A 57,671-nucleotide genomic window follows, 5' to 3' on the forward strand; every position below is an offset into this window, starting at 1 on the left:
ACGGCCGACTGGCGATCGACGTCAGCGCGTTCGATCGGGCGATGTTCGGGCGACGCCGCGACGTCCCCGTGACGCTCGTCAGCGACGACGGACCGCTCGGAGCGATGCGCACGCGCCTGCTCGACGCGCTCCGTGAGGGCGACGTGGATGTCGCTCATGCACGACTCGACTTCCGGCCGCACGTGACGGACACGGCGCACGGCACGATGCCGACCGGCCGGACGGTTCGGCTCCGCCAGGTCGCCCTGGTCGACCTCCGTCCGCCCGAGGGGCGCGCGATGCGCACCGTGGCCGCGGTCTGGCCGCTCGACGAGGCCTGACGCGTTCCCCACGACGACCCGAACTCCGGCGAGCGCGGGCGGATCCGTCGCGAGCGCGTTCGCGGAGGCGATCGCTCCCGTCGGGACTACGCGCGCTCGGGGCTCGGCGTCACGCCCGAGGGCGCGGGATCCTCGCCCGCGCCCGTGCGGGACTTCTGCCAGGGCCAGCGGCCCGAGATCTCGACCTCGAGCGACCAGCTGAGAAAGGTCCTGATGACGACGATGAGCGCGAGGACGCCCACCGACTCGAGCGTCGGCTCGACGGCGACCGTTCGGATGATGTCGGCCGCCACGAGCAACTCGAGGCCGATGAGGATGCCGCGGCCGAGCACGCGCCGGAAGCGCGCGTAGACGGGACCCGCGTGCGTCAGACGCCGGATCGCGGCATCCGCCATCGCCACGATCACCCCGACGACGATCGCGATGACGCCGACGATGTCGATGATCTCGCCGACCCGCGTGATGACCGCCCCGAATTCCATTGCCCCTCCGCGGTCACGGTATCCCCGCGGTGCGTCGGGATGTCGGAGGCGTGGCGCGTGGCGCGCACCCGCCGTCCTTCCCCGCCCGTCCGATCACCGCAATGGGGGGTTTCGGCCTCCAGCCGCGAGGACGAGAATGCGGGCATCGCCGACGCCGATGTCGGTCGATTCCTGCTGGAGGGGACCGATGATGAACGCAACCCGAATCCTGGCAGCCGCGGCGCTGACCGTCGCCGCGACGATGATGCCCGTCGCCGCCCAGGCGGACGACTCGACCTACACCGCACAGCTCAGCGCCGCGCAGGAGGTGCCGACGAATGCCTCGCTCGCTCGCGGCGCCGCGGTCTTCAAGCTGTCCGCCGACGGCACCGAGCTCGACTACCGCCTCATCGTCGCGAACCTCGACAACCCGGTCGCCGCGCACATCCACATCGCCCCTGCCGGTACGAACGGGCCGGTCGTCGCGTTCCTGTACGGACCGGTCGCGGCGGCAGGCGGACAGACGAGCGGCGTGATCGCCACCGGAACCATCACCGCGGCGAACCTGACCGGCCCGCTGACCGGCCAACCGCTCAGCGCGCTCGTGGAACTGCTCGACTCCGGAGACGCCTACGTGAACGTCCACACCAACGACGGCGTATCTCCGACGGGCACGGGCCCGGGCGATCTCGCAGGCGGCGAGATCCGCGGCCAGATCCACTGACTCGCGCGCGGAACGGTCCACCGACGAACGCGGCGACGGATGCCGCGGGCGTGACGCGCCTTCCCATGCACGTCGCGCCCGCGGCATCCGTCGCCGTTCGCGCGCCCCCACGCGCGTGTACGCCGGTCGTCGCCCACCCCTGAGCGACGACCGGCGGTCTGCCCGCTACGACGCCTGCTGCTGCAGGTGGTAGCGGAGACTGGAGAGCTCGGCCTTGAGCGCCGCGGGCACCCGGTCGCCGAACTGGTCGAAGTACTCCTCGGTGAGGTCGCACTCCGCGAGCCAGGTCTTCGGGTCGACCTCGAAGAGCTGCTCGAGCGCATCGTCGGAGATCTCGATGCCGTCGAGGTCGAGCGAACCCGCCGCCGGCAGGTTGCCGATCGGCGTCTCGTCGGCCTCCGCGGTGCCCTCGATGCGGCCGACGACCCACTCGATGACACGCGAGTTCTCGCCGAACCCGGGCCAGAGGAACTTCCCGTCGTGGCCCTTGCGGAACCAGTTGACCTGGAAGATCTTCGGCGCGTTCGCGCCGAGCACGCGGCCCATCTTGACCCAGTGGCCCCAGTAGTCGGCCATGTTGTAGCCGCAGAACGGGAGCATCGCGAACGGGTCGCGGCGCAGCTCGCCGACGGTGCCCTCTGCCGCAGCGGTCTGCTCGGACGAGATCGTGGCGCCCATGAACACGCCGTGCTTCCACGAGCGGGCCTCGGCGACGAGCGGGACGTTCGTGGCACGACGTCCGCCGAACAGGATCGCGTCGATCGGCACGCCGTCGTGGGCGTCCCAGTCGTCGGAGATCTGCGGGCACTGCGCCGCCGCGACGGTGAAGCGCGAGTTCGGGTGCGCGGCGGGGCGACCAGAGCCCGGGGTCCAGGGGTTGCCCTGCCAGTCGGTGAGCTCGGCCGGCACGGTGTCGGTCAGGCCCTCCCACCAGACGTCGCCGTCGGGCCGGAGCGCGACGTTCGTGAAGATCGTGTTGCCCCAGAGCGTCTGCACCGCGGTCGGGTTGGTGGTCTCGCCCGTGCCGGGCGCGACACCGAAGAAGCCGGCCTCGGGATTGATCGCATAGAGGCGGCCGTCCTCGCCGGGGCGCATCCAGGCGATGTCGTCGCCGATCGTCTCGACCTTCCAGCCGGGAATCGTCGGCCGGAGCATGGCGAGGTTCGTCTTGCCGCACGCCGACGGGAACGCAGCCGCGATGTGGTACGACTTGCCCTCGGGCGAGGTGACCTTGATCAGCAGCATGTGCTCGGCCAGCCACCCCTCGTCGCGAGCCATGACGCTCGCGATGCGGAGCGCGAACGCCTTCTTCGCGAGCAGCGCGTTGCCGCCGTACCCCGAGCCGTACGACCAGATCTCGCGCGAGTCGGGGAACTGCACGATGTACTTCGTGTCGTTGCAGGGCCACTCGACGTCGTCGCGACGGTGGCCCACGCCGTCGATGAGCGGGTAGCCGAGGGAGTGGATGGTGCGCACCCATGGCTCCCCTGCCTCGATCAGGCGGTACACCTGCTCGCCCATGCGGGTCATGATGCCCATCGAGAGCACGACGTAGGGCGAGTCGGTGATCTCGACGCCGAGCTGGCTGATCTCACCGCCGAGCGGACCCATCGAGAACGGCACGACGTACATCGTCCGGCCCTTCATCGAGCCGGTGAAGACGCCGACGAGCTCCTCGCGCATCGCGTGCGGGTCGCGCCAGTTGTTCGTGGGGCCCGCGTCCTCCTCGTAGGTGGAGCAGATGAAGGTGCGGTCCTCGACGCGCGCGACGTCCGACGGGTCGGTGCGTGCGAGGTAGCTGTTGGGACGCCACTCGGGGTTCAGCTTGATGAGCTTGCCCTCGGAGATGAGCTGTCGCGTGAGCTGGTCGGCCTCCTGCTTGGAGCCGTCGCACCACACGATGTCGTCGGGCTGGGTGATCGCGGCGATCTCGGCGACCCAGGCGCGCAGGGCCGGGTCGGTCGTGCCGCGCGGGCGGTCCTCCGCGTCCGAGGCGGGTCCGGAGGCGCTGACCGAGAAGTCGGAGATGGTCATCGTCGTCCTTTCGAGGAGTCTGGAGAGCCGCCGTGATCGGTGGCGTGTTTCCAGTCTGAGCGAGGATGAGGCATCCATTCGGCCATTTCGAGTGTTAAGAATCGGCGATCTTTCGATAATCTGAAGGGCATGAAGCTCGGCAGCCCCGACCTGGCCACGCTCGGCCACCGCATCCGGCACTACCGCACCGATCTCGGCCTCACCCTCGACCAGCTCGGTGATCGGGTGGGGCTGGCGGGCAGCCAGCTCTCCCTCATCGAGAACGGCAGACGCGAGCCGAAGCTGTCGACCCTCGACGCCCTCGCATCCGCCCTCGAGGTCGACCTCGCCGACCTGCTCTCCCGCGAGGCGCCGAGCCGTCGGGCCGAACTCGAACTCGAGCTCGGGCGGGCGCAGGCGAGCCCCCTCTACGCGGCCCTCGGCCTGCCGCACGTGAAGCCCACCCGCGGCATGACCGACGAGTCGCTCGAGGCGATCGTGGGCCTGCATCACGAGCTGCAGCGGCGCGCGAGCGAGGCGATCGCGACGCCGGAGGAAGCGCGGCGCGCGAACACGGAGCTCCGTGAGCGCATGCGGGCGCGCAGCAACTACCTCCCCGAGATCGAGCAGCTCGCCGAGGAGCAGGTGCGCGCCTCCGGTCACCGGCAGGGTGCGCTCACGCACCGCGAGGTGAGCGTCATGGCCGAGCGCCTCGGCTTCCAACTCATCTACGTCAACGACCTGCCGGACTCGACCCGATCGATCACCGATCTCGCGAACGGTCGCATCTACCTGCCGCCGGCCTCGATCCCTGGCGGTCACGGCCTGCGCTCGATGGCGCTCCAGGCCATGGCGCACCGGCTCCTCGGCCACGAGCCGCCCGCGAGCTACGTCGAGTTCCTCTGGCAGCGGCTCGAGATCAACTACTTCGCGGCCGCGTGCCTGATGCCGCAGGAGGCATCCGTCGCCTTCCTGCAAGAGGCGAAGAAGGACAAGCGCCTCGCGATCGAGGACTTCCGCGACGCGTTCGGCGTCACGCACGAGGCCGCAGCGCTGCGCTTCACGAACCTCGCGACGAGCCAGCTCGACATGACCGTGCACTTCCTGCGCGTGAACGGCGACGGCGCACTGCTGAAGGGCTACGAGAACGACGGCCTGCCGTTGCCGACCGACGTCACGGGCTCGATCGAGGGACAGTGGGTGTGCAAGAAGTGGAGTGCGCGCACCGCCTTCGAGCACACCAACCGCACGACGGAGAACTACCAGTACACCGATACGCCGGTCGGCACGTTCTGGTGCGCGACGCAGACGGGCCGGACGGATGCCTCGGAGTTCTCGATCACGGTCGGCGTGCCGTTCAACCAGGCGAAGTGGTTCCGCGGGCGAGAGACGACGTTGCGCTCCGAGTCGCGCTGCCCGGACGAGTCGTGCTGCCGGCGAGCGCCCGACGGCCTCGCCGAGCGATGGGCCGGGCAGGCGTGGCCGAGCGCCCGCCTGCACGCCCACGTGCTCTCGCCCCTGCCCTCGGGCACGTTCCCGGGCGTCGACGATGCCGAGGTGTACGCGTTCCTCGAGGCCCACGCCGGCGAGTAGCCCGCGCCTGCGTTCGGTGCTTTTCTCAGGAGTTTTTCGGTGTGTCGCCGCAGCGACCGGCGTGTCTTCCTGAGAACGGCCCCGGATCGGGCAAGAGCTCCTGAGAAAAGCGCCGGAGGCGGGCTGTTGCAATAGTGTGCGTCGCACTGTACAGTGCTCCACATGAGCATGGATGACACGACCGCCGGCCACCTGCAGGAACTGCGGCGCGGCACCGTCGTGCTCGGCTGCCTCGTCCGGCTGCGCGAGCCCGACTACGGCTACGCCCTGCTCGAGTCGCTGAACCGCATCGGCATCACCGTCGACGCGAACACCCTCTACCCGTTGCTCCGGAGACTCGAGAAGCAGGGCCTCCTCACGAGCGAATGGAACACCGAGGAGGCCCGACCTCGGAAGTTCTACCGCACCAGCCCGGCGGGCGAGCAGCTCGCGGGCATCCTCACTGCCGACTGGAAGAACATCGACCGGGCACTCGCCCGGCTCACCTCGGGAGACGCATCATGACCAGCCCCGCAACGACACTCACCGACCGCTACGTCTGGGCCGCTGCCCGCACGCTGCCCGAGAACCAACGCGAGGAGTTCGGTCGCGAGCTGCGCGAGCGCATCGGCGACGAGGTCGACGCGCGCCGCGGGTCCGGCGCCGCGAGCGACGACGCCGAGTTCGCGGTGCTCACCGAGCTCGGCGACCCCGCGGCGCTCGCCGCGACGTACCTCGATCGCCCGCTGCACCTGATCGGGCCGCGCTACTACCTCACATGGAAGCGCCTCGTCACGATGCTTCTCGCGATCGTCCTGCCGATCGCCGTCGGCGGGGTCCTGCTCGCCCAGGCGCTCGCGGGCGCGCCGGTCGGCGAGGTCTTCGGGAGCGCGTTCAGCATCGCGTTCTCGCTCGCCGTCCAGCTCGCGTTCTGGCCGACGCTGGTGTTCGCGATCATCGAGCGCAACCCCGGCTCAGGCCCGGTCGACCGCTGGACGCCCGAACACCTCCCGACGATCCCCGACGACGGCAGGGCCGGTCGCCTCGGCGACCTCATCGCCTCGCTCGTCTTCCTCGGGCTGTTCGCCGCGGTGATCATCTGGCAGGGCTACGGCGCACCCGTCATGAATCCGCTGGGCGAGTCGATCCCGTTCCTCGACCCCGACCTGTGGTCCTTCTGGATCCCGTGGTTCCTCGTGCTCATCGGCCTCGAGATGGTCTTCGCGTCGGCGATCTACGCCTGGGGCTGGAACTGGTGGCTCGCCGCGCTGAACCTCCTGCTCAACGTCGCCTTCGCCGTGCCTGCGCTGTGGCTGTTCACGACCGGGCAGCTGGTCAACCCGGAGTTCCTCGACGCCGTGGGCTGGCCGTGGGGTGAGGCGGGCGGCATCGTGACCACGATCATCGTGTTCGCCGTGATCGCCGTCTCGGTCTGGGACGTCGTCGACGGCGTGATCAAGACCGTCCGCCGCCGCGGCGGATCGGCGCTCACGATCGGCCGCATCTAGCAGCGCCCGTGCGCCGGTCGGCCCCACCGCTGGCCGGCGCACACCGCCGGGCCGCGGCGCGGCCGCGGCCCCGCCGCCGTCGCTCCCCGGATCGAGAGGATGCCATCCGCACCGCTGGAACGCATGAACGGTGCAGATGGCATCTTCTCGGCGGCAGTGCCCGACGAGGCGCGCCGAGAGTGGCCGTGAGGGCGACGACGGGGGCGTGAGGGCGACGCGGGGGCGTGAGGGCGACGACGGGGGGGGCGGATGTCGCAGGCTCGCGCCGCGGCATCCGCCCCTCGCTCGACGAACGTAGGCCCGCGCCTACTTCGGCTGCATCCGGATCGCGCCGTCGAGGCGGATCGTCTCGCCGTTCAGCATCGGGTTCGCGACGATCGATCGAACGAGCGCCGCGTACTCGGTCGGGTGCCCGAGGCGCGACGGGTGCGGCACCTGCTGCTCGAGCGAGGTGCGCACGTCGTCGGGCATGCCGGCCATCATGGGCGTCTCGAAGATGCCGGGCGCGATCGTCACGACGCGGATGAGCAGCTTCGACAGGTCGCGCGCGATCGGGAGCGTCATCCCGGCGACGCCGGCCTTCGAGGCCGAGTAGGCGGCCTGCCCGATCTGCCCGTCGAAGGCGGCGACCGAGGCGGTGTTCACGATGACGCCGCGCTCGAGCGTGGCGGGTCCGCCCGCGACGCCCGCCGACACGGGCTCGGTCTCGGCCATCGCGGCGGCGGCGAGGCGGATCACGTTGAACGTACCGATGAGGTTCACCCGGATGGTGCGCTCGAACGCGTCGAGCGGCGCCGGACCATCGCGGCCGACCGTGCGGTTCGCAGTCACGATGCCCGCGCAGTTCACGGCCACGCGCAGGGGCGCGAGAGCGGATGCCGCGGCGACCGCCTCGGCCACCTGCACCTCGTCGGCGACATCGGCGGGCACGAACCGCGCGCGGTCGCCGAGTTCGGCCGCGGCCTCCTCGCCGCGCGGTCCGGGCAGGTCGACGAGGACGACGTGCGCGCCGCCGTCGACGAGGGCCTGCGCGGTCGCGCGGCCGAGGCCGGATGCGCCGCCGGTGACGATCGCGGATGCTCCGCTGAGTTCCATGGTGCTCCTTCGTTCGAGGTGGATGGATGCCGCCGAGTGATGCAGTCCGCGCCGAGTGATGCCGGTGAGTCTGTCTCACTCGGCGCGAGGTGCATCACTCGGCGTCGAGGGTCGCGGCGCGGCGCCTCAGACGCGCTCGACGACGTAGGCGTTGGCCATGCCGCCGCCCTCGCACATCGTCTGCAGTCCGTAGCGGCCGCCCGTCGCCTCGAGGTGGTTCACGAGCGTCGTGAGCAGCCGCGTGCCGCTCGACCCGAGCGCGTGGCCGAGCGCGATTGCCCCTCCGCGCGGGTTGAGCTTGCCCGGCTCCGCCCCGGTCTCGGCGAGCCAGGCCAGCGGCACCGACGCGAACGCCTCGTTCACCTCGTACGCGTCGATGTCGTCGTGCGTGAGGCCGGCGCGTTCGAGGACCTTCGCGGTCGCCGGGATCACGCCGGTGAGCATGTACAGCGGGTCGCTGCCGACGACCGAGAATGCGCGGAAGCGGGCGCGCGGCGTCAGGCCGAGCTTCTCGGCCGCGTCGGCGCTCATGATGAGCGCCGCGGAGGCGCCATCGGTGAGCGGCGACGAGTTGCCCGGGGTGATCCGCCAGTCGAGTTCGGGGAAGCGTTCGGCGAGCGCATCGGTGCGGAACGCCGGGTTCAGTCCTGCGAGCGACTCGGCCGAGGTGCCGGGGCGCACGGTCTCGTCGACGAGGCGGTCGACGCCGGCGACGGGCACGACCTCGGTCGCGAAGGCACCCGACTCCCTCGCCGTGGCCGCGAGCTCGTGCGATCGAGCGGCGAACGCGTCGAGGTCGTCGCGCGAGAACCCCCACTTCGCCGCGATGAGCTCGGCCGAGACGCCCTGCCCGACGAGTCCGTCCGGATACCTGGCCTTCAGGCGCGAGCCGTACGGGTCGGCGCCAGCGGCGCTCGACCCGAGCGGCACGCGGCTCATCGACTCGACGCCGCACGCGATGACGATGTCGGCCTGCCCGGCGAGGATCGCCTGCGCGGCGAACGTCGCCGCCTGCTGGCTCGACCCGCACTGCCGGTCGATCGTCGTGCCCGGCACGTGCTCCGGGAAGCCGGCCGCGAGCACCGCGTTGCGCGTGATGTTGTACGACTGCTCGCCGATCTGGCTGACGCACCCGCCGATCACGTCGTCGACGGTGCCCGGGTCGAGGTCGTTGCGGTCGACGATCGCGGTGAGCACGCCCGCGAGGAGGTCGACGGGATGGACCCCGCTCAACATGCCTCCGGGCTTGCCGCGCCCGACGGGCGTACGGACGACGTCGACGATGACGGCTTCGCTGCTCATGCTCACAGCCTACGGCCGGGCGCGAGCGGCTCGGCCCGGCCGGACGCGAGGCGGGGCGCCGCCGTGCGGCGCCCGCCCCGCGGCATCCGCTCAGCCGACCTCGGCCACCTCGGGCACCGCCGCCGCGGCGACCTGCTCGATGCGGACGGGCTCGCGCTCGGGGAGCACGACGGGGTGCGTGCCCGCCATCGCCTCGATGACGCGGACGACCTGGCAGGAGTAGCCGTACTCGTTGTCGTACCAGACGTAGAGCACGACGTCGGTGCCGTCGGCGATGGTCGCGAGGCCGTCGACGATGCCGGCACGGTGGCTGCCGACGAAGTCGGTCGAGACGACCTCGGCCGACTCGATGTAGTCGACCTGCTGGCGCAGCGGCGAGGTGAGCGAGACCTTGCGGAGGTACGCGTTCAGCGTCGCCTTGTCGGTCGGGCGCTCGAGCTGCAGGTTCAGGATGGCGAGGCTCACGTCGGGCGTGGGCACGCGGATCGCGGAGCCGGTGAGCTTGCCCTCGAGCGCAGGCAGCGCCTTCGAGACCGCCTTCGCGGCGCCGGTCTCGGCGATGACCATGTTGAGCACCGCAGAGCGGCCGCGGCGGTCGCCCTTGTGGAAGTTGTCGATGAGGTTCTGGTCGTTCGTGAACGAGTGCACGGTCTCGACGTGGCCGCGCACGATGCCGTAGGCGTCCTCGATCGCGGCGAGCACCGGGGTGATCGCGTTCGTGGTGCACGAGGCGGCCGAGAGGATGCGGTCGCCCGGCTCGATGTCGCCGTGGTTGATGCCGTGCACGATGTTCTTGATCGCGCCCTTGCCGGGCGCGGTGAGGAGCACGCGCGCGACGCCGGTCGACTCGAGGTGACGACTGAGGCCCGCCTCGTCACGCCAGCGGCCCGTGTTGTCGACGACGATCGCGTCGGAGATGCCGTACGCGGTGTAGTCGATGGTGCCGGGGTCGTCGGAGTAGATGACCTGGATGAGCGTGCCGTTCGCGAGGATCGTGTTCGCCTCCTCGTCGACCGTGATCGTGCCCTGGAACGGACCGTGCACGGAGTCGCGGCGGAGCAGGCTCGCGCGCTTCTGCAGGTCGTTCTCGGCGCCCTTGCGCACGACGATCGCGCGGAGGCGCAGGCCCTGGCCGCCGCCCGCGTGCGCGATGAGGATGCGGGCGAGCAGGCGCCCGATGCGGCCGAAGCCGTAGAGCACGACGTCGGTGCCGGATGCCGCGGGGTCGGCGTCGGTGGCCGCGCCGGCCGACGCGTCGACGAGCACGGGTGCGAGCTCGGACCGGAGGAAGTCGACGAGGTCGGTTCCGGCCGGGGCCGCGTGGAACCGCGAGACGAGGCGCGCGACGTCGATCGACGCGGGGCCGGGGGCGATCTCGGTGAGCGCCTCGAGCACGCGCATGGTGTCGGCGAGGTCGAGCTCGACGTCGCCGGCCTGGCGGGCGAAGCGGTGCGCCTTCAGCAGCTCGACCGCGGAACGGTTGATGAGCCGCCGGCCGTGGATCGAGGTGACGACCCCGTGCCGACGGTACAACCCGCCGATGAGCGGGATCATGCGCTCGGCGAGCTCCTCTCGGGCGATCCAATCCTCACGGCGGGCGTCGAACTCGTGGCTCACGACTCTTCCTTCCAGCCGCGGGGTGGACCTCGTCGGCCTGTTCGGGTCGCGCCGGGGGTGGGCAGCGTCGACCACGGGTTTGTCCAAGGGGATGCTCAGATGATAGCGGCCGCCGGGCTGCGTGACGGCTGTACACGACGTCGTGTGACCGGGGCGACGGATGCCGTGGCGGCGAGCCGCAGCATCCGTTGGGGCCTTGCTTTTCTCAGGAACGCACGCGTCGATCCTCACCTTTCTCAGGAAGACATGCCGCGAAACTCCGCGACACGCCGAAAAACTCCTGAGAAAGGCAACCAGCCGGGTCAGGCGACGGTGTCGTCGACGAGGGCGATGTCGTAGTGGGCGACGCGCTGCGGGACGCCGTCGAAGGCGGCGGCGCGCGCGTCGGAGGCGAGGTACTCGGCCTCGCGCGCGAGGAAGGCGTCGGCGTCGCCGGGCGCGCTCACGGCCCAGACGAACTGGTTCGCCTCGCGGATGCCGTAGGCGAACTCGATCGTGAAGCCGGCCTCGGAGCGTACGCGCGGCATCCACTCGTTCCACCACGCCACGAAGGCGTCGTACTCCCCGTCGACGAGCGTGTACCGGCGCAGCTGGATGGTCTTCACCCGAGCCATCCTGCCGCACCGCTACCGACCATGACGTCGCACGGCGCCGCCCCGCGCGGCCGCTGGCTATACTCGCTCTCGTCCAGGCGCCCGCCGCAGCCCAGTGCGAACGGCCGGCGCCGGCGCTCGAAAAAAGGGCGCGAAGCGTCAGGCCGCACCGGCCGGCCCCGCGAGACACATACGGAACCGCCATCCGTCACCGTCTCGAGAGGCTTCGCCATGCCCACCGTCTCCGCGCACGTCGCCCGCACCCTCGCCGCCCACGTCGACCACGTGTTCGGCGTCATGGGCAACGGCAACGCCTGGTTCCTCGACGCCCTCGAACGCGAGACCGGCGCGACCTTCACGGCGGTCCGCCACGAGGTCGGCGGGGTCGTCGCCGCCGACGCCCACTTCCGCGCGTCGAACCGCATCGCCGCGGCGACCGCGACGTACGGCGCGGGCTTCACGAACACGCTGACGGCGCTCGCTGAGGCCGTGCAGGCACAGGTGCCGCTCGTGCTTGTGGTCGGCGACGAGCCGACCTCCGGCCGCCGGCCGTGGGGCGTCGACCAGATCGCGCTCGCGTCGGGCGTCGGCGCGCGCACGTACACCGTGGGGCGAACGGATGCCGCAGCCACGACGGTCATCGCCATCGAGCACGCCCTGGCCTACCGCGTGCCGACCGTGCTCGCGATCCCCTACGACGTCGCCGCGCTCGAGGCCGGGCCCGTGCCCGAGACGCCCGCACCGAGCCTGCCCGCTCCCCTCGCCCCGCGCGGCGAGTTCGCCGCGGGCACGATCGCCGCACTCGCGCGCACGCTCGCCGAGGCGAGCCGTCCGGTGCTCATCGCCGGGCGCGGCGCGTGGCTCGCGCGTGCGGGCGAGGTGCTCGGCGAGCTCGCCGACGCGACCGGGGCGGTGACCGCGACGACGGCGCTCGGGCGGGGGCTCTTCCCCGACGACCGGTACGACCTCGGCGTGACCGGCGGCTTCGGCGCCGAGGGCGCGATGGAGCTCATCCGCGAGGCCGACGTCGCCGTCGTGTTCGGCGCGTCGCTCAACCAGTTCACGATGCGCTTCGGCGACCTGTTCGCGCCGGGCACCCGGGTCGCCCAGGTCGACGTCGCGCCCGCCGCGACGCACCCGCACGTCGGCACGTACGTCCGCGGCGACGCCGCACTCGTCGCCCGGCAGCTCGTCGACGAACTCGGCGCGCTCGGCGCCGAGCCGTCGGGCTGGCGCGAGTCGGTCGACGTCGCCGCGTTGGGCGCGCGCGACCCCGGTGTCGGCGTCGTCGCCGAGGACGGCCGGCTCGACCCGCGCTCGGTGGCCGCCCGAATCGCCGACCTGCTGCCCGAGGACCGCGTCGTCGTCTCGGACGGCGGCCACTTCATCGGCTGGGCGAACATGTACTGGCCCGTGGCATCCCCCGACCGCATGATGATGGTCGGCACCGCGTTCCAGTCGATCGGACTCGGGTTCCCGAGCGTGCCCGGTGCCGCCGCGGCGAAGCCCGACGCGACGATCGTCCTGACGACGGGCGACGGCGGCGGCCTCATGGCGATCGCCGACCTCGAGTCCGCCGTGCGCACGGCCGGCGGCCGCGGTATCGCCGTCGTCTGGAACGACACCGCCTACGGCGCCGAGGTGCACCTGTACGGCCGCAAGGGCCTCGCCGAGCCGCCGATGCGCATCCCCGAGGTCGACTTCGCGGGCCTCGCGACGGCGGTCGGCGCCGAGGGCGTCGTCGTCCGCGAGCTCGCGGACCTCGACCGGCTCGCCGGGTGGGCGGACGAGCCCGTCGGCGAACGCCGGTTCCTGCTCCTCGACTGCCGCGTCTCCGACCGCGTCGTCGCGCCCTACCAGGAGGAGATCGTGCGGGTGAACTCCGCACCGCAGGCTTGAGCGGCTGCCGTTTCGGCGCTCGCTTCCCCGTGGTGACGCAGGAGGCGGCGTCCGTGCAGCCGCGCGTCGACGCCCGTTGGCCTCTTGTCATCCGAGGATGCGGCCGGGGACGGCCGGGATACCGCCCTTCGCTTCGCTGAGGGATCGGGGATTGGCAGTGGGGAGAAAGGTGGCCCGATTCTCCTTTTCTCCCTGACGGCGCTGATGGAGGCCGGGCCGCGGAGATCAGCATCGTATATGATCTGAGATATCCCGCTGCCACGCCGACGGATACGATCGGCGTGACGCTCACGACGAAGTGGAGATCACGTGCCAGACCCGTCACGCATCCGCGAGATCGCCGACGAACTCTTCGCAGCAGACCGCGACCGCACGACCGTCCCCCTCCTCACCGCGCGCAACCCCGGCATGACCGTGGAGGACGCGTACGCGGTGCAGCGCGAGTGGGCCGAGCGCCGCCGGTCGGCGGGCGCCAGGCTCGTCGGCCGCAAGATCGGGCTCACCTCGAAGGTGATGCAGGTCGCGACGGGCATCACCGAACCCGACTACGGAGTGATCTTCGACGACATGGTCTTCGAGTCCGGCTCGGTGATCGAGTTCGACCGGTTCTCGAACGTACGCATCGAGGTCGAGCTCGCGTTCGTGCTGGGCACGGAGCTCGAGGGGCCGGACTGCACGATCTTCGACGTGCTCCGGGCGACCGAGTACGTCGTCCCCGCGCTCGAGGTGCTGAACTCGCACATCGAGCTCGAGGGTCGCACCATCGTCGACACCATCAGCGACAACGCCGCGATGGGCGCGATGGTGATCGGTGGTCGCCCGGTCAAGGTCGACGACGTCGACCTCCGCTGGGTCGGCGCGCTGCTCTCGCGGAACGAGACCATCGAGGAGTCGGGCGTCGCGGGCGCGGTGCTCGGCCACCCCGCCATGGGCGTCGCGTGGCTCGCGAACAAGCTGGCCCAGCACGGGCAGTCGCTCGGCGCGGGCGAGATCATCCTCGCCGGCAGCTTCACCCGGCCCATGTGGGTCGAACGCGGCGACACCGTGCACGCCGACTACCACGACCTCGGGAGCATCACGTGCCGATTCGCCTGACCCTGCCGCCCACCTTCGCCGCCCGCGTGGACGAGTCCGACCGGCCGCAGGTCGGCATGTGGGTGTGCTCCGGGAGTCCGCTCGTCGCCGAGATCGCGGCGGGCAGCGGACTCGACTGGGTGCTCATCGACGGCGAGCACTCCCCCAACGGGCTCGAGTCGATCCTCGCGCAGCTCCAGGCGGTCGCCGCCTACCCGGTTGCACCGGTCGTGCGCGTGCCGTTCGGCGACACGGTCGTCATCAAGCAGTTCCTCGACCTCGGCGTCCAGAACCTGCTCGTGCCGATGGTCGACTCCGCCGAGCAGGCCGCCGAGATCGTGCGGGCCGTGCGCTACCCGACCGGTGGCGTCCGCGGCGTCGGCTCGTCGCTCGCCCGCGCGTCGCGCTGGAATCGCGTCGAGGACTACCTGGCGGATGCCGCGTCGACCATCAGCCTCCTCGTGCAGATCGAGTCGGCGGCCGCGGTCGCCTCGGTCGACGCCATCGCCGCGACGCCCGGCGTCGACGGCCTCTTCGTCGGCCCCGCCGATCTCGCCGCATCGATGGGGCACCTCGGGCAGCAGTCGCACCCCGAGGTCGTCGACGCGGTCCTCGCCTCGATCCGCGCTGGCATCGCCGCGGGCGTGCCCGTCGGCGTGAACGCCTTCGTGCCCGCCGACGCCGAGCGCTACCTCGATGCGGGCGCGTCGTTCGTCGCGGTGGGGGCGGATGTCGCGCTGCTCGCGCGGGCGTCGGAGGCCCTCGCCGATCGCTTCATCGGCGACGCAGGGGCAGCGGATGTCTCGGGGCCGGCCGCGGCCGAGACCGCGCGCGCACAGGACGGCTCGACCGGCACGGGCTTCGGAACCGGCGAGCGTCCGAGCTACTGAGCGCCCGCGACATCCGGGTCTTGGCAGCTCGACACAGAACGTATATGATTTCGGATATTCAGAAGACGAGGGAGTCCATGACCGCCATCGCGAAGCCCGGCAAGATCATCGCCGTGCACCTCAACTACCCGTCGCGCGCCGCGCAGCGGGGCCGCACGCCCGCGCAGCCGAGTTACTTCCTGAAGCCGCAGAGCTCGATCGGCGCGACCGGCGGCACGGTCGAGCGCCCCGCCGGCGCCGAACTCCTCGCCTTCGAGGGCGAGATCGCCCTGATCATCGGCGAGGCCGCCCGCCACGTCTCCCCCGCCGACGGCTGGTCGCACGTCGCCGCCGTCACCGCCGCGAACGACTTCGGCCTCTACGACCTCCGCGCGGCCGACAAGGGCTCGAACGTCCGCTCGAAGGGCGGAGACGGGTTCACGCCGCTCGGGCCCGACGCGATCCCCGTCGACGGCATCGGCCAGGGCGACTGGCGCGTGCGCACGTGGGTCAACGGCGCGCTCGTGCAGGAGGACACCTCCGACACGCTGCTCTTCGACTTCGGCCGGCTCATCGCCGACCTGTCGCAGCACTTCACGCTCGAGACCGGCGACGTGATCCTCACCGGCACGCCGGCCGGGTCCTCGGTCGTCGTCCCGGGCGACGTCGTCGAGGTCGAGGTCGACGCGCCGGGTGCGCCGGGCGCGCCCTCCACCGGTCGACTGGTCACCACCGTGACGCAGGGCGAGGTCGCATTCGGCGACTTCGGCTCGGAGCCCGCTGTCGACGACCTCCAGCGCGTCGAGGCGTGGGGATCCGAGGCGGAGCATGCGGCGGCGGTCGCCGCCGGCCGCGCGACCCCGCTCACCTCCGGTGGTCGAGGAGCGAGCGAAGCGAGCGTATCGAGACCAGGCGACGGCGAGTCTCGATACGGCGAGGGCGCGCCGACTCGACCGACGGACGGTGAGTTCGAGCTCACCGACGAGCTGCGCGGGCAGCTCTCCTCCGTCGCCGTGGCGACGCTCTCGGTCGCGCTCCGCAAGCGCGGGTACCACGACATCTTCATCGAGGGCGTGTCCGCGAACCACCCGGGCGACCGCATCGTCGGCCGGGCGCGCACGCTGCGCTTCATCCCCGCGCGACCCGACCTGTTCGCCTCGCACGGCGGCGGCTACAACGCCCAGAAGCGCGCGTTCGACTCGGTCGGCGCGGGCGAGGTGCTCGTGGTCGACGCCCGCGGCGAGCGCGGCACCGGAACGGTCGGCGACGTGCTCGCGCTCCGGGCGAAGGTGCGCGGCGCGGCCGGCATCGTCACCGACGGCGGCGTGCGCGACTTCGACGCGGTCGCCGAGATCGGCATCCCCGTCTTCTCGCAGGGGCCGCACCCGAGCGTACTCGGCCGCCGTCACGTGCCGTGGGAGACCGACGTGACCATCGCGTGCGGCGGCGCCGCCGTGCAGCCGGGCGACGTCATCGTGGGCGACGGCGACGGTGTGATCGTCATCCCGCCGCACCTCGTCGCCGAGGTCGCGGCCGAGGCCGTCGAGCAGGACGCGGCCGACGCCTGGGTCGCCGAGCGCGTCGCCGAGGGCGAGGCCGTCGACGGGCTCTTCCCGATGAACCGCGAGTGGCGCGAGCGGTACGAGCGCGAGCGGGATGCCGCGGCATCCGTCGCCCCGACCGTCGCCGACTCGGCGGCGACGACCACCGACCCCGAGGCGACGGCCGAGGCGCCGCGATGAACGTCGAGAGCAAGTCGCAGCAGGCGTACCGGTACATCCGGGAGCGCATCGACGACGGCCGCTACGTGCCGGGCTACCGGCTCGTGCTCGCGCAGATCGCCGGGGAGCTCGACGTCTCCGTGGTGCCCGTGCGCGAGGCCATCCGCCGCCTCGAGGCCGAGGGGTTCGTGACCTTCCAGAAGAACGTGGGCGCCCAGGTCGCGCTCATCAAGGAGACCGAGTACCTGCACACCATGCAGACGCTCGCGCTCGTCGAGGGCTTCGCGACCTCGCTCACGGCGCCCTACCTCAGCTCCGAGCAGCTCGCGCGGGCGCGGGCGATCAACGCGGAGATGCGGCGCACACTCGAGGACTTCGAGCCGCACCGCTTCACCGAGCTCAACCTCGAGTTCCACGCCGTGCTCTTCGAGGGCTGCCCGAACCCGCACGTGCTCGACCTCGTGCACCGCGGCTGGAACCGGATGCGCGTGCTCCGCGACTCGTCGTTCAGCTTCGTGCCCGGGCGCGCACGCGCCTCCGTCGAGGAGCACGAGCGCATCGTCGAGCTCATCGAGCGGGGCGCCGACGCGCTCGAGATCGAGCTCGCCGCGCGTGAGCACCGAACCGCGACGCTCGACGCCGTGCTCGCCTACCAGGCGGCGCACAAGCCGGCCGGTGCGTCCGAGGCGGCCCCGGTCGCCACGACCACCTGACCGCCGACCCGCACACATCCCGACCACCCCGGACCACCGGAAGGAAACCCGCATGACGCACTTCATCCCCGAGGGCCTGCCCGACCGCATCCGCCACTACATCGACGGCGAATTCGTCGACTCGATCGGCGGCGAGACGTTCGACGTCCTCGACCCGGTGTCGAACGAGACCTACGTGCAGGCCGCCGCCGGCCAGCAGGCCGACATCGACCGTGCGGTCGTCGCCGCGCGCCGCGCGTTCACCGATGGCCCCTGGCCGAGGATGCTGCCCCGCGAGCGCTCGCGCGTGCTGCACCGGATCGCCGACCTCGTCGAGTCGCGCGACGCCCGCCTCGCCGAGCTCGAGACCTTCGACACCGGCCTGCCGATCACCCAGGCCCTCGGCCAGGCCCGTCGCGCGGCCGAGAACTTCCGCTTCTTCGCCGACCTGATCGTCGCCCAGGCGGATGACACGTACAAGGTGCCCGGGCGCCAGATCAACTACGTCAACCGCAAGCCGATCGGCGTCGCCGGGCTCATCACTCCGTGGAACACGCCGTTCATGCTCGAGTCGTGGAAGCTCGCGCCGGCCATCGCCACGGGCAACACGGTCGTGCTGAAGCCCGCCGAGTTCACGCCGCTCTCGGCGAGCCTCTGGGCCGAGATCTTCGAGGAGGCAGGTCTGCCGCAGGGCGTCTTCAACCTCGTCAACGGGCTCGGCGAGGAGGCGGGCGACGCCCTGGTGAAGCATCCGGACGTCCCGCTCATCTCGTTCACGGGCGAGAGCCGCACCGGGCAGATCATCTTCGGCAACGCCGCGCCGTTCCTCAAGGGCCTCTCGATGGAGCTCGGCGGCAAGAGCCCCGCCGTGGTGTTCGCCGACGCCGACCTCGACGCCGCCGTCGATGCGACGATCTTCGGCGTGTTCTCCCTGAACGGCGAGCGCTGCACCGCCGGCTCGCGCATCCTCGTCGAGCGCGCGATCTACGACGAGTTCGTCGAGAAGTACGCCGCGCAGGCGAAGCGCGTCGTCGTCGGCGACCCGCACGACCCGAAGACCGAGGTCGGCGCGCTCGTGCACCCCGAGCACTACGACAAGGTCATGAGCTACGTCGAGATCGGCAAGGGCGAAGGTCGCCTCGTCGCCGGCGGCGGCCGCCCCGAGGGCCTCGAGACCGGCAACTACGTCGCCCCGACCGTGTTCGCGGATGTCGCCAAGGACGCCCGGATCTTCCAGGAGGAGATCTTCGGCCCGGTCGTCGCGATCACCCCGTTCGACTCCGACGAGGAGGCGCTCGAGCTCGCGAACGGCGTGAAGTACGGCCTCGCCGCGTACATCTGGACCAACGACCTCAAGCGCGCCCACAACTTCTCGCAGGCCGTCGAGGCCGGAATGGTCTGGCTCAATTCGAACAACGTGCGCGACCTGCGGACCCCCTTCGGCGGCGTCAAGGCCTCGGGCCTCGGCCACGAGGGCGGCTACCGCTCGATCGACTTCTACACCGACCAGCAGGCGGTGCACATCACCCTCGGGGCGGTCCACAACCCCACCTTCGGCAAGGCCCCCGTGATCGAGTAGCGCGAAGCGCGTATCGAGATCCATCCGACATCAAGCAAGGACGCTGACATGACCCACCGTGACGACATGACCCTCACCTCCTCCGGCTTCTTCGTGAGCCAGGAGGCACCGATCCACTCCGCGAACCCGATCCCGACGCCGACGGCACCGGCTCCCGACATCCTGCGCTGCGCCTACATGGAACTCGTCGTCACCGACCTCGAGGCGAGCCGCAACTTCTACGTCGACGTGCTCGGGCTCACGGTGACCGAGGAGGACGACAGCACGGTCTACCTGCGCTCGCTCGAGGAGTTCATCCACCACAACCTCGTGCTGCGGAAGGGCCCGGTCGCGGCGGTCGCCGCGTTCAGCTACCGCGTGCGCACGCCGGAGGACCTCGACAAGGCGGTCGCCTTCTACACCGAACTCGGATGTCGCGTCGAGCGTCGCGCGGAGGGCTGGACGACGGGCATCGGCGAGTCCGTGCGCGTCGAGGACCCGCTCGGCTTCCCGTACGAGTTCTTCCACGACGTCGAGCACGTCGAGCGCCTCGCCTGGCGCTACGACCTGTACACGCCCGGTGCACTCGTGCGCCTCGACCACTTCAACCAGGTCACGCCCGACGTGCCGCGCGCGGTCGGTTTCATGCAGGACCTCGGGTTCCGCGTGACGGAGGACATCCAGGATGAGGAGGGCACGGTCTACGCCGCGTGGATGCGTCGGAAGCCGACCGTGCACGACACCGCCATGACCGGCGGCGACGGCCCGCGCATGCACCACGTCGCGTTCTCGACGCACGAGAAGCACAACATCCTCGCCATCTGCGACAAGCTCGGCGCGCTGCGGATGTCGGACGCGATCGAGCGCGGACCGGGCCGCCACGGCGTCTCGAACGCGTTCTACCTCTACCTCCGCGACCCCGACGGCCACCGCGTCGAGATCTACACGCAGGACTACTACACGGGCGACCCCGACAACCCCGTCGTGACGTGGGACGTGCACGACAACCAGCGCCGCGACTGGTGGGGCAACCCGGTCGTGCCGAGTTGGTACACCGAGGCCTCGCTCGTGCTCGACCTCGACGGCAACCCGCAGCCCGTGGTCGCGCGAACCGACGACTCCGAGATGGCGGTCACGATCGGCGCCGACGGGTTCTCGTACACCCGCAAGGGCGACGAGGAGAAGGGCTTCAAGCTCGGCAACACCCTCTGAACGGCGAGGGCAGTCCGCTCGGGCGCGCGAACAATAGCGGAATCCGGCCGCGGTCGGAATGGCTGGACGTCCCGTCGCTCGCCACGGAATGCTGGTCACGTGGTCGCGGACCAGGGAACGACCGCTATGCGGGCGATCACGACCGGGGGGACGTCCCCGGGGGACGCCCGTCCCCCGGGGCCCGAAGGTTCCCGACCCGCCGTGCGCCGCACGGCGTCATCGCCGATCAGAAAGGCACTTCCGTGAACACCCTGCTCATCATCGTCGGTATCATCGCCATCATCCTGCTGTTCACCGGCGGCTTCGTGCAGTCGCTGAACTTCCTGCTCTGGGTGGGCATCGTCCTGCTCGTGCTCGCCGTGATCGTCTGGCTCGTCCGGACCCTCACCGGCAACCGGAGCGTCTGATCGACTCCGCCGGGTCGCGCATGCGCGACCCGGCGATCAGGCCTCCGTCGAGGTCGCGTCGCCGCCCGCACCGTCTCGGTGCCGGGCGGCGTCCTCGTCTGCGGCGGTCGCACCGCGAGGCTCGGTGATCGACACGTCGGGGATGTCCCCGATCGGCGCGTCCTCCGCGCCGTGGTGCGGTTCGACGAGCTCCATCGCCTCGATCATCCCGGCGAGGAACCTCGCCACGACGCCGAGATCCCGCTGGTCGAGCCCGTCCGCGACCCCGATCATCGCCTGGTGCATCCGACCGAGGGTGGCCCGCACCTCGGCGTCGCTGTCGGTCGTGCTCGACACGACGAGCGAGCGACGGTCGGACGGATGCGGGCGCCGCACGAGGTGACCGCTGCGCTCGAGTCGGTCGATCAGCACCGTGGTCGACGCCGTCGAGATGTCGAGGAGCTTCGCCAGCATCCCCGGCGTGAGCATCTCGCCCTCGCGCTCGGCGCGCAGCACGTAGCGGAGCGCCAGGAGATCCGTCTCGCCCATGCCCATCGAGTCCCGGGTCCGGCGGCGCATCTCCTGATCGGCGGCCCGGTATCGCCGGAGCAGGTTGAGCACGTCGACGCTGCCCAGGCGGGAGTCGTCGGCCTCGTACCAGTAGCCGCTCGACTCGAACCCGCTGGGACGACTGGACACCCTGACACCCTAGTCCGGCCCCCGGCACTTCGTGCGCGCAGGTCCAAGTGCGTCGCGCGCACCGGCAACGGAGCCGACCGGCCCGCTGCCTACCGTGGAACCCCGACTCAACGTGGAGGTGCCATGAACAGCCCGATCCCTGTCCTCGAGGACACGCCGACCGACCTGCTCGCCGAGATCACGCCGCAGACCGCGGAACGTCGTGAGATCCTCGATCCCGCGACGGGCGCACTCGTCGGTCACGCCCCGGTGCACGGCGTCGAGGACCTGGAGCAGGCCATCGCCCGCGCGGCGGCGGCGCAGCCCGCCTGGGCGGCGCTCGGGCACGAGCGCCGGAGCGAACTGCTGATGCTCGCCGCCGATGCGATCGACGCAGAGGCGGAGGCGCTCGCGCACGTGCTGTCGCGCGAGCAGGGCAAGCCGCTGAACGGTCCCAACGCACGGTTCGAGGTCGGCGCGGCATCCGGGTGGATGCGGGCCGCCGCGGCGACGCCCCTCGAGGCGGAGGTCGTCGTCGACGACGGCGAGACGCGCGCCGAGCTGCACTACCGCCCGATCGGCGTCGTCGGCGCGATCGGGCCGTGGAACTGGCCGCAGATGATCACCGTCTGGCAGGTCGCACCCGCGCTGCGGATGGGCAACACGGTCGTGGTGAAGCCGTCGGAGTACACCCCGCTCAGCGTGCTCGCGCTCATCGAGGTCATCAACCGCGTGCTGCCCGAGGGCGTCGTCGAGGTCGTCTCGGGCGGCCGCGACGTCGGCGCGGCGCTGGCGGCGCACCGTTCGATCGGGAAGGTGATGTTCACGGGCTCGACGGAGACCGGGAAGGCGATCATCCGCAGTTCGGCCGATACGGTCAAGCGCCTCACGCTCGAACTCGGCGGCAATGACGCCGGCATCGTCCTCCCCGACGTCGACCCGACGGCGATCGCCGAGGGCGTGTTCTGGGGCGCGTTCATCAACACGGGCCAGACCTGCGCCGCGCTGAAGCGCCTGTACGTGCACGACGACGTCTACGATGCCGTCTGCGAGGCGCTCGTCGATGTCGCCCGCGCGATGCCGATGGGGGTCGGCCTCGACGAGGCGAATGTGCTCGGACCGCTGCAGAACCGGCAGCAGTTCGACATCGTCGACCGACTGGTCGAGTCGGCGAAGTCCGGCGGCGCACGGGTGCTGCTCGGCGGCGACCCGGATCGCACGCAGGCCGGCAACTTCTACCCGACGACGCTCGTGGCCGACATCGACGACGACTCCCCGCTCGTGCAGGAGGAGCAGTTCGGTCCGGCGCTGCCGATCATCCGGTACCACGACCTCGACGAGGCGATCGCGATGGCGAACGGCGTGGAGGTCGGGCTCGGTGCCTCGGTGTGGTCGGCCGACCGCGAGGAGGCGCGCCGCATCGCGGCCCGCCTCGAGGCCGGCACGGTGTGGATCAACGCGCACGGCGCGGTCCACCCGATGGCGCCGTTCGGCGGCGCGAAGCAGTCCGGTTACGGACTCGAGTTCGGCGTCGAGGGCCTCAAGGCGCTCGGCGTGCCGCAGGTCGTCAACGGCTGACCCGCGGCGGGGTCCGCGGGGGCGGGCAGGGACGGGCCGGGAGCGCGATCGCGCTCCCGGCCCTCGTCGTGTCACGGTCGCGCCGCGCCCGTCTCCGGATCGGACGGGTCCGAGCGTCGCGCCGCGTATCGTTGACACGACGCCGCGGCGTCGCGAGAGGGGAACATGCCGAAGATCGTCGACCACGACGCGCGCCGCCTCGAGATCGTGCATGCGACCTGGCGCCTGATCGCCGAGAAGGGCTTCCGCGCCACCACGATGCGGGAGATCGCCAGGGCGTCGGGCGTCGCCAACGGCGGCCTCTTCCCGTACTTCCGCAACAAGGAGGAGCTGATCGGGGCGACGTTCGAGCATGTGTTCGCCGCCACGAACGAGCGCTTCGCCGCCGTGCGCGCCGACCTGGAGGGCATGGCGGCCCTCCGCGAACTGATGCTGCAGATCTTCCCCCTCGACGAGGAGCGCATCCTCGAGGCGCGAATCGTCATCCCCTTCTGGGAGTACGCGGCCAACGAGCCCGACCTGCTCGCCCTGCACGAGCGCACCATGGACCAGTGGCGCGTCGAGATCGGCGGGCACCTCGCCGACGCGAAGCGCCGCGGCGAGATCCGCGACGACGTCGACATCCCGGTCGTCGTCGATCACCTCATGGCCATGCTCGACGGCGTGCAGGTCATCGCGGTCGTCGCGCCGGCCAGCGCCGACGCCGACCGGCTGACCCGATCGCTCGACGGATACCTCGACCTGCTGAGCTGACCGCCGGCACGACGGATGTCACCGGGCCGGCTTCCGCGGCTCAGTTGATGATCTCGCCCCGCTCGTCGGCCGCGAGTTCGGCCAGCCGCTCCCGCCACGCCTGCAACGCGGCGGGGGTGAGCCGAGTCCAGTCGGCGACCTCGCCGAGGATCCGCAGCGGTTCGGCGCTCCGATACGACCGGGTCGGGTTGCCGGGGAACTTCTTGTCGGTGACGTTCGGGTCGTCCTCGAAGGCACCGGTCGGCTCCACGGCGTAGACGCGCGGTTCGCCGTCACCGGCTGCCAGTTCGGCCGCCAGGCCGGCGCCGTCCGGAAGGGCCGTGAAGTAGATGTGGTTCATGACCACCTCGGGGCGGTAGTTCGAGCGGAACCCCGCCGTGAGGAGGTCTCCGACCGCCAGGTCGGCCTTCGTGCCGTGGTAGAACGGCCCCTCGTCCAGCACTTCGCCCACCGGGACAGCGTAGCCCTCGGCCGCGACGGCACTGCCACCGCCGAGCCCGCGTACTACGCTGACCCCGAACCGCCAGCGCGGGCCCCGTGCGGAAGGGGACATGCATCGTGAGCACCTCGCACCCGTCTTCACGAGAGATCTCCCGCAGGATCGCGACGCTCATCTCCGGGGCGACGGTCCTCAGCGCCCTGATCGTGTTCCTCTACTTCGCGCTGATCGATCCGATTCCGGTCGACGACGCGGCGGTCTCGCCGATCGAGACCGGCGGCATCATGGTGTTCGCGATCGTCGGTGTCGTGATCCTCGCCGGTGCGGTCGCGATGGTCGTCTGGCTCGGGCGCCCGATCCGGAAGTGGCTGCGCCTGATCGAGGACGGCACGCTCGCCTCGGAACTGCCTCCGAACGTCGCGCGACTGGTGCTGATCTGGCCGCTCGTCGGTGCCGCGCTGGTCGCCGCAGGCAGCCTGGTGGTCGGCGTCTTCCTCTCGATCCTGTACGCCGACCCGGGCAACTTCGTCGGCATCGCCATCGGAGGCGCCGTCGGGACGACGATCGTCTACTTCGGCACCGACCTCGTCTGGCGCCGGCAGGTCCCGGTCTTCTTCCCGGAAGGGGACCTGAGCAGCGTCCACGCCTTCCGGCTCTCGGTGCGGAGGCGCCTGCTCGTGGCCTTCGCACTCATCGGCGCGCTCACGCCGACCCTGCTCGTGGTCCTCACGCAGTCGCGCAGCCTCGCCCTGCTCGACGCAGCGAATCCGCAGGCGATCCTCGACAACCTCGCCATCGTCCAGCTGTACGTCCTCGGCGTGGGCCTGCTCGCCGGCGTGATCACCGCCGTTCTCGTGGCGCGAGCCATCGTCGGACCGCTCGAGGCGCTGCAGGCGGCGATGGGGCGAATCGAACACAACGAGCTCGACACGAAGGTCGCCGTGACCACCAACGACGAGCTCGGGTACCTCGGCGAGCGATTCAACGCCATGACCGACGGGTTGCGTCAGGGTGAGCGTCTGCGGGAGCTGTTCGGCCTCTACGTCAGCACCGAGGTGGCCCGGGCCGCCGTGGAGCGCGGGGCCGGTCTCGGCGGAACACTCGTCGACAGCACGGTGATCTTCTCGGACATCCGCGACTTCACCACGCTCAGTGAGCAGATGCCTCCCGCCCGACTGGTCGACGTGATCAACCGGTACATGACGGCGATGGTTGCGGTCATCGTCGACCACGGGGGCGTCGTCACCCGCTTCGGCGGGGATTCCGTCCTCGCGGTCTTCGGCACTCCGCTCAATCCGATGACGGACCATGCGGTCCGAGCCGTGAGGACGGCGATCGGGATGCGACGAGCGCTCGCCGCCTTCAATGACGCGGAGACCCTCGACGGCCTTCCGAACCTCCGGTCCGGAATCGGAGTCGCAACCGGGCCGGTGATCGCCGGGAACATCGGCGGTCGGGAGCGGATCGAGTACACCGTCATGGGGGATGCCGTGAACCTCGCCGCCCGGCTGGAGGAGAAGACCAAGGATGTCGGCGCTCCCATCCTCCTCAGCGCCGAGACGTATCAGGCACTCGCCGGCGGCGACAACCTGAACGCTCGTGCACTGACGGACGTGCAGATCAAGGGGAAGCGCGACCGGGTGACCGCCTACGCCCTCTCCGAACCCTGACCGACACGTCGGAGCGCTCGACGGAATCCGGCGTGGGCTTGTACGGCGTTGCCGGGCGCGGACGATTCGTAGAAGCGCCCCCGAGTGGCCGGCCGTGCCCGTGTTGCGTATTCTCACCTGGTGATTTCTTCGGTGGAGCCTGATGCGTGGCCGTTCGACGTGATCTGGCGCCCCGCCCAGTACCAGGGCGAGTCGACCGCCCACGTCGAAGCGACGCAGCTCGATGCGAAGGAGAAGAGCGCGGCGGGCCGACGTCGGATCTTGGCGGAGTGGATCGCGTTCTTCGCCACTACCACGACTGCTCTGACGAGCTTGAACCTCGTTTCACGCGTCCCGCAGGAACTGGTTGATTCCCTCGCCGGGCAACCGCAACTACGAGAACTGGGGCTGAAGTGGGGCCCGTACCGCGATGTGGCGGCGCTGAGCCGACTCCATGAACTCCGATCGATCCGCCTGGGCGGGGCGACCAGTCTGCACAGCATCGCGCCGCTGACCGGTCTGCGGCACCTCACTGAACTGATTGTGGACCAAGCACATCGCCTCGACGATCCGACGTCGCTCGGCTCGTTCACGCGATTGACGTCGCTCGAGTTCGGCAACGGTTCATTCGGGTCGGACAGGAGTCTCGTTCTACCCGACCTCGAATGGGTTCGGCCCCTCAAGGAGCTTCGAACGCTGGGTCTGCCCGGCACTCGCGTGCTCGAGCCGGACCTCTCGCCCCTCCTCGACCTCCCCAAGCTCGAGCACCTCCGCATCCCGCTGCGACGCCAGTTCCGAGAGCAGGTGTTCGACCTCGCTGACAGGAGCACGGCGTTCGCCGCAGTCGCCACCCAGTACGAGGCGCTCGACAGATGGAGGACCGCCACACGCACGTGATCGACGGACTACCCTCGCCCCACTTGGAAACGAGGTGGAAAGGTATCCCCTGGGCACTTTTCCACCTCGTTTTCGCGAAGGGTCACCCCCGGCCCGAACGACGTGGAACCTTCACGGATGGCAACCGGCCCGACTCGCGCACGGGCGGCCGCGGGAACGGCGACGGGCGGATGCCGCGCCCCCGCGACATCCGTCCGCCGTCGTTCGATCGCCCGGGCGTCAGGCCCCGTGCCCGTGCCCCGAGCACGTGCACTCGCCGGCAGCGCAGTGGCATCCGCCCGCCGCGGCATTCGTGTGGCAGGCCATGCCCATCGCCTCGGACGCCGGGACGTTCAGGGTTGGGTTCCGTCCGAAGAAGCCGTACGGCTTGAGCGTGAACTTCGCGTAGTCGACGGGCATGACGGGCCAGTCCTCGACGCGCGGGAAGTGCGTGGGGCCGAACGTGTGCCAGAGCACGATGTCCTCGCCGTCGATCGAGCGGTCGGCTTCGGTGTACCGCGGGAGGCCGTCGCCGCCGGGGTTCTGGTTCACGAGGTCGCCCGCGGGGTAGCGCTCGTCGCGGTCGTAGCGCGTGACCCAGAGGTGCTTGCGCGTGAAGCCGGCGCGCTTGGCGATCACCGACTCGGGGTCGGCGAGCAGCGTCGGCGAGCCCTGCGCGAGCAGCTCGTAGGCGACGGGCCGGCCGAGCCGGTTCTGCTTCTCGGTGTTGACGATGTGCCAGGCGCGGCCCGCGAGGGGGTCCGCGTCGCGCGCGCCCTCGGCCTCGGTGCGCAGTCGCGTGGTGCGCTTCGTGAAGGCGTTGCCGTACGGGTTGCCCTCCCCCATCGGCACGCGGACCGCGTCGACCTCCTCGACCGCGTTCGCGAGGCCGTCGACCATCATGTCGAGGCGGGCGCTGAACAGGTGCTGGTGGTAGGGCGCCCCGAGGCCGGGTGCGACCTCGCTCGCGTGGTCGCCTCCCTCCGGGTCGTACGCCGATGAGAAGAGCACGCCGGTGAGCTTCGCCTCGCACTCGATCGTGCCGTCGAGGTAGAGGTACCAGTAGAAGCCGTAGTCGTAGTTGCCGACCGTCGTGAAGAAGCTGATCACGAGCCGACGCTGGCGGCGCACCTCGTTCGAACCGGTGTAGATGTCGGTGTGCTTCCAGAGCGTGCCGTAGTCCTCCTCGTGCATGCAGATCGCGTTCGGGATGACGCGGGGGTGCCCGAACTCGTCGGCGATCGTCGCGTCGAAGTAGTGGATCTCGCCGAGGCAGTCGCAGCCGAGCTGGAGCGAGTTCGCATAGCGGCCGAAGACGTACTCGCCGGTGTCGAAGTAGTTCTGCCAGAACCGAGCGGGCGACGGGTCGCCGTAGGGAACGACCATCTCGGCGATCGAGGCGCGGTAGACGATGTCGCGCTCGGCGCCGCCCTGGTCGGCGTCGACGTAGCGGATGCGGCGGAGCACGAGCCCCTCGCGCGCGTCGAAGGCGAGCGAGAAGCGCCAGTTCGCCCAGCTGACCCGGTCCTCCTCGACGGTGAAGCTCGGCCCCTCGGGCTGCGTGATGCTGATCGGCCTGAGGGTGTCGAGCGGTGCGCCCTGCACCTCGGGGTCGTCGAAGTTGCCCGACTCGGCGGGGATCTCGTAGACCTTGTGGTCGACGAGCTGGAACATGCAGCCCTCGATCATGTCGACGTACGCGCAGAGGCCGTCGACGGGGTGCGCCCAGCAGTGGTCCTGCTCGTCGTGGCGCATGAAGGCGAGCACGCGGATGACGCGGCGCCCGCGCTCGGCCTCGAAGCCGTACTCGCCGGCCGAGAGCGGGGCGAGCGCGACCTGCGCGTGCGTGATGCCGCGCTTGGCGAGGGCCTCGTGCCACTCGGGCTCGGCGCCCAGCATGTCGTAGATCGCCTCGAACTCGACGTCGAGGATCGGGACCTGGCCGTTCGCGCCGTCGATGGCCCGTTGCTCCACGACGGCACGATCGGTGATCGAGACGCGGACGTCGGCGGACGCTCCGGTCGCGCGGTCGAGGATGAGTGCCCTGGCGATGCGCGGGAGTGCGGTGCCGGCGAGCACGTCGGCCTTGGCGGGTTCGTCGAGGCCCACGTAGACGAAGCGGGTCTGCTCGCCGAGCAGTCCGGCGTCGTCGATGACCTCCCGCACGGCGTCGATCTCGTCGGCGGTGAGGCCGCGCATCGGATCGGGAGTGGGGGCCGTCGGATCGGTCGGGAGATCGCCTTCGGCGGCGTGCTCGCGAGCGTGGGTGGTCGACATCGTCGTCATGGTGCACCTCGTTTTTCTCTACGTTTGTCGAGTAATATAACCGGACTCACCGGAACAGGGAAGATTCGGGGACGAATGGCCGAGATCGCACACGGAATCATGCTCGCGGGCGCGCTCGCGGGCACCGGCGCGACGCTCGCCAGGGGTCGGCGACTCCGTGCCCTGGACGCGATCGCGGCACTCGCGATGCTCGCCGCCATGCTCGACGTGTCGTTCGCCGGAATCCTCCCGGGCGTGGCATGGGCTGGCATCCTCGTCATCGCCGGCCTCGCGATCGGCATCCGATCACGCGTGGACCGGACGTGCCGGCCCGCACCCGCCGCGTCGGTGGACGCCCGGCCGGTCGGCGTCCGGGGCCGTCCCCTCGACGACCTCCACCACGCACTGGCGCTCATCGCGGCCGGATGGCTCATCGCCTCCGTCGATCGCGACGACGCCGCCGCGTCCGCGGCGACGCACGCGCACGCCGCCCCGCTCCTCCTGGGCGAGACCCTCGTCGTGATCACGGTGGTCTCGCTCGGCGCGTGGGTCGCGGTTCGCGCGGTGCGCGAGGGTCGCGGCGGGATCGGACACGGGGTGATGGCGGCGAGCATGACCGTCATGCTCGCCGCCATGGCCGCTCCCGGCCTGGCGACCGCGCTGGGCGCCTAGACCCCTCGGTGCGCGGGAACCTCGACGACGGCCGCCTCGGCCTCCTCGATGCCGTGACCGACCCGGGCGTAGAGCTCCGGGTTCCGCCGCCTGATGACGAGCCCCCACACGACGCCGGCGATCCCGGGCACGACCAGCAGCGCCGGCAGCACGAACGTGACCGCCGTGGTCTCCGTCTGGCCGAGGAGCACGTTGAAGTTCGCGAGGATGAGCACGAACACCGCGAACAGCACGACCGCCGAGATCGCCGGCGCGATGAGCGTCTGCCAGGCACCGAGTCCGCGCCGGTCACGGCGGAAGAACCCGATCACCGCGATCGCGATGACGCCCATGAGCAGCACGAGCCCCATGGCGCCCGTGTTCGTGAGCCACGTGAACATGGTGAGGACCGGGTAGAGGAACTCGACGGGCGCGAAGTCGGCCTTCAGCCCCACGACCTCGCCCGCGACGACGAAGCCCAGCGTCACGATGATCGCGATCACGCTCTGGGCGACCGAGCCGGCCCACGGCGCACGCGAGGCGGCACGCACCGAACCGAGGCTGCGATGCAGCACCCCCTCGCGCCCGAGCGAGAAGAGGTACCGGGCGACCGCGTTGTGGAAGGACTGCAGGGCCGCGAAGAGGCTCGTCAGGAACAGCACCTGCATGAGGTCGCTCACGATGATCGGCGCGTGCTCGCCCATGAAGACGAACATGAGGTCTGGGCCGTAGGTCGCCGACGCCTCGACGATCCGCGACGGCCCGACCCCGACGGTGAAGGCCCAGGCGCTGAACGCGTAGAAGACGCCGATGATCGCGACCGCGGCGTAGGTCGCGCGCGCGACCGTGCGCTTGGGGTCCTTCGACTCCTCGCCGTAGATGGCCGCCGACTCGAAGCCCATGAATGCGGCGACGCCGAACGAGAGCACCGCGCCGATGCCGGGCACGAACAGGTTGGCCGGCTGGATGCCCGCGGTGCTCACGCCCTCGGGGGCCACCGCGAACGAGACGAGGTCGAACACGAGCACGGCCGCGAACTCGAGTGCGACGAGGATGCCGAGCACCTTCGCCGAGAGGTCCACGCGGTTCACCCCGAGCGCGCCGACGACGGCGATGCAGACGAAGATCCAGAGCCACCACGGCGTGGTGAGGCCGAACTTCGCCTCGAGGAACATCGACATCTGGAACCCGAAGAGCCCGTAGATGCCGACCTGCATGGCGTTGTAGGCGACGAGCGCGACGAGCGAGGCGCCCACGCCGAAGGGGCGTCCGATGCCCTGGGCGATGTAGGCGTAGAAGGCGCCGGCGTTCGTGACGTAACGACTCATCGCGGCGTAGCCGACGGCGAAGACCGCGAGGGCCGCGGCGAGCACGATGAAGCCCACGGGCACGCCGATGACGCCGGTCACGGCGAAGGTCGTGGTCACGCCGCCGGCGACCACGGTGAGCGGCGCCGACGCCGCGATGATCATGAGGGTGACGGATGGCACGCCGAGGCGCCGGTGGCCGAGTGCACCGGTCGCCGCGGGCGTCGACGTCGTCGTTGCGGAGGTCATGGCTGGGGATCCCTTGGTCGACGGAGGGCGAGCCACGGCGGCATCGCCCGGTTCCGGCCCATGGTTCCGTGCGCCGACGTCGCGGACTTGTCGGAGAGCGTACGCCGCTTGACCTCGACCGCAGACCCGCCCTGTCGAATTTGGCTCAACGAGCGTAGAGTTTCCTCTCGACCCGGACATCGACGTCCCACCCAGAGATGAGGTGCATGCCGTGCCCCACGGATCCTCCCCCTCCCCCGCGCTCGCCTCGGTCGCGCCCGCCGTCGACACGTCGACGCTGCCGCTCGGCTTCGCCGCATTCAGCGCGCTCGCCTCGCAGTCCTTCGTGCCGCTGCGCGTGCGCTCCGACGACCCGGACGCGTTCCGCGGCGACATCAGGGCCTCGGTCGGCGACGACATCCACCTCTCCGTGGTCACGGCCACGGGCCACGAGATCCACCGCACGCCCGAACTGGTCGCGCGATCCGAGCATCGCTCCTTCAAGCTCGGGCTCCAGCTCGCCGGCACCGGCCTGCTCATCCAGGATTCCCGGGAGGCCGTGCTCCGTCCCGGCGACCTCACGATCTACGACACCGATTCGCCCTACACCCTCGTCTTCGAGGAGTCGTTCAGCACGCTCGTCCTCATGGTGCCGCACCGGATGCTCGAACTGCCCACCGACGCAGTGCAGGGAATGACCGCCGCCCGCATCCCTGGCGACCAGGGTCTCGGCCGCGTCGTCGCGCGCTTCCTCGCGGAGCTCGCCGGCGACCTCGACCAGCTGGGCGGACCCGTCGGCGGCCGCCTCGCCCGCAACGCGGTCGACCTCGTCTCGACGCTCTACGCCCGCGAGCTCGACGTCGCCCGCGACGCCGACCGACCCCATCGGGCGATGCTGCGCGGCATCCAGACCTGGCTCGAGGAGCGACTGGGCGACCCCGACCTCACGCCGGCCACGATCGCCGCGGCCCACTTCATCTCCACCCGCCACCTCCACGCGATCTTCCACGAGGAGGGCCTCACCGTCTCGAGCTGGATCCGCTCGCGACGGCTCGACCGCTGCCGTCGCGAACTGCTGGACCCGCTCGCGGCGCACCGTCCGGTCGGCCAGGTCGCCGGCCGCTGGGGTTTCGCCGACGCCGCGCACTTCAGTCGCGCCTTCCGTGCCGAGTTCGGCGAACCGCCCAGCGCCGTCCGGGCGCGGGCGACGGCGGCGTGAGGCGAGCCGGGCTCAGACGAGGAAGTCGATCGCGGCGTCCTTGAAGGTGCGGGACGTCAGCGTCGAGACGTGGTCGCGGCCGCGGATGGTGATGAGGTCGCTGCCCCAGTCGAGCGCCAACTGCTGCACGCCCACCGGCACCGGGTCCTCCTCGCCTGCGACGAACAGCACCGGGATGCCGCCGGGGATCGCGAGCGGGGCACCCGAGACACCCTCGACGCACGCGAGGAGCGCATCGCGATCGGCGCCCGCGCGGATCGCCGGGCCGAGCACCTGGGCGATCACCGGGTTCCGGGGCGCCGTCCCGTCGTGGAGGTATGCGCGTGCGTCCTCGACATCCCACGTCGCGAACAGCTCGGTCGGCCCGGCACCCCCGACGACCACCCGCCGGACCCGGTCAGGTGCGAGCTCGCAGAGCGCCGAGATGACGCGGTTGCCCATCGAGTAGCCGACGGCATCGCACGTCGCCGCACCGGCGGAGTCGAGCACGGCGAGGAGGTCGGCGCCGAGCCGGTCGGGTGCGTACGCGTCGGCCGTCACCGGCTTGTCGCTCGCTCCGTGCCCGCGGAGGTCGGTCGTGATCACGCGACGCCCGGATTCGACGAGCGCGCGGACCCAGCCCGTGCCGTCCCACGTGACCGTCGAGTCGGAGGCGAACCCGTGCACCAGGAGTACGGGCGGGCGGCCGGTCTCGGCGTCGTCGCCGTGCACGCGATACGCGATGAGCACCCCGTCGGGCGACTCGGCGTGCAGGATCGGAGCCGGGGAGTGCTGCCCGGTCACGCGCGATCCGCCTCGTCGTCGGCCGGCGAGCCGGCGGCATCCGCACGACCGGAATCACCGGACGCGGCATCCTCCGTCTCAGGACGCTCGACCACCTCGCCCGGCGGCAGCTCCGACGAGTCGACGATCGCCGCCCCCGCGTGGCCGAGCTCGGCGATCGCCGCGTCGGACGACGACGGTGCGACGCCCGCGATCAGGTCGCGGAGCACGCGGACGTGCCGGCCGTGCTCGATCGCATCCAGTGCGCTCGCGCGCACGCAGTAGTCCGTCGCGATGCCCGCGATGTCGACGTCGGTGATGCCGTGGCGCTCGAGCACCTCGGAGATCGACGCGCCCGAGTCGTCCGTGCCCTCGAAGATCGAGTACGCGGGCACGCCCTGGCCCTTGCGGACGTGCACGTGGACGGCACTCGTGTCGAGCGCCGGGTGATACTCGGCACCCGACGTGCCCGCCATGCAGTGCTTCGGCCACGTCGTCACGAAGTCGGGCTCGGCGTCCGTCGCGAAATGCCCGCCGTTGTCGTCGCCGGGGTTGTGCCAGTCGCGCGACGCCACGACGAGGTCGTAGCGCTCGCCGTGCTCGGCGAGGTACTCGGTGATGCCCGCGGCGACCGCGGCACCCCCGTCGACGCCGAGCGCGCCGCCCTCGGTGAAGTCGTTCTGCACGTCGATGATGAACAGGGCCCGACTCATGATCGGCTCCTTCGCTCCTCGGGTCTCGGGCGGGGATCGTCCGGCCGCCGTCTCCATTCTGTCGCGATTCGCGGATGCCGCGGCGGGCCCTCCGTCACTCGTTCGAGAGTTCGTCGCCGCAGCGGTAGAAGCCCGTCGTCAGCGTGTCGATCGCCACCTTCGCGTCGGCCGTGATCTGCGAGACGTCGCCGAGCGCGTAGATCGCGAAGGTCAGGGTCGTGCCGTCCTGGGCGTGGATGATCCCCGCGAGCGTGTAGCCCGTGTCGATCCACCCGGTCTTCGCGAACACCGCGCCGTGCGCGACCGCGTTGTCGCCCGCGAACCGGTCGGCGTACGAGAGCGAACCGCGCTGTCCGGCGACGGGCAGTCCGTCGCGGATGACGCCGAGGTTCCCCTCGCGCGCCTCGACCTTCGCGAAGAGCCGCGTGAGGTAGGCGGGCGGAACCGCGTTGTCGGGCGAGAGCCCCGAGCCGTCGATCACGCGGATGCCGCCGCGCGCGATGCCGTAGGTCTCGAGCGCCCGGCGCACCGCCGGGTCGATCGCCTCGAACGTGTTCCCGGTGCCGACCGCGACGGCGACCTGCCGCGCGAGCATCTCGGCGACCGTGTTGTCGGAGACGACGAGCGACTTGTCGATGAGCTGTGCCACCGTCGGCGACCAGACCCGCCCGAGTTCGGTCGCGCCGCCGGGGGCCGTGCCGCGTTCGATCGACGAGACGCCGCCGAGCTCGGCCGCGAAGGCGTCGCCGGCCCGGCCGACCGCGTCGGCGCCACGGCGCGAGGTGTTCGCGTACGGGTCGTCGCGGTCGCCGTCGACCATGAGCGCAGTGATCTCGGGCATGTAGCCGAGCTCGCGTTCGGTGGGCGCCCAGCTCGCGTGCCAGGTCTCGCCACCGAAGTACGACGAGTCGAGGACGAGCTTCGTGAGCGGCGGGTTCGACGGGTCGGCGTCCCACGCCGCGCGCACCTGCCGCGCGAGGTCGTCGAGGTGCGCCGCCCCGGGGTAGACGGTCTCGTTGCCCGTCGCGGTGCGCGACAGCGTCAGGTCGCCGCCGCCGACGAGCACGACCGAGCCCGGTTCGGAGCCCTTCACGACGGTCGTCGGGAACCGGTCGTCGGGTGAGAACACGGCGAGCGCGGCCGCCGCCGTGACGACCTTCATGACGCTCGCGGTGCGCGAGCCCGTGAGGCCGCCGCGGTCGAAGAGGATCTCGCCCGTCCCGGCGTTCATGACCTGGGCCTGCAGGTCGGCCAGCCGCGGGTCGGCGGCGAGGCCCGCGACCGAGCAGGTGCGCACACGCGCGGCCGGCTCGGGGGTCGGCGTCGGCGTTGCGGTGGGGGTCGGAGTGGGCGTCGGCGTCGGGGTCGGCGTGGCGGTCGCGACCGGCGTCGGCTCGCCACCCGGCATCGTCGCGGCGAATGCGACGGCCGTACCTAGCAGTCCGACGGCGGCGACCGCGGCGACGGCGGCGAGCACGCGGTGCTCGCCGATCAGCGAGCGGATGCCGCGTGGGCGACGTCCGTCCGAGGCGTTCGCCTCGCCGGAGTCGGTCGCGGACGTCGGCGCCGCGTCGGGGTCGCCCGACGAGCGCGCCTCACCCGGCTCGGGCATCGCGCCCGGCGCATCCGTCTCGTCGCTCACCCGGGCATTGTACGGAGGCCACCCGGATGAGTCCCGAGCGCGAGTCCCGGCGCCGCCCGCACGGCCACCGCCTCAGCGAGGGGTCGCGGCGCCCTCGGCCGCGCCGCAGAAGTCCCCGATCACCCGTCCGATCACCGCCGTGAGCGTCTCGAGCGAGGCGATCGAGACCCACTCGTCGTCGGCGTGCGCTCCGCCGCCGACCGGTCCGACCAGCACGACCGGGATGCCCGCGTCGGCGATGAGCCCGGCGTCGGTCCACCACGGATCGCCGCGCCGAACGGCGGGCGAGCCCGTGACGTCCTCGACGGCGGCGAGCACGGATCTCGCGATCGCGGCCCCCTCGTCGGCCGCCATCGCCGGACGGGCGACGAGCTGGACGACCCTCGCCGGCCCCGATGCGGCGAGCACCTCCTCGATCTCGGCTCCCGGATCGGCGTCGGTCGGCAGCGTGCGCCGCTCCACGACGAGCACGCAACGATCGGCGACCGTCGCGGCATCCGACCCGCCCTCGATGGTGGCGACCCGAACGCTTCCCGTGCCGAGCAGCGGATGCCGCGGTCGCGCGTCGAGTTCGCGCCCGAGCGCCCGGAGCGCGACGAGTCCGTCGATCGCGCGATCGATCGCGTCGACGCCGAGCTCGGGCTGCGACCCGTGCGACGCGACGCCCTCGTACTCGACGCGGTACCAGGCGAAGCCGCGGTGCGCGAGCGTCACCTCGAGGTCGGTCGGCTCGAGCACGACGGCGCCGTCGGGGCGACGAGCCGGGTCCCCGGAAGCCGTGGCGTCCCCATCGATCACCGCGAGCAGCTCCTCCATGCCCACCGACCCGAACTCCTCGTCGGCGGCGAACGCGAGCACGACGTCGCCCGCCAGGCCCTCGGGTGCGGTCGCGCCGGCGACCATCGCCGCCGCGAGACCGCCGGCCATGTCGTACGCCCCGCGGCCGACGATGCGATCGCGCTCAGCGTCGGCCGCGACATCCGCCATGCCGCCCGGACCGCCCACGGTGTCGAGGTGACCGGCGAGGAGTAGGGAGCGACCACCGCCGCTGCCCCGGCGACGTGCGAGCACGCTCGGGCGCGACGGATCGGCGCCCACCAGCCGGACCTCGAATCCGCGGGCGCCGAGCCAGCCCGCGACGACTCCGGCGAGCTCGCGCTCACCCGCTCCGCCCGGGACGAGCGTCGGATTGGTGGCGTCGATCCGGACGAGGTCGCGCGCCAGCGCGACGGTCTCGCCGCCCGACATGCCGGCTGCTCCCGCCTTCGCGGCGTTCAGTCCTCTCCCGGGTACCGCAGCCCGATCTCGGCGCGGATGCGGTCGAGCGTGCCCATGATCGCCACCGACTGCTCGGTGGGCAGGATGTCGCCGCCGTCGAGCCGGCCGTCTGCCACGAGCTGCTCGAGCGCCGCCGCCTGGTAGTGCATGCCGCGGCCGTTCACGTCGGACGAGAACTCCTCGAGCACGGCGTCGTCGTGACCGATGACCCGGAAGCTCGTCGGGGTGTACCAGACGCCGTCGATCTCGATGCGGGCCTCGGTTCCGAGGACCAGCGCGCGGTTCGGCCCGCGCGCGTCGCTGGCCGAGAACGTCGACGCGATCCGCCCCTCGGCGTACCCGAACTGGACCGCGACCTGGGCGTCGGCGCCGGTCGCCTTGAAGATCGCGGTGGACTGGATGACGGCGGGCTCGCCGAACAGGTCCCACGCGAACGAGACGGGGTAGATGCCGAGGTCGAGCAGCGCCCCACCGCCGAGTTCGAGCGAGTTCAGGCGGTGCGCGGGGTCGTCGGAGAGCTTCTGGGTGTGGTCGGCGATCATCGAGCGCAGCTCGCCGATGGTGCCGGCCGCGATGATCTCGCGGATGCGCACCATGTGGGGCAGGTAGCGGGTCCACATGGCCTCGAGCACCAGCACGCCCCGCGCTCGTGCCGCATCGGCGACGACGCGCGCCTCGGCCTCGTTGAGCGTGAACGGCTTCTCGACGAGCACGTGCTTGCCCGCCTCGATCGCGGCGAGCGCCGCGGCCGCATGGAACGGGTGCGGCGTCGCGACGTAGATCGCGTCGACCTCCGGATCGTCGACGAGCTCGGCGTAGCTGCCGTACGCGGTCGGCAGGTCGAACTCATCGGCGAACGCGCGAGCCGACTCGAGTGATCGAGACCCTGCGGCGCGCACGTCGAAGCCGTTGCGGACCAGGTCGGAGGTGAAGAGGCGGGCGATGCCGCCGGTCGCGAGGATGCCCCATCGCAGTCGTGCCGTCATGCGCGCCAGCCTAGCGGGGCAGGTGTTCCGGACAGCCCGGTCCACTTGACACCCGTTCTGGGACCTGCGGATCGCTCAGGTTCCGCACTACGTTTCGGCCATGTCGGCACATTCGAACCGAAGGAGCCGCATCGTCGGCTCGATCGCCGCGGCCACCGTCGCCCTCGTCGCCATCTTCTTCGGCGCCGCGCCATCCGCCCTCGCCGCCAAACCCGACCCGGTCAACCGGTACGTCGCGCTCGGAGACTCGTACGCCGCAGGACAGGGCGCGGGCCTTCCGCTCGACTCGTGCCTCCGGTCCACGTCCGCGTACCCGGTGCTGCTCGATGCCGAGCCCCGCACGAACCTGCTGCGCCAGCCCGCCTGCAGCGGGGCCACCATCGCGGATGTCGCGGACACGCAGCTTTCGCAGGTGAACCGCGGCACCACGCTCGTGACCCTCACCGTCGGCGGCAACGACCTCGGCGTCGGTGAGATCCTCGCGATCTGCGCGCCGAACCCGGAGTCGCTCGCCTGCGCGACGGCCGTCCTCGAGGCCCAGCAGCTCCTCGCGTCGGGAGTCATCGGGGAGCAGCTCGTCGGGCTCCTGCTCGCCATCGCGGAGCGCGCACCGAACGCACGCATCGTCGTGACCGACTACCCCGTTCCGTTCGTCGCCGGCTGGACGCCCCTCACCGACGCCGTGAACGGAGCCACGCTGACGCTCGACGCCCAGATCGGCGCCGCGGTGAACGCGGTCGGCGCGATGAGCGTCCAGGTGGAGTACACGAGCCTCGCGTTCGCGTACCTCGGCCACCAGGTCGGCGACGAGGACCCGTGGCTCGGCGACGATGAGTTCGACCCGTTGACCTTCCTGCACCCGACGGCGGTCGGCCAGGGCGTCTACCGCGACGCGATCCTCGCAGCGCTCGCGATCTAGGGGGGCGAGCTCATGTCGAAGACCGGAGCCGGCACGATCACGCCATCGCACGTCGACCGCCGCCGCGTCGCACTCCTCATCGCCGCCCTCCTCGCCGCGCCGGCCCTCGTGCTCGGCGCTGCCGTCACGGGTCCCGCGGATACGGCATCCGCCGCCGTCGCGACCGGGAAGCCCGACAAGCCGGGCAAGCCCGGCGGCGGAGGTGGGGGTGGGACGGGCGAACTCGCGTACTCGGCGCTCGGCGACTCCTTCGCGTCGGGCACCGGCTCGCAGAGCTACATCGATTCCACCGACTGCGACCGAAGCAGCCTGAGCTACCCGAAGTTGCTCGACGCCGATGCCACGGCGAACGTGCAGCTCGTGGCGTTCCCGGCCTGCTCGGGCGCCTCGACCGCCGACGTCATCAATTCTCAGGTGCGCGCGATCGCGAGGGGGACGACCCGAGTGACGCTCACCGTCGGCGGGAACGATCTCGGTTTCTCGAACGTCATGACCTGGTGCTTCGTCATCACGTGGGCTCCGGGCACGTGCGACTCGTACCTCGACAGCGCCGAGTCGCTGATCTCGAACGGAACTTTGGGGGCACGGATCACCTCGACCGTGAACGCGATCGCGGCGAAGGCACCCAAGGCAAAGATCGTCGTCACCGGATACCCGCTGCTGTTCGACCCGGCGTCCGGGTACGCGAACGCTGCCCGAGTGAATGCCGACACCGTTGCTCTGAACGCGGCGATCAAGGGCGCCGCCGAGAGCGCCGGTGCGGTCTTCGTCGACGTGGCCGGCGTCTTCACGGGCCGTGGAATCGGAAGCGCCGAGCCGTGGATCAACGGATTCAGCAACACATCCATCGCCGCTCACCCCAATCAGGCGGGCAACGCCGCCTACGCCGAGGCTGTCCGCGCCGCCCTCCGCTGAGACCTGCGCAGGTGATCAACGAGGCGTGATCGGTCTCAACTGATGCTCGCAACCCGAAGGCCCCTCTCATCGAGGGGCCCTTCGGGGCGACGAATGCGATCGAGTCGAGCGCTCGCTGCGCGACGACGCTCAGGCCGATGCTGCGGCGTCGGCCTGTACCGGAGCACCCTGTGCCGGCGCCTCGAGCATGGTCGTCCACGCGCGCGAGCCGCTGCGGAACACCGCGACTCCCGCACCGGTGAACGCGAGCACGCCGAGCACGAGCGACGTGTACGTGATCCATGCGCCGGAGAGGACGTTCGGCAGCACGAACTCCACGACGACCCACGCCAGCATCGCGATCGCGACCCAGCGCGGCGCGACCGCCGATCGGAGCAGCGCGACCGCGACGAGGATCGCGCCGAGCACCGTGCCCGCGAGGCCTGCGAGGAGGAGCGGCACGAAGTCGCCGCCCTGCGTGGTGGCGAAGGCCGCCTGCGCGGCATCGAGGTCCCCCGACTCCGCGGCGTCCCGGGCCATGCCGAGCGTGACGAGGCTCGCTCCACCGTAGGCGGCGTGCCCGAACGCGCCGAGCCCGCTGAAGGCGGCGCCGAGCGTGGCGAGCACGGGCGAGCGGTGACTCGTCACGTGCGCGAGGCCGATGAGTCCGATGGCCCAGAACACCTGCGACCAGAGGAACAGCTGGAGCCCGATCTGCGCCGTCGAGGACTCTGCGAGGAGCTCGACGTACGCGTTCGGGTCGTCGGGGAACTCGGGCTGGAGCAGCAGCCCGCCGACGGACATCAGGATCGCGAGGACGAGTGAGCCGGCGACGAGGACGCGGCGAACGGATGGCAGGGTGCGGTGCGTGGACATGGATGGTTTCCCCTCGGTCGGGCCGCGGTGCCTCCGCGGCGTCGGCCCGACGCTACGAAGCGCGTCGTGTCGGCGTCATCGGCCTCCAGCATCGAGCCGATCACCCGGCGTCGACCCGTCGATCACCCGCGGATGATTCCCTCCGCGCCATCCGGGCCGCTAGCCTGCGGTCGTGGACCGCCGTACACGCTGGCATCTCGCGCAGGACGCCGCCGTCGCCGCGCTCGTCGCCGCGCTCGGCCTCGCCGAGGTCTGGGTGCCGTTCGAGTCCGTCCAGGGGACGGGTTCGCCCGTCGTGGCCTCGGCTGCGATCCTCGCGGCAGCCGTCCTGCTCGCACTCCGGCGCACATTCCCGCTCGTGCTCGTCGGCATCCCCCTGATCTGGGTCGCCTGTTTCGTCGCGACCTCCGGCGACACGCTGGTGCTGTTCTTCGGCGGCTTCCTGCCGATCGCGCTGACCCTCTACTCCGGCGCCCGCCACGGAAGCATCCGCACCTCGGCGATCGTCTGCGGCTCGGTGGTCGTCGCGACCGTCCTCGCCGACTTCTTCGTCCCGGAGTTGCAGGGGCCGAGCGAGGTGCTCTTCCACTGGGGCGTCCTGCTCACCATCCTCCTCGTCGGCATCGGCATGCGCGTCTCCGAGCGTCGGGCGGTGGATGCCGCGCTGCGGGCGGGCGCCGCGGAGGCCGAGGCACGACAGGAGGCACTTCGCGCGGTCGCCGAGGAACGCGCTCGGATCGCACGCGAGCTGCATGACATCCTCGGGCACTCGATGAGCGTGATGGTCGTCCAGGCGGGCGCCGCGGCCGAGGTCGTCGACAGCGACCCCGTCGCGGCGCGCACCGCGATGGAGGCGATCCGCACGACGGGCAGCGATGCCCTCGCGGAGGTCCGACGCGTCGTCGAACTGCTCCGCGACGACGACTACGAGAGCCTGTCGCCCCAACCGGGGATCGCACGCATCCCGGAGCTCGTCGAGCAGGCCCGCGCGACCGGGCTCGTCGTCGACCTGCGGATGCCCGAGTCCACGGCCGACCTCTCGGCCGGACGCCAACTCGCGGTCTACCGCGTCGTGCAGGAGGCGCTCACCAACATCCGCCGGCACGCTCGCGCCTCGACGGCGTCGGTCGCCATCGATCGAGCCGACGACCGCGTCGACATCACGGTGACCGACGACGGCGCGATGCCCGACCTCGAGCGCCCCGCCGGGCACGGCCTGCTCGGCATGCGCGAGCGGGTCGCGCTCTACGGCGGCACGCTCGAGGCCGGACCAGAGCCGAGCGGATGGCGCGTGCACGCGTCGCTGCCCACCGGGGCGTCGTCGTGACCCCGTCGGCCGACGTCGGGGCACCGGCGACACGGGTCCTCCTCGTCGACGACCAGGAGCTCGTCCGCGTCGGGTTCCGACTCATCCTCGAGCGCTCCGGACTCGTGGTCGTCGGCGAGGCCGGCGACGGTGCCGCGGGCGTTGCCGCCGCAGCCGAGCTCGACCCCGACGTGGTGCTCATGGACATCCGCATGCCGGTCATGGACGGCATCGAGGCGACCCGCCGCATCCTCGACGCCGACGCGTCCCGGCGGGTGCTCGCGCTCACGACGTTCGACCTCGACGAGATCGTGTTCGCCGCGGTGCGTGCGGGGGCGTCCGGGTTCCTCCTCAAGGACGTGCCGCCCGCCGACCTGGTGCACGCGGTCCGGGTCGTCGCACGCGGCGAGGCGATGCTGGCGCCCGCCCTGACGGCTCGGCTCCTCGAGCGCTTCGCGGCCGCGCCGGTGCCCGAGGCGGGCGTCCCGCCGGAACTCGACCTCACCGAACGCGAGGTCGAGATCGTGCGCCTCGTGGCACGCGGGCGCTCCAACGCCGAGATCGGTCGCGCGCTGTTCCTCAGCGAGTCCACCGTGAAGACCTACGTCTCACGCCTCCTGGCGAAGCTCGGCGCCCACGACCGCGTCCAGATCGCGATCCTCGCCTACGAGACCGGCCTGGTCCGCCCCGGCGAGGGAGCGGACTGACGGGCGACGCGGCCGTTCCCGCAGCCGACCCCGGGAACGACGGAAGGCCCGGACGTGGTCCGGGCCTTCGGATGGAGCCGCCTGAGGGAATCGAACCCTCGACCTATTCATTACGAGTGAATCGCTCTGCCGACTGAGCTAAGGCGGCGTGGCATCCGTTGCGAATCGCACCGAACGGCACGAGAGACCATGTTAGCGGGTTTTCGAAGCCCTCATGACCACTCGGCCTCCGCGGGCTCGCCGCTCAGCATCGCGGGTCGGATGCGGGCACGGTGCCGTCGACGAGGAAGTCCTCGACGGTGCGGTCGACGCACTCGTTCGACTTGCGATAGGCGGTGTGTCCCTCGCCGTCGTAGCTCACGAGGAAGCCGGAGTCGAGTTGCTCCGCGAGCGCCTCCGCCCACTGGTAGGGCGTCGCCGGATCGCCGGTCGTGCCGATCACCATGATGGGCGCGGCGCCCTCGGCCGCGATCGCGCTGCGATCGGCCTCGCTGGCCACCGGCCACTGTGCGCACCCGATGTCGCCGTAACCGGCGTACGGACCGAAGATCGGCGCGACCTCGGCGAGTTCGGCGGCGTCGGCGCGCATCTTCGCAGGGTCGTCGTCGTACGTGTAGTCGAGGCAGTTCACGGCGCGGAACGCCTCGGTGGAGTTGTCGCGGTACGTGCCGTCCGGTTCGCGACCGTTGTAGAGGTCAGCGAGCAGCAGTGCGGTGTCGGCCTCGCCGAACATGACGGACTCGAACATCTCGCTCAGGTACGGCCAGCTCTCCGGGCTGTACAGGGGATAGATGATCGCGGTGACGAGCGCGTCCGCACCGAGCCGGCGCCCGTCGGAGGCCCGCAGCGGGCTCGCGTCGACGGAGGCGAGGAGTCGGGACACCTCGTCGGCGGCGGCGTCGACCGAGCCGGAGAACGGGCATTCGTCGCCCGCGAGGCATGCGGCGAGGTATGCCCGGAGGGAGGCCTCGAAGCCCGCGTACTGGGCGATGTTGACCTCCTGGACGCTCGCCGTCGGGTCGATGGCACCGTCGAGCACGAGTCGACCCGTCTTCTCGGGGTAGAGCCCGGCGTAGGTCGCACCGAGGAAGGTGCCGTAGGAGAATCCGAGGTAGTTCAGTCGCTCGTCGCCGAGGATCGCGCGGAGGAGGTCGAGGTCGCGCGCAGCGCTCTCGGTATCGACGTTCGCGAGCAGTTCACCGGTCTCGTCGGCGCAGGCCGTTCCGAAGTCCCGGTTCGCCGCGGTGACGTCGGCGATCCATTCGTCGCTGCCGCGCTCGGCGGGCACGATGCCGTAGAGGAACTCGTCCATCTGCGCCGCGTCGTAGCAGGCGACCGCCGACGACCGGCCGACGCCCCGCGGGTCGAACCCGACCACGTCGAACCGCTCCTGCAGCCGGGGACCGGCGGCGTAGTCGATCGAGTCGGCGATGAACTCGTACCCCGAACCGCCCGGTCCGCCCGGGTTCACGAGCAGCGAGCCGAGCTTCTGCCCACTCGCCGGACGCCGGACGAGGGCGAGTTCGATCTCGCCGGCCGCCGGATCGCTCCAGTCGAGCGGAGCGGTCGCCGTCGTGCACAGCTTGTCGTCGCATCGCTCCCACTCGAGCACCTGCGAGTAGAACGGCTCGAGCTCGGGCGCGACGGTCTCCCCCGTCGGCTCGGAGAGCTCGGTGCCGCCGCCGAGGAACGACGGCACGCTGCATCCTGCCAGCAGCACGGACGCGACCAGGACGGATGTCGCCGCGATCGATCGTCGCCGCGCCGTCACGAGCGCACCCCGCGAGCCGGTTCCGGCCGACGGATCGCCGAGACGAGCATCGCCTCGAGGGCGAGCGTGGGCTGGACGTTGGCGTCGATGCGCACGCGGGCCTCCTGGATCGCGTCGAGGGTCGCCAGTGTCTGCGCCGGGGTGGCGGAGGCCGCGGCGCGGGCGATGTCAGCGGCGATCTCGAGGTTCACGAGCTCGACCTCCGCGCCGAGCTGGGTGACGAGGATGTCGCGGAACAGCGACGCGAGGTCGACGAGGATCCGGTCGATGCCGTCCCGCAGGCTCCGGGTCGCGCGTCGCTTCTGGTCCTCCTCGAGGGCGCGGATCTGCGACCTCAGCGCGGCTGGCACGGCCTGGCCGGGCGCGACGCCCAGGGACCGCAGCGTGTGCTCGCGCTCTTCGGCGTCGCGAAGCTCGGTGATCGCCTTGGCGTCGTCACCGGCGATCTCGATGAGCCTCGCCGCGGTGAGCACAGCGCCGGGCGTGGACCGCACGGACAGCGCGAGCCGGAGCGTCTCATCGCGACGGTCGCGCGCGTCGGCGCTCGTGGCGAGCCGGTGCGCCATCCCGATGTGGCTCTGCGCCTCGCGGGCCGCGCGCTCCGCGAGCTCGTGGTCGACGCCATCGCGTCGCACGAGGAGATCGGCGACCGCGGCGATGCCCGGGACCTGCAGTCGCACCGAGCGCACGCGTGAACGGATGGTCGGGATCAGGTCGGCCTCGCTCGGTGCGCACAGGATCCAGACCGTGCGCTCAGGCGGCTCCTCCAGTTCCTTCAGCAGCACGTTCGAGGTCTGCTCGGTCATGCGGTCGGCGTCTTCCACGACGATCACGCGGTGGTGACCCACGGATGGCGCGTAGTGCGAGCGCTCCACGATCTTGCGCACGTCGGCGACCTTGATGATCACGCCCTCGGTGGCGAGGACGTGCAGGTCGGGATGGCTGCGCGCCGCGACCTGCGCGTGCGTCGTCTCGTCGCCGTCTGGGCTGCCGGAGAGCAGCGCCTCGGCGAACGCGTACGCGAGGTTCGAGCGGCCCGAACCGGGCGGACCCGTGATGAGCCACGAGTGCGTCATGTCGGCGGAGATCCTCGTCTCGGCCGCCGCCGTGGCGGCCGCACGCAGCACGTCGATCGCGGCATCCTGACCCGTCAGGTCGCTCCACACGGTCACGGTTCCACGCTACCTTCAGCCCCGGACAGCGACGCTGTGAGGCTTCCGACCATGTGCCGGGCGGATGCTTCGGGGCGGGCGATCGGCAGGCTCACGCGAGCGTCTCGACCCGCGCACGGATCGTGGCGTGGATGTCGTCGACCGGCGACGTCGCATCGACGACGAGGAAGCGGTGGGGTTCGGCCGCAGCGAGAACGAGGTAGGCCTCGCGGACTCGGGCGTGGAACTCCCCCGCCTCGGCCTCGAGCCGGTCGTACCGCGTGCGCGCACCGTCGAGCCGACGGCGTGCGACGTCGGACGGGAGATCGAGCAGGATCGTCAGGTCGGGCGCGAGTCCCTCCGTCGCCCATTCGGAGATCGAGCGGACCTCCGCGGCGTCGAGCACTCGGCCCGCACCCTGGTACGCGACCGACGAGTCGATGTAGCGGTCCTGCACGACGACGTCGCCGCGCGCGAGCGCGGGGCGGACGACCGTGGCGATGTGGTGCGCACGGTCGGCCGCGTACAGCAGTGCCTCGGCTCGCGGCGCGATGTCGCCGCGGTGGTGCAGCACGATCTCGCGAACCTCGACGCCGACGTCGGTGCCGCCGGGCTCGCGCGTTCGCACGACCGATCGGCCCTCGGCGGTGAGCCACTGCTCGAGCAGTTCCGCCTGGGTGGTCTTGCCCGATCCGTCGCCGCCCTCGAGGGTGAGGAACAGGCCGCGGCTCACGAGCTCTTCTTCGCCGTACGCGTGGTCGTGCGCTTCGCGGGCGCCTTCGCACCCGACTTCGCGGCGGTCGTTCGCTTCCCCCGCGCCGGCGCCGGACCCTTGTCGCGCTTGATCTGGAGCAGTTCGACGGCGCGCTCGAACGTGATCTCCTCCACGGACTCCGCACGCGGGATGGTCGCGTTCGTCGTGCCGTCGGTGACGTACGGACCGAACCGGCCGTCCTTCACCTTGATCGGCTTGCCGCTCACCGGGTCCTCGGCGAACTCCTTCAGCGCGCTCGATGCGCGACGCGCGCCGTACTTCGGCTGGGCGAAGAGCTCCTGCGCGCCGGCGAGGTCGATGTCGAAGATCGCGTCCTCGCTGGGCAGCGTGCGGGTGTCCGTGCCCTTCTTCAGATACGGGCCGTATCGGCCGTTCTGCGCGGTGATCTCGTCGCCCGACTCCGGGTCGAGTCCGACGACGCGCGGGAGGTCGAGGAGCTGCAGTGCGGTGGCGAGGTCGACCTCCTCGATCTGCATGCTCTTGAACAGCGACGCGGTGCGGGGCTTCGGCGCTGCGGCCTTCTTCGCTCCGCGCTTCGCCTTCGGCGCCTCGACGACCTCGCCGGTGGCCGCGTCGACGGATGCCGCAGCATCCGTCTCGGGCTCGGGCTCGACCTCGGTGACGTACGGGCCGAAGCGGCCGTCTTTCACGACGATCTGCTTGCCGTTGTCGGGGTTCACCCCCAGGACGCGGTCGGTCTGGACGGGCGCGTCGATGAGCTCCTGCGCCTTCTCGGCGGTGAGCTCGTCGGGTGCGAGCCCCTCGGGGAGGTTCACGCGCCGCGGCGTCGCGTCGGCGGCCGCGTCGGCGTCGACGACCTCGAGGTACGGCCCGTACCGGCCGATGCGCAGCGTCACGCCGGGGCCGATCACGATCGAGTTGATCTCGCGCGCATCGATGTCGCCGAGGTTGTCGACGACCTGTCGGAGACCGGTGTGGCGGTCGCTGCCGAAGTAGAACTCGTTCAGCCAGTCGACGCGGTCGGCCTCGCCGGAGGCGATCCGGTCGAGGTCGTCCTCCATCTCCGCCGTGAAGTCGTACTCGACCAGGTCGCCGAAGTGCTCCTCCAGCAGGCGAACGACCGAGAAGGCCACCCAGCTCGGCACGAGCGCCTGTCCGCGTTGCGTCACGTACCCGCGATCGAGGATCGTGGAGATGATCGACGCGAAGGTCGAGGGCCGGCCGATGCCGAGCTCCTCGAGTCGCTTGACGAGGCTCGCCTCGGTGTAGCGCGGCGGCGGGCTGGTCTCGTGACCCTTGGCCTCGAGCTCGGCGAGCCCGACGGCCTCGCCATCGGCGAGCTGCGGCAGCTTGGCCTCGCCGGGCGTCTCGTCGGCGTTGCGCTCCTCGTCGCGGCTCTCCTCGTAGGCGGCGAGGAAGCCGCGGAACGTGATCACGGTGCCGCTCGCGGTGAACTCGGCGGTCGTGCCGGCGATCGCGGCCGTCGGAGACTCGGGAGCCGTGGCATCCGTCGCCGTCGGACCGACCTCGATCGTGACGGTCGCGGTCTGTCCCTTGGCGTCGGCCATCTGCGACGCGACCGTGCGCTTCCAGATGAGGTCGTACAGCTTGAACTCGCTGCCACGGAGCACGTTCTGCAGTTCGGCGGGGGTGCGGAACACCTCGCCGGAGGGGCGGATGGCCTCGTGCGCCTCCTGCGCGTTCTTCGACTTGCCGGCGTAGGCGCGGGGCTTCTCTGGCACGCTGTCGGCGCCGTACAGCTTCGTCGCCTGGGTGCGCGCGGCCTGGATCGCCTGCTGCGAGAGCGACACCGAGTCGGTGCGCATATAGGTGATGTACCCGTTCTCGTAGAGCGACTGCGCGACGCGCATCGTGTCGCGCGCCGAGAGCCGCAGCTTGCGGGCCGACTCCTGCTGCAGCGTCGAGGTCGTGAAGGGGGCGGCAGGGCGTCGCGAGTAGGGCTTCGACTCGACCTTGCTGACGCGGCGTGCGACCGCGTCGTCGCGAAGCGCTGCCGTGAGCGACTGCGCGGTCGCCTCGTCGAGCACGACCGCCTTGCCGGTCAGGCGGCCGGCGTCGTCGAAGTCGCGGCCGGTCGCGATGCGCTCGCCGCCGACGCGCACGAGGCGCGCCTCGAACGACGAGGACTCCTTCGTGAACGTGCCGATCAGGTCCCAGTACGACGCGGCCACGAACGCGAGGCGCTCGCGCTCGCGGTCGACGACGAGTCGGGTCGCGGCCGACTGCACACGGCCGGCCGACAGGCCCGGACCGACCTTTCGCCAGAGCACCGGCGACACCTCGTAGCCGTACAGGCGGTCGAGGATGCGGCGGGTCTCCTGCGCGTCGACGAGCGCCGTGTCGAGCTCTCGGGTCTGGTCCTTGGCCTTGAGGATCGCGTCCTTGGTGATCTCGTGGAACACCATGCGGCGCACCGGCACCTTCGGCTTCAGCTCCTGCAGCAGGTGCCATGCGATGGCCTCGCCCTCGCGGTCCTCATCGGTGGCGAGCAGGAGTTCGTCGGCACCCTTCAGCGCTCGCTTGAGTTCGGCGACCGTCTTCTTCTTGGCGTCGGAGACGACGTAGTAGGGCTCGAACCCGTTCTCGACGTCGACAGAGAACTTGCCGAGCGAGCCCTTCTTCAGCTCGGGCGGCAGGTTCTTCGGCTCGACGAGGTCGCGGATGTGGCCGACGGACGAGAGCACCTCGTAGTCGTCGCCGAGGTACGCGGCGATCGACCGCATCTTCGTCGGCGACTCCACGATCACGAGCTTCTTCGCGCCAGACACCGGACTCCTCTTGCTTATGGACGGGAACGAGGGACGCACATCATCGCCGCGCCCCCGAGCGGTGTGCCATCGGCCGGCGCATGACGCCGACATGGCACACCATACACATATCGACCGTGAGGAAACCCCTCATGGCACGAAGCGACGCGGGGAGGAAAGTCCCTTGCGGTCGTGGAGGACGAGTGGAGAATGGCGGCATGGACACGTCATCCGGCACCTACACCGCCAAGCTGATCGACGGGCCTCTCGAGGGGAGGACGGTGTCGACCGGCTTCCTCGACACCGGCGATCCGCAACCCCGGATCAGCTTCCCCGGCGACGGCGGCAAGCACTACGTCTACTCCCGCGGCGCGGGGCTCGAGTTCGAGTCACCGGGCGACGACCGACCGTCGGCGGTCGAGTACCGCTTCATCGAGACCGTCTTCGACTGACCCCCGGTGGTCGAGTAGCACCGCAGGCGCGTACCGAGACCCGCGCGGCCCACTCGACCACCGACGGCGTCACACGTGCCGCTCGCCGACGCCGTCGTAGTGCGACTCTCGGGGCCGCGCCTCAGCGCGCGACCGTGAAGTTGAAGATGGACGTGTCGAAGTGGTTGTAGCCCTCGTAGTCGATGAGCTCGTAGAGGTCGGCCCGGTGCTGCATCTCGGGGAGCAGGCGCGTGAGGGCACCGGCATCCGCCAGCTCGTCGAGGCCGCGGTCGGCCGCGCCCATCGCGAGGCGCAGGAGCGAGACCGGCCAGATCACGAGGTTCATGCCGACGTCGGCGAGCTGCTGCACCGTGAAGAGGTCGCTCTTGCCGAACTCGGTCATGTTCGCCAGCAGCGGCACGTCGACCGCCGCGCGCATGGCCGCGAACTCCTCGAGCGAGCGCATGGCCTCGGGGAAGATCGCGTCGGCGCCCGCGTCGACGAGCGCCTTCGCGCGGTCGATCGCGGCGTCGAGGCCGTCGACCGCGGCGATGTCGGTGCGCGCCATGATGAGGAAGTTCGGGTCTCGGCGGGCGTCGACGGCGGCGCGGATGCGCTGCAGCGCCGTGTGCTCGTCGACGACCTGCTTGCCGTCGAGGTGACCGCACCGCTTCGGGTTGACCTGGTCCTCGATGTGCAGGCCCGCGAGGCCGGCGTCCTCCATCTCCTGGACGGTGCGCGCGACGTTCATGGGCTCGCCGAAACCGGTGTCGGCGTCGACGATGGCGGGCAGCTCGGTCATGCGCGCGATCTGCTTCGCCCGGCCGGCGACCTCGGTGAGCGTGGTCAGCCCGATGTCGGGCAGACCGAGGTCGGCGGAGAGCACAGCGCCGGAGATGTAGACGCCGTCGAACCCCTTGCGCTCGATGAGCCGCGCGGAGAGCGGGTTGAACGCGCCGGGGAAGCGGAGCAGCTCGCCGCTGGCGAGGCGCTCGCGGAAGCCGGCGCGCTTGTCGGCCGGGGTGGTCTGTGCGTACAGCATGGTCCTGTCCTCCTAGAAGATGCCGCGGGGCGTCTCGAACTGGGCGAGCACGCCGGGTGCGGCGACGATCGTGAGCCCGCCGAGGTCGTCGGGGCCGAGTTGCGGGAGTCGCTGGGCGACGTCGAGGAACCGCTCGATCTCGGCCGGCTCGAGCACGCCGTCGGCGAGGGTGCGGAACTTCTCGACGTACTGCTCGCGACCGAACGGGCGTGCGCCGAGCGGGTGGGCGTCGGCGACGGCGATCTCGTCGACGATCGTCTCGCCGCCGTCGAGCGTGATCTCGACGCGGCCGCCGAACGCCTTCTCGGCGATGTCGAGCGAGTGGTAGCGGCGCGTCCACTCCGGGTCCTCGACCGTGGTGACCTTGCGCCAGAGCTCGACCGTGTCGGGGCGCGCGGCGCGCGCCGGCGCGTACGAGTCGACGTGGTGCCACGCGCCGTCCTGCAGGGCGACGGTGAAGATGTACGGGATCGAGTGGTCGAGCGTCTCGCGCGACGCGGCCGGGTCGTACTTCTGCGGGTCGTTCGCCCCGGAGCCGATCACGTAGTGCGTGTGGTGCGACGTGTGGATGACGACGCTCGCGATCTTCGACGGGTCGGCCACGAGCCCGGGGTGCTCGCGGTGGAGCTTCCGAGCGAGGTCGATCCACGCCTGTGCCTGGTACTCCGCCGAGTGCTCCTTGGTGTAGGTGTCGAGGATGGCGCGCTTCGCCTCGCCGGCCACGGGCAGGGGAACCTCGTAGGCGGCATCCGGGCCGTCGAGGAGCCAGGCGATCACGCCGTCCTCGCCCTCGTAGATCGGCACGGGGCTGGTCTGACCCCGCATCGCGCGGTCGACGGCCTCGATCGCCATCTTCCCCGCGAAGGCCGGTGCGTGCGCCTTCCAGGTCGAGATCTCGCCCTTGCGCGACTGCCGCGTGGCCGTCGTCGTGTGCAGCGCCTGCCCGACGGCCTGGAAGATCGTCTCGGGATCGAGGCCGAGCAGCGTGCCGATGCCGGCGGCGGCGGAGGGGCCGAGGTGGGCGACGTGGTCGATCTTGTGCCTGTGGAGGGAGATCGCCTTCACGAGGTCGACCTGGATCTCGTAGCCGGTCGCGATGCCGCGGACGAGCTCGCGGCCGTTGAGGCCGCGCTGCGACGCGAGGTGCTGGGCGACGGCGACGATCGGCGGGATGTTGTCGCCCGGGTGCGAGTAGTCGGCCGCGAGGAACGTGTCGTGGAAGTCGAGCTCGCGCACTGCGACACCGTTCGCCCACGCGGCCCACTCGGGGCTCGTGCGGCGCGCGGGCTCGAGCCCGAAGACGGCGGCGCCGTCGCCCCCGACCGAGACGGGGTGGGCCGTGGCCTGCGAGCGGGCGGCGATGACCGGCCCGCGGGTGAGGGATGCCGCGGCGACCGCGGCGTTGTCGATGACGCGGTTCACGACCATCTCGACGACTTCGTCGGCCACCTCGACCGGATCGGCGGCGACCTCGGCGATCTTCCAGGCGAGCTGGTCGGGGCGGGCGAGGTTCTCCTCGCTGCGGTGGACGCGCACGCGGTGCTCCTGCACGGTTCGGCCTTTCGGTTCGGTGTTCGCTTCGTTCGTTGAGGTGGTCGTCATCGGTCCGGGCGCGAGCCGGCGGTCGAGGGGCGAGCGGATGCCTCGCTCACGCGACGCGCGATGCGTCGTCGGTACCGGGCGGCCCGGCGACCTCGTCCGCGGGGGCCGAGGCGAGCGCGTTGGTGAGGCTCCGGTGCAGGTGCACATGGGTCGCGTGCGACGCCAGCTCGGCATCGCCGGCGAGGATCGCCTCGACGATGAGCTCGTGCTCCGCAGCGGCGGCCCTGAGCCGCTCGGGGTTGTGCCGGGAGAGTCGCCGGATGCGCGCCGAGTGCAACTGGACGCTGCGAAGGGCACTGCCGAGGAAGGGGTTCGCGGCCGCGTCGTCGATCGCCCGGTCGAGGTCGTCCACGATCTCGAAGTAGCGCGTGAGCCCGGCCTCACCCTCGGCGAGGAGCCGGGGCGCATCGTGGAGCCGGTCGCGGATCGCGAGGAAGGGGCCATCCGCTCGTCGCCTCGCGGCCAGGCCGGCTGCGCGCGCCTCGAGCGCCTCGCGGAGTTCGTAGAGGGCGACGATGTCGGCCCGCGAGATCGCGGTCACGATCGTGCCGCGGGCGGTCGGCTCGACGAGGCCGTGGGCGGCCAAACGCCGCAGCGCCTCACGGACGGGCGTGCGGCTCACGCCCAGGCGCACCGACTGCTCGACCTCCTGCAGGACCGTGCCCGGGCCGAGCACACCGTCGAGGATCTCGCTGCGGAGGGTCTCGTACGCCCGCTCTCCGGCTCGCATACGTCCCTCCTGTCGTCGTCCGCGATCCACCAATGTATACACGGGTCGCATCCACGCCGCAAGCATGTGCCTGCATGCGGGTTTCAGCTCGCGCCGATGCGAGTCGGCGCCAGTTCGTGTATACATCTCTCGATCCCACGGGCACCATCCGTCGCGAACCTCACGGGCGACGATCGACCGCCGGTCCGCGACCCGAGCGAGTGGTCACCCGCCCCATCCGGGCGGCCCGGCGCGCGCCGAGGCGGTCGCGTGCATCGGACCGAACCGGACGACGACCGAGACGAACGCGACGGGTCCGTCCGCACGGCACTCGACCACGCTCGCACCGTTCCGTCGCGCGAGATCGCTCGCCACCGGGCACGGTTCGCCGGCCACGGCCCCGCTGATCGCGTCGGCGGCGGCGAGTGCGGAGGCATCCGCCGCGTTCGCGGCCCGTTGCGCGGCGATCGAGGCACCCAGCACGCCGACCACGGCGACCGCCATCAGGACCACCGCCCCCACGATCGCCACCGCCACGACCGTCGCCGCGCCCCCGTCATCGATGACCCGACCCTCGCGGAACCGGCCCGCGCGGAACCGGCGACGTACGGATCGGCCCCTCACCGTCCGCCCCGCATCGCGCACGACTCCGCGTGCAGTTCGACCGCGGCGAACACCCCGCCGGGACTCGCCGACAACGTCGCGCAGACGAACTCCCCGTCGTCGGCGACGGCGAGCCCGGCGCCGACGACATGGCGTCCGGCGATGCCGGCCGCGACCTCCGCCCCCTCGCCCCGACCGAGCGCACGGGCGGCGTCGGCCGCGGCGTCGGTGAGCCGGACCTGCACGCCGACCGCATGCACCGAGGCGAGTGCCGCGGCGAGCACGAGGGCGATCGCGGGCAGCGCGACGGCGAACTCCGCCGTCACGCTGCCCCGATCGGCGTCAGCCGACCGTGAGCGCATTCCGCACGAGGTCGGTGAGGATGCCGCGGACCTCGTCTCCCCTGAGGATGACGACGAGCAGCCCGGCAAAGCCGACGGCGGCCATCGTCGCCACGGCGTACTCGGCCGTCGCGGCACCTCGTTCGCCGGCGAGGCGCCGGGCGATCGCGGCGAGTCGCCGGCGGGTCCGGCCGACGTGCGGGGCGCATCCGAGGCTCGGACGAGCAGCGGGCGATGACGGGTGCATGGGGTTCTCCTTCTCTCTGCCGCGTGGCGCGGCGGCGGTGGCACGAGTCGGGTCGTCGTCACACAGCACCGCCGAGGGTGCCCGTGACGACCGAGATCATGAGCGGGACGACGCCGAGCAGGACGAACGCCGGCAGCACGCAGCAACCGAGCGGGAGCATCAACTGCACCCCGAGCCGGGCGGCTCGCGCGGCCCCTTCGGCACGCGAGGCTCCCCGGAGCCTGGCCGCCTCGGCGCGGAGGAGGTCGGCGACGGGCGCCCCGGCCCGTTCGGCGAGCGCGATCGCCGATCGCGCCGCAGACGGTGCCGGGGATGCGGACAGGTGCTGCGCGAGCGCCTCACGCACGATCCGCTGCGCTCGACTCACGGAGGTACCGCTCGAGACGGCCATCGCGAGCAGCTCGAGCTCGAGGCCGGCCTCCGGCTGCTCCACCGCAGCACGCCGGACGAGTGCCCGATTCCAACGCGCACCGGCCCAGAGCAGCGCCGAGCCGACCACGAGGCACGCGAGCCCGACCGGCCCGCCGACCAGTACGCCGAGGGTGTCGAACCCGAGGAGTGCGCCGAACGCGACGGCGATCAGCGGCAGCGCCGCCACGAGCCGTGCGCTCGCGGCCGGGCCCGCAAGGAGCGCTGCGGCCTCCCGGCGCAGTTGGGCCTCATCGCGCAGCATTCCGCCGAGCAGCACGAGACAGCGGGCGAGGGGTGCGCCCGAGGCATCCGCCACCGCCCACGCTGCGGCGAGCACGTTCCATGCGGCCGAGGCCCCGGTGTTGGCGGCGCGTGCCGCCTCGATCGCCGCAGCCACCGGCGCCCCGTCGACCGCAGCGCGCGCGGCGCTCGCGATCACAGCCGAGTCGGCGACGTCGACGGGGTCCGCACGTGGCCGATCGCCTCCGGCCTCCGTCGGCGTATCGAGCGCGGTCCAGGCCGTCGCCGGCGCGAGCCCTGCCGACAGCAGCGCTGCGAGTCGTTCGGCGACCCCTGCGACCCGGTCCGGTCCGGCCGACGCGTCTGCGGACCGCACGCCGAGCCTCGCGGCGAGGAATCCGAGATCTCGCCGCTTCAGCACGCCTCCACCTCCAACCGGTCCCCACGGAGCCGGAACACGCCGATGTCGGCGACACGCCGACGGCCGTCGATCCGCTCCAGGTGCACGACCAGGTCGAAGGCGCTCGCCGCCTGACGGGCGACGGCCTCGGCGGACATCGCAGTGGAGGCGCCGAGCGCTTCGAGCCGCGCGGGTACATCGGCGAGCGAGTTCGCGTGCAGCGTGCCGGCACCGCCGTCGTGCCCGGTGTTGAGCGCCGCCAGCAGGTCGCGCAACTCCGGCCCTCGACACTCGCCGACGACCAGCCGGTCGGGTCGCATCCGCAGTGCCTCCCGCAACAGGACGTCGAGTCCGATCCGTCCGGCACCTTCGAGGTTCGCCTGTCTCGCCTCGAGCGAGACCACGTGCGGGTGCGCCGGTCTGAGCTCCGACACGTCTTCGAGGAGCACGATGCGGTCGCCGACCGGCACCTCGCCGAGCAGCGCGCCGAGCAGCGTCGTCTTGCCGGTGCCCCCCGCACCGGTGATGAGCACGTTCCGGCGATCGCCCACCGCGTCGCGCAGCCGTCGTTCCTGCTCGGGGTCGAGCATGCCCGCCCGGGCGAGTTCGCCGAGACTCGCTCCCGCGGCCCGCGGCACCCTGACGGACAGCAGGGTGCCCGACGCGGACACGGGCGGCAGCACGGCGTGCACCCGGATACCCTCGCCGAGCCGGACGTCGACCGCAGGAGTCGCCTCGTCGATGTGGCGGCCGCCGCGAGCGATCAGGTGCACCGCGAGCGCGCGCACCTCCGACTCGTCGGCGCTCCATCCGGCGTGATGCTCCGCCCCTCCCCCGCGGTCGATCCACAGCCCGCGCTCGCCGTTCACGAACAGGTCCGTCACGTCGTCGTCGGCCGCGAAGGGTGCGAGGGGGCCGAGTGCGGCCACATCCGGTCGGATGACCCGGCTGGAGGTCGCCCGGGTGACCGACGGGTCCTGCGCCTCGGCGCCGTCGACGCGTGCCCGCGGCACGTCGCCGGCCGGGGCCCACTCGGGCGCGGCCTCGGTCTCCCACGACGGGACGGCGACGAACGGGGCGGGCATGCGATCGACGGTAGGCGCGCACCGGTGACCCGCCGCGACCGAGCGGCGCGGAGACGAGACGAGCTCCCCACCACGCCGTTGTGGAGGAGAGCTCGTGCGGTTCGGCATCGCGGACGCCGCTTAAAAGAAGGGGGCGGCACCCATTGGGGGGAACAGGTGCCGCCTCGGCAGCGCACGGATTGGGGGGAATCGCGGGCGCTGCAGGCCTCGAATCGAAGTCGTTCGGGCGTTCATCAGTGTATGGGCTGGAGATCCATGCGCAAGCACTATTTGTCCTCATTTGTGCGGACGCACAGAAATCTCTGCGAGATCCTCCAGTCACTGGGAGGAAGTCGACGGAACCCGAGGGCGGAACGGGCGTCGACCACGGTTTCCGCACGGGAGAACGACGATTGCCGTACCGAATCGGCACCGAGGCGCCGTCGCGCCGAGCGGCTCGGGGCGAGCGATTCGCTGAACGCGCCCCCTCGCGCGTGCCCAGCGTACGCCCGACCGTGCGCGGTCCGCGACCGACACACGCGGCGAAACATCCGGTCGCTGGCGCTATGGTGCTGTGTGGGGCAGGCGACCCGTCATCCGAACACTTCGCGAAGGAGCGATCGCACCACTATGAACGCGCAGATCGATCACGCGCTCGAGGAGATCCGGCGCTTCCGCCCGAGTCCCGAGTTCGCCGCCCAGGCCGTCGCCGACGAGGGCCTCTACGACGCCGCTCGCGCCGACCGGCTCGAATTCTGGGCCGACCAGGCCCGCACGCTGCTCCAGTGGGAGAAGCCCTTCACCCGCACGCTCGACTGGACGAACCCGCCGTTCGCGAAGTGGTTCGACGACGGCGAGCTCAACGTCGCCGTGAACTGCCTCGACCGGCACGTCGAGGCCGGCCTCGGCGACCGCGTCGCCATCCATTGGGAAGGCGAGCCCGGCGACTCCCGCGACATCACATACGCCGAGCTGACAGACGAGGTCAAGCGCGCGGCCAACACGCTGACCGACCTCGGGGTGGGCGAGCAGGATCGCGTCGCGATCTACCTCCCCATGATCCCCGAGGCCGTCGTCGCCATGCTCGCCTGCGCGCGCATCGGCGCCATCCATTCGGTCGTCTTCGGCGGGTTCAGCGCAGACAGCCTCGCGTCGCGCATCGACGACGCCGAGGCATCCGTGGTCATCACCGCTGACGGCGGCTACCGCAAGGGCCGCGTGTTCCCGCTGAAGCCCGTGGTCGACGAGGCCCTCGGCAAGGCCGAGGGCGGCACCGTGCGCAACGTGCTCGTCGTCAGGCGGGGTGAGAACGAGGTCGACTGGAATGCGGAGCGCGACCTCTGGTGGCACGAGACGGTCGCGACCGCGTCGAACGAGCACCAGGCGAAGGGGTTCGAGGCGGAGCATCCGCTCTTCATCCTCTACACGTCCGGCACGACCGGGAAGCCGAAGGGCATCCTGCACACCTCGGGCGGTTACCTCACCCAGGCGGCGTTCACGCACAAGTACGTGTTCGACCTGCACCCCGAGCGAGACGTGTACTGGTGCACGGCCGACGTCGGCTGGATCACCGGGCACTCGTACGTCGTCTACGGCCCGCTCGCGAACGGCGCGACGCAGGTGCTCTACGAGGGCACCCCCGACACGCCGCACCCCGGCCGCTGGTGGGAGATCGTCGAGAAGTACGGCGTGACGATCCTCTACACGGCGCCGACCGCCATCCGCTCGTTCATGAAGCTCGGCCGGCAGATCCCGCACGAGTTCAACCTCCGCACGCTGCGCCTGCTCGGCTCGGTCGGCGAACCGATCAACC

The 57,671-nt window shown here is 71.3% G+C and carries 51 protein-coding genes, 1 tRNA gene and 2 pseudogenes (2 of these 54 only partly in view); 25 read left to right on the forward strand and 29 right to left on the reverse strand.

The features are described from left to right. Positions 1–320, forward strand: partial view of a 2'-5' RNA ligase family protein gene (locus ACIQH8_RS02100; protein WP_400994180.1) — the 3' portion only. Its footprint begins 154 nt before the window's first position; only the last 320 of its 474 coding nucleotides appear in the window; its start codon lies beyond the left edge, outside the window; the stop codon is at positions 318–320. 86 nt (positions 321–406) lie between these two features. Here ACIQH8_RS02100 and ACIQH8_RS02105 read toward each other — a convergent pair whose 3' ends face one another. Then, positions 407–802, reverse strand: coding sequence for a DUF1622 domain-containing protein (locus ACIQH8_RS02105; protein WP_400994182.1), 396 nt, complete (start codon positions 800–802; stop codon positions 407–409). A gap of 190 nt (positions 803–992) precedes the next feature. On the opposite strand from ACIQH8_RS02105, the gene ACIQH8_RS02110 reads away from it, so the two are divergent. Further along, positions 993–1,505 carry a CHRD domain-containing protein gene (locus tag ACIQH8_RS02110; RefSeq protein ID WP_400994185.1) on the forward strand — a complete coding sequence of 171 codons (513 nt, stop codon included), beginning with the start codon at positions 993–995 and terminating at the stop codon, positions 1,503–1,505. A gap of 165 nt (positions 1,506–1,670) precedes the next feature. Here ACIQH8_RS02110 and ACIQH8_RS02115 read toward each other — a convergent pair whose 3' ends face one another. After that, entirely contained in the window at positions 1,671–3,539 is a 1,869-nt protein-coding gene (locus tag ACIQH8_RS02115; protein ID WP_400994188.1) for a phosphoenolpyruvate carboxykinase (GTP), read from the reverse strand. 129 nt (positions 3,540–3,668) lie between these two features. On the opposite strand from ACIQH8_RS02115, the gene ACIQH8_RS02120 reads away from it, so the two are divergent. The 3 genes from ACIQH8_RS02120 to ACIQH8_RS02130 all read left to right on the forward strand — a co-directional run bounded on the left by ACIQH8_RS02120 (position 3,669) and on the right by ACIQH8_RS02130 (position 6,598). Next, a complete protein-coding gene (locus ACIQH8_RS02120) occupies positions 3,669–5,111 on the forward strand; it encodes a helix-turn-helix domain-containing protein (RefSeq protein ID WP_400994190.1) in 1,443 nt (480 codons plus the stop codon). A gap of 168 nt (positions 5,112–5,279) precedes the next feature. Continuing rightward, positions 5,280–5,615, forward strand: coding sequence for a PadR family transcriptional regulator (locus ACIQH8_RS02125; protein WP_400995678.1), 336 nt, complete (start codon positions 5,280–5,282; stop codon positions 5,613–5,615). After that, a complete protein-coding gene (locus ACIQH8_RS02130; protein ID WP_400994193.1) occupies positions 5,612–6,598 on the forward strand; it encodes a hypothetical protein in 987 nt (328 codons plus the stop codon). Before ACIQH8_RS02125 ends, ACIQH8_RS02130 begins: the two co-directional genes overlap by 4 nt. Positions 6,599–6,904: 306 nt before the next feature. Here the strand turns inward: ACIQH8_RS02130 and ACIQH8_RS02135 are convergent, their stop codons facing one another. From ACIQH8_RS02135 to ACIQH8_RS02150, 4 genes are all read right to left on the reverse strand, one after another. After that, positions 6,905–7,693, reverse strand: coding sequence for a 3-hydroxyacyl-CoA dehydrogenase (locus ACIQH8_RS02135; RefSeq protein WP_400994195.1), 789 nt, complete (start codon positions 7,691–7,693; stop codon positions 6,905–6,907). Positions 7,694–7,819: 126 nt separating this feature from the next. After that, the gene (locus tag ACIQH8_RS02140; RefSeq protein WP_400994197.1) at positions 7,820–8,995 is read right to left on the reverse strand and encodes a thiolase family protein; all 1,176 of its coding nucleotides are present in this window, start codon (positions 8,993–8,995) and stop codon (positions 7,820–7,822) included. Between the two features lie 90 nt (positions 8,996–9,085). Next, complete coding sequence (locus ACIQH8_RS02145; RefSeq protein ID WP_400994199.1) at positions 9,086–10,612, reverse strand: glyceraldehyde-3-phosphate dehydrogenase; 1,527 nt, start codon at positions 10,610–10,612, stop codon at positions 9,086–9,088. 302 nt (positions 10,613–10,914) lie between these two features. Next, positions 10,915–11,217: a hypothetical protein gene (locus ACIQH8_RS02150; protein ID WP_400994202.1), complete on the reverse strand. Its 303-nt coding sequence runs from the start codon at positions 11,215–11,217 to the stop codon at positions 10,915–10,917. Between the two features lie 219 nt (positions 11,218–11,436). Here ACIQH8_RS02150 and ACIQH8_RS02155 point away from each other — a divergent pair, with 219 nt between their 5' ends. The 8 genes from ACIQH8_RS02155 (at position 11,437) to ACIQH8_RS02190 (ending at position 20,637) form a co-directional block, all read left to right on the forward strand. Next, complete coding sequence (locus ACIQH8_RS02155; RefSeq protein WP_400994204.1) at positions 11,437–13,104, forward strand: thiamine pyrophosphate-binding protein; 1,668 nt, start codon at positions 11,437–11,439, stop codon at positions 13,102–13,104. Between the two features lie 309 nt (positions 13,105–13,413). Beyond that, the gene (hpaH, locus tag ACIQH8_RS02160; protein WP_400994207.1) at positions 13,414–14,199 is read left to right on the forward strand and encodes a 2-oxo-hept-4-ene-1,7-dioate hydratase; all 786 of its coding nucleotides are present in this window, start codon (positions 13,414–13,416) and stop codon (positions 14,197–14,199) included. Further along, positions 14,184–15,068 (forward strand): aldolase/citrate lyase family protein, encoded by an 885-nt coding sequence (locus ACIQH8_RS02165; RefSeq protein ID WP_400994209.1) that lies wholly within the window; start codon positions 14,184–14,186, stop codon positions 15,066–15,068. The genes hpaH and ACIQH8_RS02165 overlap by 16 nt, the downstream gene beginning before the upstream one ends. 77 nt (positions 15,069–15,145) lie before the next feature. After that, the gene (locus tag ACIQH8_RS02170) at positions 15,146–16,789 is read left to right on the forward strand and encodes a fumarylacetoacetate hydrolase family protein (protein WP_400994211.1); all 1,644 of its coding nucleotides are present in this window, start codon (positions 15,146–15,148) and stop codon (positions 16,787–16,789) included. Then, entirely contained in the window at positions 16,786–17,481 is a 696-nt protein-coding gene (locus ACIQH8_RS02175) for a GntR family transcriptional regulator (protein WP_400994213.1), read from the forward strand. Before ACIQH8_RS02170 ends, ACIQH8_RS02175 begins: the two co-directional genes overlap by 4 nt. Before the next feature lie 52 nt (positions 17,482–17,533). After that, positions 17,534–19,039, forward strand: a complete 1,506-nt coding sequence (hpaE, locus tag ACIQH8_RS02180) for a 5-carboxymethyl-2-hydroxymuconate semialdehyde dehydrogenase (protein ID WP_400994216.1) — start codon at positions 17,534–17,536, stop codon at positions 19,037–19,039. Between the two features lie 48 nt (positions 19,040–19,087). Next, complete coding sequence (hpaD, locus tag ACIQH8_RS02185; protein WP_400994219.1) at positions 19,088–20,230, forward strand: 3,4-dihydroxyphenylacetate 2,3-dioxygenase; 1,143 nt, start codon at positions 19,088–19,090, stop codon at positions 20,228–20,230. A gap of 242 nt (positions 20,231–20,472) precedes the next feature. Next, a complete protein-coding gene (locus ACIQH8_RS02190) occupies positions 20,473–20,637 on the forward strand; it encodes a hypothetical protein (protein WP_400994221.1) in 165 nt (54 codons plus the stop codon). Between the two features lie 36 nt (positions 20,638–20,673). Here ACIQH8_RS02190 and ACIQH8_RS02195 read toward each other — a convergent pair whose 3' ends face one another. Beyond that, positions 20,674–21,315, reverse strand: a complete 642-nt coding sequence (locus ACIQH8_RS02195; RefSeq protein ID WP_400994224.1) for a MarR family winged helix-turn-helix transcriptional regulator — start codon at positions 21,313–21,315, stop codon at positions 20,674–20,676. 123 nt (positions 21,316–21,438) lie between these two features. Here ACIQH8_RS02195 and ACIQH8_RS02200 point away from each other — a divergent pair, with 123 nt between their 5' ends. After that, the gene (locus tag ACIQH8_RS02200) at positions 21,439–22,872 is read left to right on the forward strand and encodes an aldehyde dehydrogenase family protein (RefSeq protein ID WP_400994226.1); all 1,434 of its coding nucleotides are present in this window, start codon (positions 21,439–21,441) and stop codon (positions 22,870–22,872) included. Between the two features lie 165 nt (positions 22,873–23,037). Continuing rightward, complete coding sequence (locus tag ACIQH8_RS02205; RefSeq protein WP_400994229.1) at positions 23,038–23,625, forward strand: TetR/AcrR family transcriptional regulator; 588 nt, start codon at positions 23,038–23,040, stop codon at positions 23,623–23,625. 40 nt (positions 23,626–23,665) lie between these two features. On the opposite strand, the gene arr is transcribed toward ACIQH8_RS02205, so the two are convergent. Then, positions 23,666–24,076: an NAD(+)--rifampin ADP-ribosyltransferase gene (arr, locus tag ACIQH8_RS02210; RefSeq protein WP_400994232.1), complete on the reverse strand. Its 411-nt coding sequence runs from the start codon at positions 24,074–24,076 to the stop codon at positions 23,666–23,668. Positions 24,077–24,183: 107 nt separating this feature from the next. On the opposite strand from arr, the gene ACIQH8_RS02215 reads away from it, so the two are divergent. After that, positions 24,184–25,734: an adenylate/guanylate cyclase domain-containing protein gene (locus ACIQH8_RS02215; protein WP_400994234.1), complete on the forward strand. Its 1,551-nt coding sequence runs from the start codon at positions 24,184–24,186 to the stop codon at positions 25,732–25,734. A gap of 120 nt (positions 25,735–25,854) precedes the next feature. Next, entirely contained in the window at positions 25,855–26,610 is a 756-nt protein-coding gene (locus ACIQH8_RS02220) for a hypothetical protein (protein WP_400994237.1), read from the forward strand. A 219-nt stretch (positions 26,611–26,829) separates the two neighbouring features. Here ACIQH8_RS02220 and ACIQH8_RS02225 read toward each other — a convergent pair whose 3' ends face one another. Next, the gene (locus ACIQH8_RS02225; RefSeq protein WP_400994240.1) at positions 26,830–28,866 is read right to left on the reverse strand and encodes a primary-amine oxidase; all 2,037 of its coding nucleotides are present in this window, start codon (positions 28,864–28,866) and stop codon (positions 26,830–26,832) included. 84 nt (positions 28,867–28,950) lie between these two features. On the opposite strand from ACIQH8_RS02225, the gene ACIQH8_RS02230 reads away from it, so the two are divergent. Beyond that, positions 28,951–29,526, forward strand: coding sequence for a hypothetical protein (locus ACIQH8_RS02230; RefSeq protein ID WP_400994243.1), 576 nt, complete (start codon positions 28,951–28,953; stop codon positions 29,524–29,526). Here the strand turns inward: ACIQH8_RS02230 and ACIQH8_RS02235 are convergent. Continuing rightward, positions 29,523–31,061, reverse strand: a complete 1,539-nt coding sequence (locus tag ACIQH8_RS02235; RefSeq protein WP_400994246.1) for an APC family permease — start codon at positions 31,059–31,061, stop codon at positions 29,523–29,525. The genes ACIQH8_RS02230 and ACIQH8_RS02235 overlap by 4 nt on opposite strands. Before the next feature lie 211 nt (positions 31,062–31,272). On the opposite strand from ACIQH8_RS02235, the gene ACIQH8_RS02240 reads away from it, so the two are divergent. After that, entirely contained in the window at positions 31,273–32,259 is a 987-nt protein-coding gene (locus ACIQH8_RS02240; protein ID WP_400994249.1) for a helix-turn-helix domain-containing protein, read from the forward strand. A 12-nt stretch (positions 32,260–32,271) separates the two neighbouring features. Here the strand turns inward: ACIQH8_RS02240 and ACIQH8_RS02245 are convergent, their stop codons facing one another. The 5 genes and pseudogenes from ACIQH8_RS02245 to ACIQH8_RS02265 all read right to left on the reverse strand — a co-directional run bounded on the left by ACIQH8_RS02245 (position 32,272) and on the right by ACIQH8_RS02265 (position 37,640). Further along, positions 32,272–33,042, reverse strand: a complete 771-nt coding sequence (locus ACIQH8_RS02245; RefSeq protein WP_400994251.1) for an alpha/beta fold hydrolase — start codon at positions 33,040–33,042, stop codon at positions 32,272–32,274. Positions 33,043–33,161: 119 nt separating this feature from the next. After that, positions 33,162–33,734: pseudogene (locus ACIQH8_RS02250) on the reverse strand (isochorismatase family protein); the annotation flags it as partial. Between the two features lie 94 nt (positions 33,735–33,828). Beyond that, the gene (locus tag ACIQH8_RS02255) at positions 33,829–35,376 is read right to left on the reverse strand and encodes a D-alanyl-D-alanine carboxypeptidase/D-alanyl-D-alanine-endopeptidase (protein ID WP_400994253.1); all 1,548 of its coding nucleotides are present in this window, start codon (positions 35,374–35,376) and stop codon (positions 33,829–33,831) included. Between the two features lie 72 nt (positions 35,377–35,448). Next, positions 35,449–36,624 (reverse strand): M20/M25/M40 family metallo-hydrolase, encoded by a 1,176-nt coding sequence (locus ACIQH8_RS02260; RefSeq protein WP_400994255.1) that lies wholly within the window; start codon positions 36,622–36,624, stop codon positions 35,449–35,451. A gap of 26 nt (positions 36,625–36,650) precedes the next feature. Then, entirely contained in the window at positions 36,651–37,640 is a 990-nt protein-coding gene (locus ACIQH8_RS02265; protein ID WP_400994257.1) for a Gfo/Idh/MocA family protein, read from the reverse strand. Between the two features lie 100 nt (positions 37,641–37,740). Between ACIQH8_RS02265 and ACIQH8_RS02270 the strand changes: the two genes are divergently transcribed. Then, positions 37,741–38,559: an SGNH/GDSL hydrolase family protein gene (locus ACIQH8_RS02270; protein ID WP_400994260.1), complete on the forward strand. Its 819-nt coding sequence runs from the start codon at positions 37,741–37,743 to the stop codon at positions 38,557–38,559. A gap of 12 nt (positions 38,560–38,571) precedes the next feature. After that, entirely contained in the window at positions 38,572–39,474 is a 903-nt protein-coding gene (locus ACIQH8_RS02275; protein WP_400994263.1) for an SGNH/GDSL hydrolase family protein, read from the forward strand. 129 nt (positions 39,475–39,603) lie between these two features. Here ACIQH8_RS02275 and ACIQH8_RS02280 read toward each other — a convergent pair whose 3' ends face one another. Next, positions 39,604–40,329, reverse strand: a complete 726-nt coding sequence (locus tag ACIQH8_RS02280; RefSeq protein ID WP_400994265.1) for a hypothetical protein — start codon at positions 40,327–40,329, stop codon at positions 39,604–39,606. 172 nt (positions 40,330–40,501) lie between these two features. On the opposite strand from ACIQH8_RS02280, the gene ACIQH8_RS02285 reads away from it, so the two are divergent. Together ACIQH8_RS02285 and ACIQH8_RS02290 are read left to right on the forward strand one after the other, a co-directional pair. Next, positions 40,502–41,656: a sensor histidine kinase gene (locus ACIQH8_RS02285; protein ID WP_400994268.1), complete on the forward strand. Its 1,155-nt coding sequence runs from the start codon at positions 40,502–40,504 to the stop codon at positions 41,654–41,656. Continuing rightward, positions 41,614–42,342, forward strand: a complete 729-nt coding sequence (locus ACIQH8_RS02290) for a response regulator (RefSeq protein WP_400994271.1) — start codon at positions 41,614–41,616, stop codon at positions 42,340–42,342. Before ACIQH8_RS02285 ends, ACIQH8_RS02290 begins: the two co-directional genes overlap by 43 nt. A 72-nt stretch (positions 42,343–42,414) precedes the next feature. On the opposite strand, the gene ACIQH8_RS02295 is transcribed toward ACIQH8_RS02290, so the two are convergent. The 5 genes and pseudogenes from ACIQH8_RS02295 to topA all read right to left on the reverse strand — a co-directional run. Further along, positions 42,415–42,490 (reverse strand) — tRNA-Thr (locus ACIQH8_RS02295). A 96-nt stretch (positions 42,491–42,586) separates the two neighbouring features. Continuing rightward, on the reverse strand, positions 42,587–44,113 hold the full coding sequence (locus ACIQH8_RS02300) for an alpha/beta hydrolase (protein WP_400994273.1): 1,527 nt from the start codon (positions 44,111–44,113) through the stop codon (positions 42,587–42,589). Continuing rightward, the gene (locus ACIQH8_RS02305; protein WP_400994276.1) at positions 44,110–45,285 is read right to left on the reverse strand and encodes a DNA polymerase III subunit delta'; all 1,176 of its coding nucleotides are present in this window, start codon (positions 45,283–45,285) and stop codon (positions 44,110–44,112) included. Before ACIQH8_RS02305 ends, ACIQH8_RS02300 begins: the two co-directional genes overlap by 4 nt. 91 nt (positions 45,286–45,376) lie before the next feature. Then, positions 45,377–45,997, reverse strand: a complete 621-nt coding sequence (gene tmk, locus ACIQH8_RS02310; protein ID WP_400994278.1) for a dTMP kinase — start codon at positions 45,995–45,997, stop codon at positions 45,377–45,379. Next, positions 45,997–48,789 (reverse strand): annotated as a pseudogene (gene topA / locus ACIQH8_RS02315) (type I DNA topoisomerase); the annotation flags it as partial. The gene tmk and the pseudogene topA, both read right to left, overlap by 1 nt. Before the next feature lie 197 nt (positions 48,790–48,986). Between topA and ACIQH8_RS02320 the strand changes: the two are divergent. Next, entirely contained in the window at positions 48,987–49,220 is a 234-nt protein-coding gene (locus ACIQH8_RS02320) for a hypothetical protein (RefSeq protein ID WP_400994281.1), read from the forward strand. A 121-nt stretch (positions 49,221–49,341) separates the two neighbouring features. On the opposite strand, the gene prpB is transcribed toward ACIQH8_RS02320, so the two are convergent. The 8 genes from prpB to ACIQH8_RS02360 all read right to left on the reverse strand — a co-directional run bounded on the left by prpB (position 49,342) and on the right by ACIQH8_RS02360 (position 55,879). Continuing rightward, positions 49,342–50,241, reverse strand: a complete 900-nt coding sequence (prpB, locus tag ACIQH8_RS02325) for a methylisocitrate lyase (protein WP_400994284.1) — start codon at positions 50,239–50,241, stop codon at positions 49,342–49,344. A gap of 12 nt (positions 50,242–50,253) precedes the next feature. Then, positions 50,254–51,792: an MmgE/PrpD family protein gene (locus ACIQH8_RS02330; RefSeq protein WP_400994286.1), complete on the reverse strand. Its 1,539-nt coding sequence runs from the start codon at positions 51,790–51,792 to the stop codon at positions 50,254–50,256. A gap of 97 nt (positions 51,793–51,889) precedes the next feature. After that, entirely contained in the window at positions 51,890–52,573 is a 684-nt protein-coding gene (locus tag ACIQH8_RS02335) for a GntR family transcriptional regulator (protein ID WP_400994289.1), read from the reverse strand. Between the two features lie 204 nt (positions 52,574–52,777). After that, the gene (locus ACIQH8_RS02340; RefSeq protein ID WP_400994291.1) at positions 52,778–53,176 is read right to left on the reverse strand and encodes an Rv3654c family TadE-like protein; all 399 of its coding nucleotides are present in this window, start codon (positions 53,174–53,176) and stop codon (positions 52,778–52,780) included. Continuing rightward, a complete protein-coding gene (locus ACIQH8_RS02345; RefSeq protein ID WP_400994294.1) occupies positions 53,173–53,481 on the reverse strand; it encodes a TadE family type IV pilus minor pilin in 309 nt (102 codons plus the stop codon). Before ACIQH8_RS02345 ends, ACIQH8_RS02340 begins: the two co-directional genes overlap by 4 nt. Before the next feature lie 16 nt (positions 53,482–53,497). Next, positions 53,498–53,743, reverse strand: coding sequence for a DUF4244 domain-containing protein (locus tag ACIQH8_RS02350; RefSeq protein ID WP_400994296.1), 246 nt, complete (start codon positions 53,741–53,743; stop codon positions 53,498–53,500). Between the two features lie 58 nt (positions 53,744–53,801). Next, on the reverse strand, positions 53,802–54,815 hold the full coding sequence (locus ACIQH8_RS02355) for a type II secretion system F family protein (RefSeq protein WP_400994298.1): 1,014 nt from the start codon (positions 54,813–54,815) through the stop codon (positions 53,802–53,804). Next, positions 54,809–55,879, reverse strand: coding sequence for a TadA family conjugal transfer-associated ATPase (locus ACIQH8_RS02360; RefSeq protein ID WP_400994300.1), 1,071 nt, complete (start codon positions 55,877–55,879; stop codon positions 54,809–54,811). The genes ACIQH8_RS02355 and ACIQH8_RS02360 overlap by 7 nt, the downstream gene beginning before the upstream one ends. Positions 55,880–56,488: 609 nt before the next feature. Here ACIQH8_RS02360 and acs point away from each other — a divergent pair. Then, positions 56,489–57,671 carry the 5' portion of an acetate--CoA ligase gene (gene acs / locus ACIQH8_RS02365; protein ID WP_400994303.1) on the forward strand. The gene runs 773 nt beyond the window's last position, so the window shows 1,183 of its 1,956 coding nt (coding positions 1–1,183); it begins with the start codon at positions 56,489–56,491; its stop codon lies beyond the right edge, outside the window.

It is taken from the genome of Agromyces sp. GXQ0307 (assembly GCF_044769845.1).
GTDB lineage: Bacteria > Actinomycetota > Actinomycetes > Actinomycetales > Microbacteriaceae > Agromyces.

Coding starts and splice junctions, on each gene's coding strand:
- ACIQH8_RS02105 (WP_400994182.1), bottom strand. CDS start 802: ATGGAATTCGGGGCGGTCATCACGCGGGTCGGCGAGATCATCGACATC.
- ACIQH8_RS02110 (WP_400994185.1), top strand. CDS start 993: ATGAACGCAACCCGAATCCTGGCAGCCGCGGCGCTGACCGTCGCCGCG.
- ACIQH8_RS02115 (WP_400994188.1), bottom strand. CDS start 3,539: ATGACCATCTCCGACTTCTCGGTCAGCGCCTCCGGACCCGCCTCGGAC.
- ACIQH8_RS02120 (WP_400994190.1), top strand. CDS start 3,669: ATGAAGCTCGGCAGCCCCGACCTGGCCACGCTCGGCCACCGCATCCGG.
- ACIQH8_RS02125 (WP_400995678.1), top strand. CDS start 5,280: ATGGATGACACGACCGCCGGCCACCTGCAGGAACTGCGGCGCGGCACC.
- ACIQH8_RS02130 (WP_400994193.1), top strand. CDS start 5,612: ATGACCAGCCCCGCAACGACACTCACCGACCGCTACGTCTGGGCCGCT.
- ACIQH8_RS02135 (WP_400994195.1), bottom strand. CDS start 7,693: ATGGAACTCAGCGGAGCATCCGCGATCGTCACCGGCGGCGCATCCGGC.
- ACIQH8_RS02140 (WP_400994197.1), bottom strand. CDS start 8,995: ATGAGCAGCGAAGCCGTCATCGTCGACGTCGTCCGTACGCCCGTCGGG.
- ACIQH8_RS02155 (WP_400994204.1), top strand. CDS start 11,437: ATGCCCACCGTCTCCGCGCACGTCGCCCGCACCCTCGCCGCCCACGTC.
- ACIQH8_RS02170 (WP_400994211.1), top strand. CDS start 15,146: ATGACCGCCATCGCGAAGCCCGGCAAGATCATCGCCGTGCACCTCAAC.
- ACIQH8_RS02175 (WP_400994213.1), top strand. CDS start 16,786: ATGAACGTCGAGAGCAAGTCGCAGCAGGCGTACCGGTACATCCGGGAG.
- hpaE (WP_400994216.1), top strand. CDS start 17,534: ATGACGCACTTCATCCCCGAGGGCCTGCCCGACCGCATCCGCCACTAC.
- hpaD (WP_400994219.1), top strand. CDS start 19,088: ATGACCCACCGTGACGACATGACCCTCACCTCCTCCGGCTTCTTCGTG.
- ACIQH8_RS02200 (WP_400994226.1), top strand. CDS start 21,439: ATGAACAGCCCGATCCCTGTCCTCGAGGACACGCCGACCGACCTGCTC.
- ACIQH8_RS02205 (WP_400994229.1), top strand. CDS start 23,038: ATGCCGAAGATCGTCGACCACGACGCGCGCCGCCTCGAGATCGTGCAT.
- ACIQH8_RS02225 (WP_400994240.1), bottom strand. CDS start 28,866: ATGTCGACCACCCACGCTCGCGAGCACGCCGCCGAAGGCGATCTCCCG.
- ACIQH8_RS02230 (WP_400994243.1), top strand. CDS start 28,951: ATGGCCGAGATCGCACACGGAATCATGCTCGCGGGCGCGCTCGCGGGC.
- ACIQH8_RS02235 (WP_400994246.1), bottom strand. CDS start 31,061: ATGACCTCCGCAACGACGACGTCGACGCCCGCGGCGACCGGTGCACTC.
- ACIQH8_RS02260 (WP_400994255.1), bottom strand. CDS start 36,624: ATGTCGGGCGGCGAGACCGTCGCGCTGGCGCGCGACCTCGTCCGGATC.
- ACIQH8_RS02265 (WP_400994257.1), bottom strand. CDS start 37,640: ATGACGGCACGACTGCGATGGGGCATCCTCGCGACCGGCGGCATCGCC.
- ACIQH8_RS02270 (WP_400994260.1), top strand. CDS start 37,741: ATGTCGGCACATTCGAACCGAAGGAGCCGCATCGTCGGCTCGATCGCC.
- ACIQH8_RS02275 (WP_400994263.1), top strand. CDS start 38,572: ATGTCGAAGACCGGAGCCGGCACGATCACGCCATCGCACGTCGACCGC.
- ACIQH8_RS02280 (WP_400994265.1), bottom strand. CDS start 40,329: ATGTCCACGCACCGCACCCTGCCATCCGTTCGCCGCGTCCTCGTCGCC.
- ACIQH8_RS02290 (WP_400994271.1), top strand. CDS start 41,614: ATGGCGCGTGCACGCGTCGCTGCCCACCGGGGCGTCGTCGTGACCCCG.
- ACIQH8_RS02320 (WP_400994281.1), top strand. CDS start 48,987: ATGGACACGTCATCCGGCACCTACACCGCCAAGCTGATCGACGGGCCT.
- prpB (WP_400994284.1), bottom strand. CDS start 50,241: ATGCTGTACGCACAGACCACCCCGGCCGACAAGCGCGCCGGCTTCCGC.
- ACIQH8_RS02335 (WP_400994289.1), bottom strand. CDS start 52,573: ATGCGAGCCGGAGAGCGGGCGTACGAGACCCTCCGCAGCGAGATCCTC.
- ACIQH8_RS02350 (WP_400994296.1), bottom strand. CDS start 53,743: ATGCACCCGTCATCGCCCGCTGCTCGTCCGAGCCTCGGATGCGCCCCG.
- ACIQH8_RS02360 (WP_400994300.1), bottom strand. CDS start 55,879: ATGCCCGCCCCGTTCGTCGCCGTCCCGTCGTGGGAGACCGAGGCCGCG.